At 67.9% G+C, this 57,671-nt stretch carries 50 protein-coding genes (2 of these 50 cut by a window edge); 37 read left to right on the forward strand and 13 right to left on the reverse strand.

Going from position 1 to position 57,671, the window contains the following annotated elements; translation table 11 throughout:
- From ASF32_RS06700 to bchO, 14 genes are all read left to right on the forward strand, one after another.
- A protein-coding gene (locus ASF32_RS06700) for a magnesium chelatase subunit H (protein WP_056425490.1) crosses the window boundary here: on the forward strand, positions 1-1,161 show its 3' portion. The gene continues 2,550 nt to the left of window position 1, outside the view; the window shows 1,161 of its 3,711 coding nt (coding positions 2,551-3,711); its start codon lies off the left edge, out of view; it ends in the stop codon at positions 1,159-1,161.
- Positions 1,158-2,051, forward strand: a complete 894-nt coding sequence (gene bchL, locus ASF32_RS06705; protein WP_018043258.1) for a ferredoxin:protochlorophyllide reductase (ATP-dependent) iron-sulfur ATP-binding protein — start codon at positions 1,158-1,160, stop codon at positions 2,049-2,051. Before ASF32_RS06700 ends, bchL begins: the two co-directional genes overlap by 4 nt.
- A gap of 12 nt (positions 2,052-2,063) precedes the next feature.
- Entirely contained in the window at positions 2,064-2,804 is a 741-nt protein-coding gene (bchM, locus tag ASF32_RS06710) for a magnesium protoporphyrin IX methyltransferase (RefSeq protein ID WP_056425270.1), read from the forward strand.
- Positions 2,801-4,246 (forward strand): BCD family MFS transporter, encoded by a 1,446-nt coding sequence (locus ASF32_RS06715; protein ID WP_056425273.1) that lies wholly within the window; start codon positions 2,801-2,803, stop codon positions 4,244-4,246. Before bchM ends, ASF32_RS06715 begins: the two co-directional genes overlap by 4 nt.
- 2 nt (positions 4,247-4,248) lie before the next feature.
- A complete protein-coding gene (gene puhA, locus ASF32_RS06720; protein ID WP_056425276.1) occupies positions 4,249-5,022 on the forward strand; it encodes a photosynthetic reaction center subunit H in 774 nt (257 codons plus the stop codon).
- Positions 5,019-5,705 (forward strand): photosynthetic complex putative assembly protein PuhB, encoded by a 687-nt coding sequence (gene puhB, locus ASF32_RS06725; protein WP_056425278.1) that lies wholly within the window; start codon positions 5,019-5,021, stop codon positions 5,703-5,705. Before puhA ends, puhB begins: the two co-directional genes overlap by 4 nt.
- A gap of 18 nt (positions 5,706-5,723) precedes the next feature.
- A complete protein-coding gene (gene puhC, locus ASF32_RS06730) occupies positions 5,724-6,197 on the forward strand; it encodes a photosynthetic complex assembly protein PuhC (protein ID WP_056425281.1) in 474 nt (157 codons plus the stop codon).
- Positions 6,194-6,493 (forward strand): hypothetical protein, encoded by a 300-nt coding sequence (locus ASF32_RS06735; protein WP_056425285.1) that lies wholly within the window; start codon positions 6,194-6,196, stop codon positions 6,491-6,493. Before puhC ends, ASF32_RS06735 begins: the two co-directional genes overlap by 4 nt.
- A 50-nt stretch (positions 6,494-6,543) precedes the next feature.
- The gene (acsF, locus tag ASF32_RS06740) at positions 6,544-7,581 is read left to right on the forward strand and encodes a magnesium-protoporphyrin IX monomethyl ester (oxidative) cyclase (RefSeq protein WP_156467715.1); all 1,038 of its coding nucleotides are present in this window, start codon (positions 6,544-6,546) and stop codon (positions 7,579-7,581) included.
- Position 7,582: 1 nt separating this feature from the next.
- Positions 7,583-8,395: a putative photosynthetic complex assembly protein PuhE gene (puhE, locus tag ASF32_RS06745; protein WP_056425292.1), complete on the forward strand. Its 813-nt coding sequence runs from the start codon at positions 7,583-7,585 to the stop codon at positions 8,393-8,395.
- Between the two features lie 222 nt (positions 8,396-8,617).
- Positions 8,618-9,835, forward strand: a complete 1,218-nt coding sequence (gene hemA / locus ASF32_RS06750; protein ID WP_056425295.1) for a 5-aminolevulinate synthase — start codon at positions 8,618-8,620, stop codon at positions 9,833-9,835.
- A 200-nt stretch (positions 9,836-10,035) separates the two neighbouring features.
- On the forward strand, positions 10,036-11,172 hold the full coding sequence (gene bchI / locus ASF32_RS06755; RefSeq protein ID WP_280136545.1) for a magnesium chelatase ATPase subunit I: 1,137 nt from the start codon (positions 10,036-10,038) through the stop codon (positions 11,170-11,172).
- The gene (locus tag ASF32_RS06760) at positions 11,169-12,941 is read left to right on the forward strand and encodes a magnesium chelatase subunit D (protein WP_056425298.1); all 1,773 of its coding nucleotides are present in this window, start codon (positions 11,169-11,171) and stop codon (positions 12,939-12,941) included. The genes bchI and ASF32_RS06760 overlap by 4 nt, the downstream gene beginning before the upstream one ends.
- An 11-nt stretch (positions 12,942-12,952) precedes the next feature.
- A complete protein-coding gene (gene bchO, locus ASF32_RS06765; RefSeq protein ID WP_056425299.1) occupies positions 12,953-13,870 on the forward strand; it encodes an alpha/beta fold hydrolase BchO in 918 nt (305 codons plus the stop codon).
- Positions 13,871-14,030: 160 nt separating this feature from the next.
- On the opposite strand, the gene ASF32_RS06770 is transcribed toward bchO, so the two are convergent.
- On the reverse strand, positions 14,031-14,900 hold the full coding sequence (locus ASF32_RS06770; RefSeq protein WP_056425497.1) for an amino acid ABC transporter substrate-binding protein: 870 nt from the start codon (positions 14,898-14,900) through the stop codon (positions 14,031-14,033).
- A 377-nt stretch (positions 14,901-15,277) separates the two neighbouring features.
- Between ASF32_RS06770 and ASF32_RS06775 the strand changes: the two genes are divergently transcribed.
- The 3 genes from ASF32_RS06775 to ASF32_RS06785 all read left to right on the forward strand — a co-directional run bounded on the left by ASF32_RS06775 (position 15,278) and on the right by ASF32_RS06785 (position 18,064).
- Positions 15,278-16,405, forward strand: a complete 1,128-nt coding sequence (locus tag ASF32_RS06775; RefSeq protein WP_056425302.1) for a threonine synthase — start codon at positions 15,278-15,280, stop codon at positions 16,403-16,405.
- A gap of 67 nt (positions 16,406-16,472) precedes the next feature.
- On the forward strand, positions 16,473-17,093 hold the full coding sequence (locus ASF32_RS06780) for a helix-turn-helix transcriptional regulator (protein ID WP_244477990.1): 621 nt from the start codon (positions 16,473-16,475) through the stop codon (positions 17,091-17,093).
- Positions 17,093-18,064, forward strand: a complete 972-nt coding sequence (locus ASF32_RS06785; protein WP_056425308.1) for an ornithine cyclodeaminase family protein — start codon at positions 17,093-17,095, stop codon at positions 18,062-18,064. Before ASF32_RS06780 ends, ASF32_RS06785 begins: the two co-directional genes overlap by 1 nt.
- Before the next feature lie 99 nt (positions 18,065-18,163).
- On the opposite strand, the gene ASF32_RS06790 is transcribed toward ASF32_RS06785, so the two are convergent.
- On the reverse strand, positions 18,164-19,429 hold the full coding sequence (locus ASF32_RS06790; protein ID WP_056425312.1) for a cytochrome P450: 1,266 nt from the start codon (positions 19,427-19,429) through the stop codon (positions 18,164-18,166).
- 276 nt (positions 19,430-19,705) lie between these two features.
- Between ASF32_RS06790 and ASF32_RS06795 the strand changes: the two genes are divergently transcribed.
- The 4 genes from ASF32_RS06795 (at position 19,706) to ASF32_RS25890 (ending at position 22,889) form a co-directional block, all read left to right on the forward strand.
- The gene (locus ASF32_RS06795; RefSeq protein WP_056425314.1) at positions 19,706-19,969 is read left to right on the forward strand and encodes a general stress protein; all 264 of its coding nucleotides are present in this window, start codon (positions 19,706-19,708) and stop codon (positions 19,967-19,969) included.
- A gap of 157 nt (positions 19,970-20,126) precedes the next feature.
- On the forward strand, positions 20,127-21,656 hold the full coding sequence (locus tag ASF32_RS06800; RefSeq protein WP_056425317.1) for a phytoene desaturase: 1,530 nt from the start codon (positions 20,127-20,129) through the stop codon (positions 21,654-21,656).
- The gene (locus tag ASF32_RS06805; RefSeq protein ID WP_056425321.1) at positions 21,637-22,740 is read left to right on the forward strand and encodes a phytoene/squalene synthase family protein; all 1,104 of its coding nucleotides are present in this window, start codon (positions 21,637-21,639) and stop codon (positions 22,738-22,740) included. The genes ASF32_RS06800 and ASF32_RS06805 overlap by 20 nt, the downstream gene beginning before the upstream one ends.
- Entirely contained in the window at positions 22,737-22,889 is a 153-nt protein-coding gene (locus ASF32_RS25890; RefSeq protein ID WP_018043277.1) for a hypothetical protein, read from the forward strand. The genes ASF32_RS06805 and ASF32_RS25890 overlap by 4 nt, the downstream gene beginning before the upstream one ends.
- A 657-nt stretch (positions 22,890-23,546) precedes the next feature.
- Here ASF32_RS25890 and ASF32_RS06815 read toward each other — a convergent pair.
- Positions 23,547-24,425, reverse strand: a complete 879-nt coding sequence (locus ASF32_RS06815) for an SDR family oxidoreductase (protein WP_056425326.1) — start codon at positions 24,423-24,425, stop codon at positions 23,547-23,549.
- A 76-nt stretch (positions 24,426-24,501) separates the two neighbouring features.
- Here ASF32_RS06815 and ASF32_RS06820 point away from each other — a divergent pair, with 76 nt between their 5' ends.
- Positions 24,502-24,930, forward strand: coding sequence for a helix-turn-helix domain-containing protein (locus ASF32_RS06820; RefSeq protein WP_056425328.1), 429 nt, complete (start codon positions 24,502-24,504; stop codon positions 24,928-24,930).
- Positions 24,931-26,374: 1,444 nt separating this feature from the next.
- Here the strand turns inward: ASF32_RS06820 and ASF32_RS06825 are convergent.
- Positions 26,375-27,274, reverse strand: coding sequence for a carotenoid 1,2-hydratase (locus tag ASF32_RS06825; protein ID WP_200919061.1), 900 nt, complete (start codon positions 27,272-27,274; stop codon positions 26,375-26,377).
- Positions 27,232-28,782 carry a 1-hydroxycarotenoid 3,4-desaturase CrtD gene (crtD, locus tag ASF32_RS06830; RefSeq protein ID WP_056425333.1) on the reverse strand — a complete coding sequence of 517 codons (1,551 nt, stop codon included), beginning with the start codon at positions 28,780-28,782 and terminating at the stop codon, positions 27,232-27,234. The genes ASF32_RS06825 and crtD overlap by 43 nt, the downstream gene beginning before the upstream one ends.
- An 86-nt stretch (positions 28,783-28,868) precedes the next feature.
- Between crtD and ASF32_RS06835 the strand changes: the two genes are divergently transcribed.
- The 12 genes from ASF32_RS06835 to pufC all read left to right on the forward strand — a co-directional run bounded on the left by ASF32_RS06835 (position 28,869) and on the right by pufC (position 40,407).
- The gene (locus tag ASF32_RS06835; protein WP_056425336.1) at positions 28,869-29,738 is read left to right on the forward strand and encodes a polyprenyl synthetase family protein; all 870 of its coding nucleotides are present in this window, start codon (positions 28,869-28,871) and stop codon (positions 29,736-29,738) included.
- A gap of 237 nt (positions 29,739-29,975) precedes the next feature.
- Positions 29,976-31,130 (forward strand): methyltransferase, encoded by a 1,155-nt coding sequence (locus ASF32_RS06840; protein WP_056425338.1) that lies wholly within the window; start codon positions 29,976-29,978, stop codon positions 31,128-31,130.
- Between the two features lie 100 nt (positions 31,131-31,230).
- Positions 31,231-32,166, forward strand: coding sequence for a chlorophyll synthesis pathway protein BchC (gene bchC, locus ASF32_RS06845; RefSeq protein ID WP_056425342.1), 936 nt, complete (start codon positions 31,231-31,233; stop codon positions 32,164-32,166).
- Positions 32,163-33,149 carry a chlorophyllide a reductase iron protein subunit X gene (locus ASF32_RS06850; RefSeq protein ID WP_056425345.1) on the forward strand — a complete coding sequence of 329 codons (987 nt, stop codon included), beginning with the start codon at positions 32,163-32,165 and terminating at the stop codon, positions 33,147-33,149. Before bchC ends, ASF32_RS06850 begins: the two co-directional genes overlap by 4 nt.
- A gap of 5 nt (positions 33,150-33,154) precedes the next feature.
- The gene (gene bchY, locus ASF32_RS06855) at positions 33,155-34,732 is read left to right on the forward strand and encodes a chlorophyllide a reductase subunit Y (protein WP_056425348.1); all 1,578 of its coding nucleotides are present in this window, start codon (positions 33,155-33,157) and stop codon (positions 34,730-34,732) included.
- The gene (bchZ, locus tag ASF32_RS06860) at positions 34,732-36,198 is read left to right on the forward strand and encodes a chlorophyllide a reductase subunit Z (protein WP_056425352.1); all 1,467 of its coding nucleotides are present in this window, start codon (positions 34,732-34,734) and stop codon (positions 36,196-36,198) included. The genes bchY and bchZ overlap by 1 nt, the downstream gene beginning before the upstream one ends.
- 173 nt (positions 36,199-36,371) lie before the next feature.
- Positions 36,372-36,572 carry a hypothetical protein gene (locus ASF32_RS06865; RefSeq protein ID WP_156467717.1) on the forward strand — a complete coding sequence of 67 codons (201 nt, stop codon included), beginning with the start codon at positions 36,372-36,374 and terminating at the stop codon, positions 36,570-36,572.
- Between the two features lie 170 nt (positions 36,573-36,742).
- Positions 36,743-36,970 carry a light-harvesting antenna LH1, beta subunit gene (pufB, locus tag ASF32_RS06870; RefSeq protein WP_018043292.1) on the forward strand — a complete coding sequence of 76 codons (228 nt, stop codon included), beginning with the start codon at positions 36,743-36,745 and terminating at the stop codon, positions 36,968-36,970.
- Between the two features lie 14 nt (positions 36,971-36,984).
- A complete protein-coding gene (gene pufA / locus ASF32_RS06875; RefSeq protein ID WP_018043293.1) occupies positions 36,985-37,173 on the forward strand; it encodes a light-harvesting antenna LH1, alpha subunit in 189 nt (62 codons plus the stop codon).
- 267 nt (positions 37,174-37,440) lie between these two features.
- Positions 37,441-38,265: a photosynthetic reaction center subunit L gene (gene pufL, locus ASF32_RS06880; protein WP_056250853.1), complete on the forward strand. Its 825-nt coding sequence runs from the start codon at positions 37,441-37,443 to the stop codon at positions 38,263-38,265.
- 73 nt (positions 38,266-38,338) lie between these two features.
- The gene (gene pufM, locus ASF32_RS06885) at positions 38,339-39,316 is read left to right on the forward strand and encodes a photosynthetic reaction center subunit M (protein WP_056425355.1); all 978 of its coding nucleotides are present in this window, start codon (positions 38,339-38,341) and stop codon (positions 39,314-39,316) included.
- Positions 39,313-40,407, forward strand: coding sequence for a photosynthetic reaction center cytochrome PufC (gene pufC, locus ASF32_RS06890; protein ID WP_056425358.1), 1,095 nt, complete (start codon positions 39,313-39,315; stop codon positions 40,405-40,407). Before pufM ends, pufC begins: the two co-directional genes overlap by 4 nt.
- 976 nt (positions 40,408-41,383) lie before the next feature.
- Here pufC and ASF32_RS06895 read toward each other — a convergent pair.
- Positions 41,384-44,134: an EAL domain-containing protein gene (locus ASF32_RS06895; RefSeq protein WP_244477992.1), complete on the reverse strand. Its 2,751-nt coding sequence runs from the start codon at positions 44,132-44,134 to the stop codon at positions 41,384-41,386.
- Positions 44,135-44,405: 271 nt separating this feature from the next.
- Here ASF32_RS06895 and ASF32_RS06900 point away from each other — a divergent pair, with 271 nt between their 5' ends.
- Complete coding sequence (locus ASF32_RS06900; protein WP_056425364.1) at positions 44,406-44,756, forward strand: hypothetical protein; 351 nt, start codon at positions 44,406-44,408, stop codon at positions 44,754-44,756.
- A 30-nt stretch (positions 44,757-44,786) separates the two neighbouring features.
- On the opposite strand, the gene ASF32_RS06905 is transcribed toward ASF32_RS06900, so the two are convergent.
- A complete protein-coding gene (locus ASF32_RS06905; RefSeq protein ID WP_056425367.1) occupies positions 44,787-45,785 on the reverse strand; it encodes a hypothetical protein in 999 nt (332 codons plus the stop codon).
- Positions 45,786-46,191: 406 nt separating this feature from the next.
- On the opposite strand from ASF32_RS06905, the gene ASF32_RS25895 reads away from it, so the two are divergent.
- Entirely contained in the window at positions 46,192-46,353 is a 162-nt protein-coding gene (locus ASF32_RS25895) for a hypothetical protein (protein ID WP_200919063.1), read from the forward strand.
- A gap of 90 nt (positions 46,354-46,443) precedes the next feature.
- Here the strand turns inward: ASF32_RS25895 and ASF32_RS06910 are convergent, their stop codons facing one another.
- From ASF32_RS06910 to ASF32_RS06935, 6 genes are all read right to left on the reverse strand, one after another.
- Positions 46,444-47,478, reverse strand: coding sequence for a cytochrome c peroxidase (locus ASF32_RS06910; protein ID WP_056425370.1), 1,035 nt, complete (start codon positions 47,476-47,478; stop codon positions 46,444-46,446).
- A gap of 79 nt (positions 47,479-47,557) precedes the next feature.
- Positions 47,558-48,757 carry a Na+/H+ antiporter NhaA gene (gene nhaA, locus ASF32_RS06915; protein WP_056425373.1) on the reverse strand — a complete coding sequence of 400 codons (1,200 nt, stop codon included), beginning with the start codon at positions 48,755-48,757 and terminating at the stop codon, positions 47,558-47,560.
- 107 nt (positions 48,758-48,864) lie between these two features.
- Positions 48,865-50,889 carry a TonB-dependent receptor gene (locus ASF32_RS06920; protein ID WP_056425508.1) on the reverse strand — a complete coding sequence of 675 codons (2,025 nt, stop codon included), beginning with the start codon at positions 50,887-50,889 and terminating at the stop codon, positions 48,865-48,867.
- Between the two features lie 713 nt (positions 50,890-51,602).
- On the reverse strand, positions 51,603-52,538 hold the full coding sequence (locus ASF32_RS06925; protein ID WP_056425375.1) for a FecR family protein: 936 nt from the start codon (positions 52,536-52,538) through the stop codon (positions 51,603-51,605).
- Between the two features lie 103 nt (positions 52,539-52,641).
- The gene (locus ASF32_RS06930; RefSeq protein WP_082470168.1) at positions 52,642-53,151 is read right to left on the reverse strand and encodes a sigma-70 family RNA polymerase sigma factor; all 510 of its coding nucleotides are present in this window, start codon (positions 53,149-53,151) and stop codon (positions 52,642-52,644) included.
- Positions 53,152-53,450: 299 nt separating this feature from the next.
- The gene (locus ASF32_RS06935; RefSeq protein ID WP_056425382.1) at positions 53,451-56,129 is read right to left on the reverse strand and encodes a glucosidase; all 2,679 of its coding nucleotides are present in this window, start codon (positions 56,127-56,129) and stop codon (positions 53,451-53,453) included.
- Between the two features lie 359 nt (positions 56,130-56,488).
- Between ASF32_RS06935 and ASF32_RS06940 the strand changes: the two genes are divergently transcribed.
- Positions 56,489-57,671, forward strand: partial view of a phosphatase PAP2 family protein gene (locus ASF32_RS06940; RefSeq protein WP_056425385.1) — the 5' portion only. Its footprint extends 242 nt past the window's final position; only the first 1,183 of its 1,425 coding nucleotides appear in the window; it begins with the start codon at positions 56,489-56,491; its stop codon lies beyond the right edge, outside the window.

The raw sequence follows: 57,671 nt of genomic DNA on the forward strand, positions 1-57,671 counted from the left end.
CTGCCCTCGGCCTTCGCGGTAGCTGACGGCACCCGGCAGGTCGTCCGCATCCTCGCCCGCTACCGCGACGAGGGTGCGCCCTTGCCCGAGAGCATCGCCCTCGTCCTGTGGGGCACCGACAACCTCAAGAGCGAGGGCGGCCCCATCGCGCAGGCCCTGGCCCTGATCGGCGCGAGCCCACGCTTCGACGGCTATGGCCGCCTGTGCGGCGCGACGCTGATCCCCCTCGAAGAGCTCGGCCGCCCGCGCATCGACGTGGTGGTGACCCTGTCGGGCATTTTTCGCGACCTGCTCCCTCTTCAGACCAAGCTGCTGGCGGAAGCCTCCTATCTCGCAGCCACCGCCGACGAACCACCGGAGTGGAACTTCGTGCGCAAGCATGCCCTCGCCCACATGGACGAGCACGGGATCGACATGGAGACGGCAGCCCTGCGGGTGTTCTCCAACGCCGAGGGCACCTACGGCGCCAACGTCAACAACCTCGTCGAATCCGGCCGCTGGGAGGACGAGGACGAGATCAGCGAGACCTTCTCGCGGCGCAAGTCCTTCGCCTATGGCCGCAACGGCCGGCCCACCGCCCAGCGGGCCCTGATGGGCAGCGTGCTGGCCAAGGTCGATCTCGCCTACCAGAACCTCGATTCCGTCGAAGTCGGCGTGACCTCGGTCGACCATTACTTTGATGGCCTCGGCGGGATGGGCCGGGCGGTGGCCCGCGCCAAGGGCGAGGCCGTGCCGATCTTCATCAGCGACCAGACGCGGGGGGAGGGCGTCGTGCGCTCCCTCTCCGAGCAGGTCTCCCTGGAGACCCGGACCCGCATGCTCAACCCGAAATGGACCGAGGGCATGCTCGGCCACGGCTACGAGGGCGTGCGCCAGATCGAGGCGCATCTCACCAACACCATGGGCTGGTCGGCCACCTCCAACGCCGTCGCGCCCTGGATCTACCAGCGCATCACCGAAACCTACCTCCTCGATCCGGCGATGCGCGAACGCCTCGCCGCCCTCAACCCGACCGCGTCCGCCAAGGTCGCGCATCGGCTGATCGAAGCGCATCAGCGCGGCTTCTGGACTCCCGACGCGGCCACGCGCGACGCGCTCGACCGTGCCGAGGAGGAGCTCGAAGACCGTCTCGAAGGCATCACCGCAGGGGTCGCCGCATGAACATCGCCATCCGTAATCCCGTGGCCTCGCGCCGCGAGGAAGGCAGCCTCCAGGTCGAACTCGATCCGGCGCTGAAGATCGGCACCGCCAAGGTCTTCGCCGTCTACGGCAAGGGCGGCATCGGCAAGTCCACCACCTCGTCGAACCTGTCGGTGGCCTTCTCGAAGCTCGGGAAACGCGTGCTGCAGATCGGCTGCGACCCGAAGCACGATTCGACCTTCACTCTGACCAAGCGCCTCGCCCCCACGGTGATCGATGCCCTGGAGGCGGTGCAGTTCCATTCCGAAGAATTGCGGATCGAGGACTTCGTGGCCGAGGGCTATAACGGCGTCATGTGCGTGGAGGCCGGCGGCCCCCCCGCGGGCACCGGCTGCGGCGGCTACGTGGTCGGGCAGACGGTGAAGCTTCTGAAGGAGCATCATCTCCTCGAAGACACCGACGTGGTCATCTTCGACGTGCTCGGCGACGTAGTCTGCGGCGGCTTCGCCTCTCCGCTCCAGCATGCCGACCAGGCGCTGATCGTCACCGCCAACGACTTCGATTCGATCTTCGCCATGAACCGGATCGTGGCCGCGATCCATTCGAAATCGAAGAACTATCCCGTACGGCTGGGCGGCGTCATCGCCAACCGCTCGGCCAAGACCGACGAGATCGACCGTTTCAACGCCGCCGTCGGCCTCGAGCGCATCGCGCATTTCCCCGACCTCGACGTGGTCCGGCGCTCGCGCCTCAAGAAATCGACCTTGTTCGAGATGGAGCCGACGCCCGAACTCATCGCGGTGACGGACGAGTACATGCGGCTCGCGGCCCATCTCTGGGCCGGCGGCAAGCCGCTCTCGGCGATGCCGATGAAGGACCGTGACCTGTTCGAGTTCCTCGGGTTCGATTGAGGGGGCAGGCCGATGCATAACGGGACCTACGCCGAGCGGCGCTCGCAACTGACCACCTATTTCGACCGCACGGCGGTGGAGGCCTGGGCGCGCCTCACCACCGACGCCCCGGTCTCGAAGATCCGCGCCACCGTGCGGGCCGGGCGGGACGCCATGCGGGCGAACCTGCTCTCCTGGCTGCCCGAAGATCTCACCGGCCGGCGCATTCTCGATGCCGGCTGCGGGACGGGAGCCCTCAGCGTCGAGGCCGCCCGCCGCGGGGCGGAGGTGGTCGCCATCGACGTCTCGCCGACGCTGGTGGGCCTCGCCCGCGAGCGCAGCGCCGAGCTGCTCGGCGGCCACCATATCGACTTCCGCGTCGGCGACATGCTCGGTCCCTGGCTAGGGCGCTTCGACCACGTGGTCGCCATGGATTCGCTCATCCATTACAACGCCGGCGACATCGTCCGGGCGCTCGCCGAATTCGGCCTGCGGACCGACGGATCGCTGGTCTTCACCGTGGCCCCGCGCACGGCGCTCCTCACCCTGATGCACGCCGCCGGCCGGCTCTTCCCGCGCGGCGACCGGGCGCCCGCCATCGTGCCGATCACCGAAGGCGGCCTGCGCCGCCGGATCGGCGGGGAGGCCGCACTCGCCGGGTTCGCTGTGGAGCGGACACAGCGGGTCAATAGCGGGTTCTACCTATCGAACGCCGTGGAGTTGGCGCGGAAAAGCCCTCCCCGCATCGCTGGGGAGGGGGGAACCGTGCCATGAAACCCGCCGACCTCACCGCCCGCCTGCTCACGCGCCTCGGCCCCGGCCTGATGCCGTTCCTGCCCTTCGCCGACGCGGCGACGCCGGAACTGCCGCTGGGACGGTTGCTGCGGCTGTCGCTGTTCCAGGTGACGGTGGGGATGGCCGCCGTGCTCCTCATCGGCACGCTGAACCGGGTGATGATCGTCGAACTCGAAGTCCCGGCCTGGATCGTGGCGGTGATGCTGTCGCTGCCGCTGGTCTTCGCCCCCTTGCGGGCCCTGGTGGGGTTCCGCTCGGACACCCACCGCTCGGTCCTCGGATGGCGCCGCGTCCCCTACATCTGGTTCGGCACCCTGCTGCAGTTCGGCGGTCTCGCCATCATGCCGTTCGCGCTGCTGATCCTGTCCGGCGACACCACCGGCCCGGCCTGGCCGGGCCATGTGGCGGCGGCGCTCGCCTTCGTCATGGTGGGGGCCGGCCTCCACACCACCCAGACCGTCGGCCTCGCGCTCGCCACCGATCTCGCCCCCGCCCATGCGCGGCCGAGGGTCGTGGCCCTGCTTTGCGCGATGCTGCTGGCCGGCATGGTGGTGAGCGCGGTCGCCTTCGGGCTGCTGCTCGCGAACTTCTCCGCGATCCGCCTGATCCAGGTGATCCAGGGCGCGGCCCTGGTGACGATCCTCCTCAACGGCATCGCCCTGTGGAAGCAGGAGGCGCGACAGCCCGGACGCACGGCGACGGACCTGCCGCGCCCGAGCTTCTCGCAATCCTGGTCGGCCTATGCCGGCAGCGGCTTGGCGCGACGGCGTCTCGTCGCCACCGGGCTCGGCACGGCGGCCTTCTCGATGCAGGACATCCTGCTCGAACCCTATGGCGGGCAGATCCTGCATCTGCCGGTGGCCGCCACCACGGCGCTCACCGCGATGCTCGCGGCCGGAGGCGGGGTCGGCCTATTGCTCGCGGCGCGTTGGCTCGGCCGGGGCGGCGATCCGTTCCGGGTCGCGGCGGCCGGCAGCGTCGTCGGCATCGTCGCCTTCTCGGCGGTGATCTTCGCCGCGCCCCTCGCCTCGGCCCAGCTCTTCACCACCGGCGTCACGCTCATCGGCCTCGGCGGCGGTCTGTTCGCGCACGGAACCCTCACCGCCTCCATGGCTAAGGCGGGGCCGGAGGAGACCGGGCTCGCGCTGGGCGCCTGGGGCGCCGTCCAGGCCAGTGCGGCCGGAATCGCCATCGCGGCGAGCGGCATCCTGCGCGATGTCGGCTCCAGCCTTTCGGCCTCAGGGGCGCTGGGCGAGGCGATGAGCGACCCGTCGGTGGGCTACCTCATCGTCTACCACATCGAGATCGCACTGCTCTTCGCGACGCTGCTGGCCATCGGGCCCCTCGTCCGCGATCCGACCGCCCGCCTCAGGCAGGGGCGCGCCCTCCTGCCGACCCCCGTTTCCCGTCAAGGAGCCTGACCATGCAACGAGGTGAAATCACGGGTTACATCGACGTCGCCCAGGTCGTGCTCTACGCATTCTGGATCTTCTTCGCCGGCCTCGTCTTCTATCTTCGGCGGGAAGACCGGCGCGAAGGCTATCCGCTGGAGAACGAAGTGGCCGGACGCCTGAAGCGGCCGGACCCGATCCTGATCCCGAGCCCGAAACAGTTCCTGCTCTCGAACGGCCTGGTGAAGACCGCGCCGCAGACCGACATGCAGCCCGCCCGGAACTATAGCGGCCACAAGCGCGAGATCTGGCCCGGCGCCCCGATGGAGCCGGATGGCGACGGGCTTCACGACCAGATCGGCCCCGGCTCCTATGTCGACCGCGACGACCATCACGACCGGACCTGGGACGACGAGAAGCGCATCGTCCCCTTACGCGTCGCCGAGCATTTCGTTGTGCACGAGGATGGTCCCAACCCGATCGGCATGACCGTGTTCGGGGCCGACCGGAAGGTGGCGGGCATCGTCAGCGACCTCTGGATCGATCGCGGAGAGTCGATGGTCCGCTATGTCGAGGTCGAGCTCGCCGGGGGCGGGCGCCGGGTGCTGATGCCCAACACTTTCTGCCGGACGGGCCGGTTCACCCGCACCGTGAAGACCGAGGCGCTACTGGCCCATCAATTTGCGGACATCCCCGGCCAGAAGGACCCGGATTCGGTGACCCTCTACGAAGAGGAGCGGATCATGGCCTATTTCGGTGCCGGCACCCTCTACGCCACGGCGGACCGCCAGGAGCCGTTCCTGTGAGCCGCGCCGCGAGACACCGCCCCGGCGTTCCCGCCAACGCCTTCGACGCTCCGCCCGGCTTGCCAGCACCGCTGCCGCCCGGTGAGCATATCCTCTGGCAGGGCCGCCCCTGCGGCTTCGGCATCGCCGCCCGGGCCCTGCATATCCGCCTCGTCGGCCTCTGGTTCGTCGGACTGGCCCTCTGGGCGGCGATCCCGCCCCTCGCCGAAGGCAGCTTCACCGAGGCCGCGCTGGTGGCCGGGCCGACACTCGCCGTCGGCAGCGGAGCGCTGGTCCTGCTCGGCCTGCTCGGCTGGCTCTCCGCCCGCTCGACCACCTACACGATCACCAATCGCCGGGTGGTGATGCGGCTCGGTATTGCCCTGCCGATGACCCTCAACCTGCCTTTCACCCTGATCGAGGGCGCCGGCTGCAAGGTTTTTACAGATGGCAGTGGTGATCTGCCTTTACGGCTGCGGGCCGGCAACCGCGTCGCCTACCTTCATCTTTGGCCTCACGCCCGGCCATGGGCTCTTTTACGACCTGAACCGATGATGCGATCGGTGCCGGAGGCAAAGCAGGCAGCCGAAATCCTCGCCCAGGCCCTGTCAACTGCACTTGACACAACAGAGGAAACTGCGGCTCCTATCGTGGTCGCGCGGAAACGGCAGGTACGTCCTCCGCGCCTCGCCAACGCGAGTTGAATGCAGGGAGGAGACGCGATGACGGCGAAGGCTGATGCCGCCCGGATTCCGCGACCGCTGGTCATTGGATCGCTCGGGCTGATGGGGTTCGTCATCGTCGTGACGGGCATTGGCCGGAGCGAGGGGATCGGCCTCTCGCACATGCCGCCGACCAGAGCTGTCCGAACCGTCGATCTGAGGCCGGAAGACCGCCCCGACGGTGCCATCGTCATTAGGGATGCAGAGAACCGGGCCGTCATCGCCACCGTCGAACCCGGAGTGGACAATTTCGTCCGTGCCACCCTTCGGGGCTTCGGTCAGGCGAGGCTCCGCGCCGGCCTCACCCGAGACCAGCCCTTCCGCCTGACGCGCTTCGCCGATGGCGGTCTCGAACTCTCCGACCCGTCCACCGGACGCGTGGTCAATCTCGGCGCCTTCGGCCCGTCGAACTTCGCGGCCTTCATCAGGCTCCTCGCAGATACGAGACTCGCCGACAGCGGAGCGGTGCGATGAGTGCGTGGTTCGGACAGCGGATCGTCGAGGTGCCCTGCACCGTCGAGATCGAGCAGACCCCCGAGACCCTCCACGCCCACGTGACCCTGGACGCCACGTTCGAGATCGAACCGGGAGACGAGGTTCAGGTCCACGACGCACCCACCTCCGTTCCCTATGGCGAGCGCCTTGTGGTCCGCCGCACCGCCACGATCACCCGTGCCGGCATCCTGGAGCGGCTCTGGACCAAATTCGCCGGCCATTTCGAGCTCACCGAACTCTACGAAGTCAGCTTCTCAGAGAGGAGGCGCCTGTGAACGTCTCGATCCAGCACCAAGGCCCGAAGGGCGTCACGCCGAAGCTGCCCATGAACGAGGGCACAAAGGCCGCCCAGGAGACGACCTTCCTTTCACCCCGCTTCTACACCACCGATTTCGAGGAACTCGACCGCACCGATGTCGAGCCCGTGCGTAAGCAATGGGACATCCTGATCGCGGAGCTCCGCGCCGACCCGAACAAGCGCCACTTCACTCGCAACGAGGAGTTCGACCTCGACATGTCCGGCCTCGACCCGGACCTGCGCAAGGAATTCATGGATTTCCTCGTCTCCTCGATCACCGCCGAGTTCTCCGGCTGCGTGCTCTATGCGGAGATGAGGAAGCGCGCCAAGAACCCAGACATCCGCGAACTGTTCGGCTTCATGAGCCGGGACGAAGCCCGCCACGCCGGCTTCATCAACGACGTGCTCAAGGATTTCGGCATCGGCGTCGATCTGGGATTTCTGACCAAATCGAAGAAATACACGTTCTTCCGGCCGAAGTTCATCTTCTACGCCACCTATCTCTCCGAGAAGATCGGCTACGCTCGCTACATCACCATCTTCCGCGAACTGGAACGCAACCCGGAAAGACGTTTCCACCCGATCTTCAAATGGTTCGAGAAGTGGTGCAACGACGAGTTCCGTCACGGCGAGGCCTTCGCCCTGCTCATGCGCGCCAACCCGAAGCTGACTACCGGCATCAACCGCTACTGGATCAAGTTCTTCCTGCTCGCCGTCTTCGCCACCATGTATGTGCGCGACCATTGCCGGCCGCATTTCCACAAGGCGCTCGGGGTCGATCCGACCGATTACGACTTCAAGGTGTTCCGGATCACCTCCGACATCTCGAAACAGACCTTCCCGCTCACACTCGACCTCGACAATCCGAAGTTCAAGGCGGCCCTCGACCGGCTCCTCGTCTGTTCGACCAGGCTCGCCGACGCCAAGGCGCAGGGCGGGATCGTGGGGAGGCTCAAACAGGGTGCCTGGATCGCAGCCTCGGCGGTCAACTTCGTCCGGCTCTATGCCCTGCCGACCATCGACAACCCGATGCCGGCCGAGATCCGACTCGAGCCGGTCTGGTAGCGTGGGTGCCTATGCGGTCCCCGCGCTCTACGCGATCGTGGTCTGGTGGTTCTCCACCGGACTGATCCTGCTTCTCGACCTCAAACCCCGGCACACCCATGCCTGGAGCATGGCGGGAGCGACCCTGGTGCTGGCCGGCGCCGTCTGGGCCATCGCCCGAAGCGCCGGCGACACGAGCGAGGCGGGAGCCTATATCGCTTTCACCGGAGCGCTGCTGGTCTGGGGCTGGCAGGAGATGAGCTATTACATGGGCTTCGTGTCCGGCCCGCGTGCCGTCGGATGCGCACCGGGCACGCGAGGCCTCGCTCGATTTCGGGCGGCGGTGGCCACGAGCCTGTGGCACGAGGCGGCGATCGTCGCCGGGGGAGCGGCCATCCTCGCCCTCATCTGGGGCGAGCCAAACCGTTTCGCCCTGTGGACCTATCTCACCCTCTGGGGAATGAACCTCTCGGCCCGGCTCAACATGTTCCTGGGCGTGCGCAACCTCAATACCGAGTTTCTCCCCGAGCATCTCAGCTACCTCTCGTGCTTCCTCACCAGGAAGCCGATGAACATGCTGTTCCCGGTCTCGGTCGCCGTCGGGACGGCGCTGACGTTGGCGATCGGGCTGGCCGCCATCGACGAACAGGCACTGCCACACGATGTCGTGGGCCTGACCATTCTGACCACCATGCTGGCGCTCGCCACCCTGGAACACGGGTTCCTGATGCTGCCGCTGCCCTCCGCCGCCCTTTGGAGCTGGAGCCTGCCCTCGGGCAAGAGGCCGTCCCTGCGCGCCGAACCAGCGCCGGTGCATCCCCGCGACCGTGCCTGATCCCCTCGATCCGCCTTCCCTGATCCAAGGTGTGACCGCGCGCTTCCATATCGGACGGGTCGGCGGAAACACGCCGCGCCGATCTACTGGGTAATTTATTGTCGTCCAAAAGCGTCAAGTTTAGTTGACACACTCATGCACTCGGTGGTCAAAAAAGCTGCCGGGACAAGGCAAGGCGTCGCTCGTTCAGACAGGTCGCCGCTCGTTGGGGAAAGGGACGCCATGAACTACGAGACATTCTTCGGGAACGAGTTGGCCGGTCTCCACCGCGAGGGCCGCTACCGCGTCTTCACCGATCTCGAGCGCCAGAACGGCCGCTTCCCCCACGCCACTCATCACAGCCCCGGCGGCGAGCGCCCGGTGACGGTCTGGTGCTCCAACGACTATCTTGGGATGGGCCAGAACCCTGTCGTGCTCGACGCCATGCACGAGGCGCTCGACCGCTGCGGCGCCGGGGCCGGCGGTACCCGCAACATTTCCGGCACTAACCATTACCACGTGCTTCTGGAGCAGGAGCTCGCCGACCTCCACCGCAAGGAGGCGGCCCTGCTCTTCACCTCCGGCTACGTCTCGAACTGGGCGGCGCTGGGCACGCTGGCCGGCAAGCTGCCGGGCTGCGTCGTGCTGTCGGATGCCGAGAACCATGCCTCGATGATCGAAGGCATCAAGGCCTCCCGCGCCGAGCGGCACATCTTCCGCCACAACGACCCGGAGGACCTCGACCGCAAGCTGCGGATGATCGACCCGGCGCGGCCGAAGCTGGTGGCCTTCGAGTCGGTCTATTCCATGGACGGTGACATCGCGCCCATCGCCGAGATCTGCGACGTCGCCGAAGCCCACGGCGCGCTCACCTATCTGGACGAGGTCCACGCGGTCGGCCTCTACGGCCCGCGCGGCGGCGGCATCTCCGAGCGGGAGGGCCTCGCCCACCGCCTCGACGTCATCGAGGGGACGCTCGGCAAGGCCTTCGCGGTGCATGGCGGCTACATCACCGGCTCGGCCAAGCTCTGCGACTTCGTCCGCAGCTTCGCCTCGGGCTTCATCTTCACCACCTCGTTGCCCCCGGCGGTGGCCGCTGGCGCGGCGGCGAGCATCCGCCATCTCAAGGCCAGCGGCAGCGAGCGCGAGCGCCACCAGGAACGCGTCGCCAGGGTCCGGACCCGGCTCGACGCCGCCGGCATCCCCTACCTCCCCAACGACAGCCACATCGTGCCCGTGATGGTCGGCGACCCCGTCCTGTGCAAGGCGATCAGCGACACGCTGCTCGACGAGTTCGGCATCTACGTCCAGCCGATCAACTACCCCACAGTGCCGCGCGGGACGGAGCGCCTGCGCATCACCCCGTCGCCACTGCATTCGGACGCCGATATCGACCATCTGGTGGGAGCGCTGGCGGCGATCTGGACGCGGATGGGCGTGGAGCAGGCGGCGGCGGAGTGAAGGCAAGAACCCTCCCCCCCTCCGCGGGGGAGGGTGCCTGCGGAGCAGGCGGGAGAGGGGTCGACCTCTTCGGAACCGGCGCTCCCCTCTCCCGACCCGCTTCGCGGGCCACCCTCTCCCGCAGAGGGGAGAGGGAGAGGCGCACACCATGTCGAGACACCGGGAGACGGCCTATGGTCCTGAATGGAACGACCCGAACGGTGTCTCCTGGATCAGCCTCCCATCCTCGTTCTCGCCCCGAGGCGCCGGAGCGCAGAGCGGGCCTCGACGGCGGGCTGCGGAATCCCCGAGGCGAACCGGAGCCCTCCTTCACGGCCCCGCCCGTCACCTTCCCGTTCTCCGCCATCGTCGGCCAGGACGAGATGCGGCGAGCCCTGATGATCGCGGCGGTGGACCCTTCCGTGGGCGGTGTCCTCGTCTTCGGCGACCGGGGCACCGGCAAGTCCACCGCGATCCGGGGCCTCGCCGCCCTGCTGCCGCCGATGAAGGCCGTGATCGGCTGCCCCTATTCCTGCGACCCCGCCAAACCCGCCGGCGAGTGCCCGCATTGCTCCGGCCGCACCGATGCGAGGCGAAGCCACCTCGCGCCGGTGCCGGTGGTGGACCTGCCGCTGGGCGCCACCGAGGACCGGGTGGTGGGCGCGCTCGACCTCGAACGGGCGCTCACCCGTGGAGAGAAGGCGTTCGAGCCGGGGCTGCTGGCCCGCGCCAATCGCGGCTTCCTCTACATCGACGAGGTCAACCTCCTCGACGATCACCTCGTCGATCTCCTCCTCGACGTGGCGGCCTCCGGGATCAACACCGTGGAGCGCGAGGGGTTGAGCGTCCGGCACCCGGCGAAATTCGTTCTGGTGGGCAGCGGCAACCCGGAGGAGGGCGAGTTGCGGCCCCAGCTCCTCGACCGGTTCGGCCTCGCCGTGGAGGTGACGACCCCGACGGACCTGCCCACCCGCATCGACGTGGTGCGCCGGCGCGACGCCTATGAGCGCGACCCTGCGGGGTTCTGCGCCAGCTATGCCAAGGCCGACCGGGCGCTGCAGAAGCGCCTGACCGCCGCCAGGGCCCGCCTGTCCACCCTCGACATGCCCGATGCGACCCTGGAGGCCGCGGCCCGGCTCTGCCTCGCTTTGGGCACCGACGGCCTGCGCGGCGAGCTGACTTTGATGCGCACCGCTCGGGCGTTGGCCGCCTATGAGGGGGCCGAGACCGTGGGAATCGACCATCTCCGGCAGGTCGCCCCATCGGCCTTGCGCCACCGCCTGCGCCGCAACCCGCTCGACGAATCCGGCTCCACCGCCCGCGTCGCGAGGGCGGTGGAGGAGGTGCTGGGCTCGTGAGCGAGGGCGAGAGCTCGGCGATCTGGGCCGACGCCCTGCGTGTCGCCCGGCTCGTGGCCGCCGACCCGCATGGCTGCGGCGGCGTGGTGGTGCGCGCCGGGGCCGGCCCGGTGCGCGACCGCTGGCTCGACATCGTTCGCGAAAACCTCAATCCCGGCAAGCCGTTGCGGCGGATGCCGGCGGGGATCGCCGAGGATCGACTGATCGGCGGGCTCGACCTCGCGGCGACGCTTGTCGCAGGGCGGCCGGTGGCCCAGGCCGGGCTGCTGGCCGAGGCCGATGGGGGACTTCTCGTCGCCGCGATGGCGGAGCGGATGGGGCAGGGCACCGCCGCGCATCTCGCCGCCGCCCTCGATACCGGGCGTCTGAGGGTGGAGCGGGACGGGCTGGCGGAGACCCGGCCGGCGCGGTTCGGGCTCGTCCTCCTCGACGAGGGGATCGGCGAGGACGAGGCCGCGCCGGCCTCCCTGACCGATCGGCTGGCCTTCCATATCGACCTCACCACCGTGCCGCCGAGCGCCATGCGACCGGTGCTTCGACCGCCATGCGACAGCCTTTCGCCGGAATCCGAAACACCGCCGCATGGCGGTGCGCCGAGCGGCCACGATCCCGTCGCGGAGCTGAGCGAAGTGGCGGCCCGGCTCGGCATCGCCTCGCTGCGCGCGCCGCTCCTCGCCCTCCGGGTGGCCCGCCTCCTCGCCCGGCTCGACGGGCGCGCCGAGACCGCCGAGGCGGATGCGCGGGAGGCCGCGCGCCTCGTCCTCGGCCACCGCGCCACCCGCCTGCCGGAACACGAGTCGGCCCCCGGGGGGGAGCCGGAGGAGGGCGAGCCGTCGCCCCCCGAACAGGCGCCCCCCGAACAGCGGGAGCCCGGCCCCGACCCGGAGGAGGGCACCGGACAGGCGAGCGAGGACCGCATCGTCGAGGCCGCCCGCGCCGCGATTCCCGCCGGGCTCCTGGCGATGCTGCTGCGGGACGGCCCGCGCCTGCGGATGCCGAGGGCCGGCAAGGCCGGGGCGAAGGCCGTCTCCGCCCGCTCCGGCCGCCCCATGGGCGCGCGGCCGGGCGATCCGCGAAGGGCCCGGCTCGATCTCATCGCGACCTTGCGCGCCGCTTCCCCCTGGCAGGGCCTCCGCCGGCGGGCGGAGGGGGGCGGCACCTGTCTCATGATCCGCCCCGACGACATCCGAATCACCCGGTTCCGGCAGCGCACCGAGACCACGACGATCTTCACCGTGGACGCCTCCGGCTCCTCCGCCCTGGAGCGGCTGGCCGAGGCCAAGGGCGCCGTCGAGCTCCTCCTCGCCGAGGCCTATACGCGGCGGGACAAGGTCGCCTTGGTGGCGTTCCGGGGGGCCGGCGCGGAGCTGGTCCTCGCGCCAACGCGCTCCCTGGTGCGGGCGCGGCGCGGGCTCGCCGCCCTGCCCGGAGGCGGCGGGACGCCGCTCGCCGCCGGCATCGACGCCGCCGGCCAGCTGGCCCTCGGGGTCCGGCGCGGCGGCGGGACGCCGGTGGTGGTGATGCTCACCGATGGCAGGGCCAACGTCGCCCGGTCGGGGATCGCCGGGCGGGAGCGCGCGGGCGAGGATTCGCTCAAGGCCGCCCGCCTTTTCCGCGAGGCGGATGTCCGCGCCATCCTGATCGACACGGCCCAAAGGCCGCAGGATTCGGCGCGCCGCCTCGCCGCCGCCATGGGGGCGCGCTATCTGCCCCTGCCCCATGCCGATGCGGGGGCGATGAGCGCCGCGATCCGGTCGGCGAGGGAATAAAGGGTTCCAGCATGCGCGCGCCCGCCGAACGACCCCGCTGGGAGAGCGAGGGCGCCGACTGGCCGCATCGCGAGGCGAGCCGCTTCGTCACGGCCTCCGGCCTCAACTGGCACGTGCAGGAGATGGGGGCGGACGGGGCCCCGACCGTGCTGCTGCTCCACGGCACGGGGGCCGCCACCCATTCCTGGCGCGGGCTGATGCCGCTCCTGGCGACGCGGTTCCGAATCGTCGCCCCGGACCTGCCGGGCCACGGCTTCACCGACCCGCTCCCCGCCGCAAGACTCTCCCTGCCGGGGATGGCGAGCGCCCTGGGCGACCTCCTCGACAGTCTCGACCTCCGCCCGACCCTCGTCGTCGGCCATTCGGCAGGGGCGGCGCTCTTGGTCCGGCTCTGCCTCGACGGGCGGATCGCGCCCGATCTCCTGGTGGCGCTCAACGGCGCGCTCACCCCGTTTCCCGGCCTCGCCTCGGTGCTGTTCCCCAGCATGGCGCGGCTGCTCTTCCTCAACCCGGTGACCCCCAAACTCTTCGCCTGGACCGCCGACCGCCCGGCGGTGGAGCGCCTGATTCGCGGCACCGGCTCGCGCCTCGACCCGCAGGGGCTCGATCTTTACCGACGCCTGTTCCGCACACCGGGCCACGTGGCCGGGGCGCTCGGCATGATGGCGAACTGGGACCTCGCCACCCTCGACCGCGCCATCCCCCGCCTCGCCACCCCGACGCTCCTCGTGGTCGGCAGCGAAGACAAGGCCATCTCCCCCGACACCGCTTTCGCCCTGAAGAAGCGCCTGCCCCACGCCCGCGTGGAGTTGCTGCGCGGCCTCGGCCACCTCGCGCATGAGGAAGCGCCGGAGAAGGTGGCGGAGGTGATTTTTGGGGCGATGGATTTGGCGGTGGGGGAGGGGGCCGGGGTTACCGCATCGCCGTGACGATGGGTTGGTGGTGTCTCATCGCGAAACTTAGCCATGAGGTCTGCATGGGGTGAACTTTTGCCATTCCGGTTATGGCTTATCGATCATAAAACACACGACGTGGATCCGAAATGACGCCCGTCAAGACGTAATTTTTCTTGATTGACTCTAGGAGAGATCAGTAGGCTGCCGGATCGCTACTATCGATCGGTTTGGCAAACTGCTTTAGCATCGCTTCACTCATCGGCAGCTTCATATTAATGCCGCGCGGCGGGATCGGCTGCATGAACCACGTGTTGTAAAGCGCTTTGCCTTCGGCGCTCATGTAGAGTGTGCGCGTGGCGTTATCGACAACTCGCTTGAAGTCCGGGTCATCTTTACGAAGGATGATGCCGTAGGGCTCGGGCTTCGACAGTGTCTCCGAGGAAATCTCGTAGGCCTCGGGCGCCTTCGAGTTGGCGACGAACGAGGCAAGCAGCACATCATCCATGACGAAGGCGGCGGCGCGGCCGGTTTCGACCATGAGGAACGCTTCGGCGTGGTCCTTTGCCGGCAGGATCGTCAGGCCGAGATTACGCTGATTGTTGGCGTCGATGATCTGCAGGATATTCGAGCTACCGGAGGTCGAGACGACGGTCTTGCCCTTCAAGTCTTCAACGATGTGCAGGTTTGCCGACTTCTTCGAGACGAAGCGGGTCGCGGTCAGGAAGTGAGAATTGGTGAACGCGACCTGCTTCTGGCGGTCGATATTATTCGTGGTCGAACCGCATTCCAGATCGAGGGTGCCGTTGGCGATGAGGGGAATACGCGTCGACGGTGTTTCCGGGATCAGGCGCACGTCGAGTTTATCGAGTTTGAGGGCGACCTTCACCGCATCGACAATCTTGTAGCAGATGTCCATCGTATAACCGACCGGCTTCTGGTTACCGTCCAGATAGGAAAACGGGACTGAGGAGTCTCGGAATCCAAGCGCAATCACGCCAGTCTCATGGATCTTCTTGAGTGTCCCCGTCAGTTCGGCGGCACTGGCTCCACCCGCAACAAGCATCGTGAAGGCTGCAAACACTGCTGAGTAACACCTGCGCATCATGATCATCCAATGTTAGACAGGTGTCAGCTTCACCTGGCAGGCAATAAGCGCTGGAGCGAACCGGATAAGTGACGTGCAGTCAGTGACTTTCCGTCGCGATGATCCAAACCGCGTCATGCTGATATCTAGACACTTAGTCCAACAACAGACATTTCAACAAGTCGAAAAAGCAGGCGTCCCTGCCGCTTTTCCAGGCGCAGTGCACGACGTCGACGTGGGGCCATTCGGTCAGGCGTTGCGCCGGATTGTCAGCATGGATGGGCGGCGAAATTAGATGGACATAAAATCCATTACTGGACATAATATCCAGAATATAGCGCCAGCAAGGACCCGGAATGTCGCCCGCCAGCTACATCGATCCCCGCAACGGGACACTCTATCCGCTCGACGTGCCCCGGTGGTGCTCGGACGATCGTACGCCGCTGCTGGTCACCCCAGGTCGCGGCATATCCCGGGACGACGTGGAAAGCCGGACGCGCTCGCTATGGCGCTATCGGGCATCCCTTCCGATCGCCATCGCCGATCCCATCACGATGGGTGAGGGATGCACACCGCTGATTGAGCGGCCATGGGGCGACCTGCGTCCACTGTTCAAGCTGGAATGGTTCAATCCGACCGGAAGCTTCAAGGACCGTGGCTCGTCGGTGATGCTGTCCTTCCTCCGGCAGATTGGCGTCCGTGCCGTTCTGGAGGACAGTTCGGGCAACGGCGGCTCCTCCATTGCCGGCTTCGGTGCCGCCGGGGGCATGGGCGTGAAAATCCTGGCACCCGCCTCCACCTCACCGGCCAAGATCGCCCAGGTGCGTGCCTACGGCGCCGAGGTGCAGCTGGTCGAGGGACCGCGCGAGGAATCCGAAGCGGAAGCCATCCGGCAATCGGATCAGACCTTCTACGCCAGCCACAACTGGCAGGCCTTCTTCCTCGAAGGGACCAAGTCGCTGGCCTATGAACTGTGGGAAGACCTTGGCTTCAAGGCCCCCGACAACGTCATCATCCCCGTCGGCGCGGGCAGCAGCCTTCTCGGCTGCGCCTTCGGCTTCCGCGAGCTGCTGAAGGCCGGGCAGATCGCCAAGCTGCCGCGCCTATTCGTAGCCCAGCCGCTGAACTGCTCGCCGATCGACGCTCGTTTCCAGGCCGGCGTCGATACATTTGTGCCGCGCGAGGTGCACAAGACCATCGCGGAAGGCACAGCGATCAAAAATCCGCTGCGTATGCGTCAAATCATCGAAGCCCTCAGCGAGAGCGGTGGCGGCACCATCGCGCTGACCGAGGACGAGATCGTCGCGGCGCTACGCGGGCTTGCCCGCCAAGGCTTGTTCGTCGAGCCGACCTGCGCCAGTGCGGCAGCCGCTCTGGACAAACTGTCCAACGCGGGCACCATCACGTCGCGTGAAACCACGGTGGTGATCGTCACCGGCACCGGCCTGAAAGCCGCCGCGACCGTCGCCGATCTCGTGCAATAGAGCAGGACGTATTGTGAATAGGAAACAGGCGGATTCGGCACGGTTAGCATCCGCGAACAAAGAGGTCTTGTTCGCTCAGCTACAGCAGATCGCACAGGGCCTCGGCGAGACCTTTGCGCCGTTCTGTGAGGTCGTCGTGCATGACCTGACCGATCCGAAGAATGCGATCGTCGCCATTCACAACAACCTCTCCGGCCGTGAGGTCGGACAGCCGGCGACGGAACTCGGGCTCGCCCGCATCGCCGACCCGGACTATCCGCAGATCATCGCGAACTACGCCAATGCCTTTGCGGACGGACGGCAGGCCAAGAGCACATCGGTGGGAATCAAGGACGCGAGCGGGGCCTATGTGGCAGCGCTCTGCCTGAACGTCGACCTGACGTTGTTCCAGAGCCTGCAAAGTGCCATCGGCCAGTTCACTCATGTCGATGCGCTGAACGGCCCCGGGGAAACCCTCAACCCCGCCAATGCGGACGCCATCCGGGCACGCATCGACCTGTTTGCGGCCCAGCACGCGACGACCCCTCGGGCCCTCAAAACGGAGCAGCGCCGCATGCTGCTGCGAGAACTGAAAGATACCGGCTGCATGCAGGTGCGCCGCTCCTCGGAGGTCATCGCGGCGCATCTCGGTGTCTCCCGCGCTACCGTCTACGCCGACACCAAGCCACTCACGGACGCAGCCAAGTGATGCCCAGCGACGCCGAACTCCTTATCCTGTCCGGCCCGCAGGTCGAGCCACTGCTGCGGCCCGCCGATGTTCTTGCCGCAGTTCGCGAAGCCTTCATCCTGCACAGCGAGCGAAAGGGCCGTGTCTTTCCGCTGGTCCGTGAGCGCCTCGACACGGGCGGCGTATTCGGCATCAAATCGGGCGATGTGCAGGCGCAGGCCTTACTTGGCTTCAAAGCCGCCGGATTCTGGCCGGCGAACCGCTCGCTAGGCGGTGAGCCGCATCAGGCGACGGTGATGCTGTTCGATCCGGCCACAGGCCGGCCGACCTGCCTTATCGACGGCAACGCCATTACCACGACCCGAACGGGTGCGGCCGGTCTCCTAGGCTTACAGGAACTCGCTCGCCCCGGCAGCGCGAGCCTTTGCATCTTCGGGACCGGCGTTCAGGCACGTATTCAGCTGACGCTTGCCCTGGACCTTCTGCCGGCGACCCGCAAAGTTCGATATTTGACCTCGCGCGGCATGCCCGACGCAGGTTTTGAAGCGGTATTCTCCAAGCGGTGCGCGATACAGCATGTGATCGACGCCAATACTGCCGTTGCGGACAGCGATATCATTATTACCGCGACACCGGGGCGATCTGTCCTGTTCGCTGCCGATGCTGTGCGGCCAGGCACGCATATCAATGCGGTTGGAACGGACACCGTTGGCAAACGCGAGTTGCCGGAAGAACTGCTGGATCGTGCACGGGTGTTCACGGACGATCGCGAGCAATGCCGGACCATCGGTGAAGGTCAATGGTATGACGGCCTCGATGTCACGGAGATCGGCGACCTTCTGACCGGTCGGGTACAGTTTGCCCGAAGGACCGAGGACATCACCGTGTTCGACATGACCGGTATAGCGCTGCAGGATCTGACGGTTGCCCGCATGCTGCAGCAAAGCGCATGGAAGGGCGGTTATGGCACGCGCATGCCCTGGCCGTGGTGAGGCGCTGATCCGCTCGACGCGGGACTGCTACCGATACCGGCCCCACCCTCGCCACCGATCCCCTCCTGCTTGAGGAATACCGGCCGCCTCCCCGCATCCTCAAACAGCCCGCACCCCACGCAAAACACATCCGCTCCGGGGGCGGGCGGGGATGTAGGCGAGGTCGAGGGTGAGGTCCTGAGGGGGGAGTTCGTAGCGCATCGAGGTCGCCAGGAGGTGGGCGGCGGTGATGAGCAGGGTCTGCGTCAGGCCCTCGCCGGGGCAGCGGTGTCCGTCCGTGGCCGAGCCGCCGCCATGGGAGATCAGGTCGAACGGATCGATGGTCTCGGTGCGGAACCGGTCCGGGTCGAAGCGCTCCGGCGCGTGCCAGCGGCCCGGATCGTGGTTGGTGCCATAGAGGTCCATGAGCGCCCAATCGCCGGTCTCGAACGCATGGCCCCGCCACTCGAACGGCTCGCGGACCCGCCCGCCGATGAAGGGGATGAACGGATAGGCGCGGCGCACCTCCCAGGCGAAACGCTGGCGCGTGTCCGCGTCCGCCGCGCGGAGGGCCTCGGCCCAATGCGGGTTCTCGTGGAGCGCCATGGCGGCGAACACGACGTAGCGCGCATTCGCCACCGTGGGGCGCAGCAGGTTGATGAGCTCCACGCCGGCCGTCTTTCCATCGAGGAGGCGGCCCTCGGCGTCGCGATGGGTGGCGACCGTCCGGGCGGGTCCGGGCGGTGCCTCGCTTCGGCCGCTGCGGATCTCCTCGATCCGTGCCCGCGCCCAGCGTTCGGTGCGGGCGCGGAGGAGATGCCCCCGCCAATTGCGCGGGCCGATGGCGCCCGTGCCGTCGACCATGGCGGCGAACTCGGCCGTCCGCGCATCGACCTCGTCCGGGGCCAGCGGAAGACCGACCCAGTCGCACACCGCCTGCGTGATGACGCGGTGCGCCTCGTCGAGGAGCACCACGCTCTCCCTCGCCGCCCAGCGCGGCACGGCCCGGCGCCAATGCTCGCTGAACAGGTCGGCGAAGCGCCGGAGGGCGTCCTCCCCCACCAGCGACAGGAACATCGCTTTGCGGTGGCGATGGGCCTCGCCGTCCATCACCATCACGCTGCCATGGTCCTGGATCAGCGCGAAGGTGGTGGGCGGCAGCGCGTGGCGGCGGGTGAAGCGATAATGGTCGTAGAAGCATGACGCCGCCTCCCGGCCGGACAGGCAGACCACCGGACTGAGCATCAGCCGCGCCGCGAACAGATCCGATCCGTGGCGTCGGCAGCGGTTCGGGATGAAGGCATAGCCTTCCGAGAGCAGCGACAGGGTGCTGTCCGGCGCACGCTCCCGGGGAATCGCCGAGCGGTTTCGCCTGTGTCCGTTCATGGCCGACCTTTCTCGAAAACCTCGCGGAATGCCTCGTCCAAGCCGGGTCAACCTCCGCGAGGCCGCGCGGTTCACCCTCCGCCTTCAACCAAACGTAGAGCCCAGCCAGGCTATAGCGACCCTTTCTCCAAACAAACATAGGCATGAACCAGGTTAAAAACCTGGGTTAAACCGGATTTTATCCTTGTATAATCGCTTTTTAATCCCGCCTTTCTCGGAACCATGCTTTCGGTTGCTGGTTGATCGGGTCCACTCCCCAACGTAACGGAGGACAGCATGTCTCAATCCAACGACACGCAGGGCAAGTCGGAGCATCGCGGCGGTTCGGGCAACTTCGCCGAGGATCGTGAGCGCGCCTCGGAGGCCGGCTCGAAGGGCGGTCAGGCCAGCGGCGGCAACTTCGCCAACGACCCTCAGCGCGCCTCGGAAGCCGGCTCGAAGGGCGGCCAGGCCAGCGGCGGCAACTTCGCCAACGACCCTCAGCGCGCTTCGGAAGCGGGCAAGAAGGGCGGCGAAGCGAGCCACGGCGGCCGCGGCTAGGACGCACGCGACGCGTCGTGGGACCGGGGGGCGATGCCCCTCGGTCCCCGCGCGCGCGTCATCTGACAGCTGCCGGCACCTTTCCGTCGCGGGCGATCACGCTGCGTCGGTGAATCAGCGCTTGCGTCGGTGATTTTTCGGCTGATAGTGTCACCTTATGTTGACACTCAGCGATGTGCCGATGTCCTCGACCCGGCCGGCCAAACGCCCCCACGCGGTGGTGATCGGCAGCGGCTTCGGTGGGCTCGCCGCCGCCATCCGCCTCGGGGCGCGGGGCTACCGCGTCACGGTGCTGGAGCGGCTGGACCAGCCCGGCGGGCGGGCGCGGGTGCATCGCCAGGACGGCTTCACCTTCGATGCCGGGCCGACCATCGTCACCGCGCCCTTCCTGTTCGAGGAACTCTGGACCCTGTGCGGGCGGCGCATGGAGGACGACGTCGTCCTCGCGCCGATGCTGCCGTTCTACCGCATCCGTTTCGAGGACGGTGCGACCTTCGATTACAGCGGCGATCTCGACGCCATGCGCGAAGAGGTGGCGCGGTTCTCGCCCGGGGATGTCGCCGGCTACGAGCGCTTCATGGAGCGCTCGCGGGCGATCTGCGAGGTCGGGTTCGAGCGGCTCGGCCACGTGCCGTTCGGCTCGGTGGCCGACATGCTGCGGATCATGCCCGATCTGGTGCGTCTCGGCGGGCACCGCAGCGTCTACGACGTGGTGGCGAGCCACATCCGTGACGAGCGCCTGCGGACGATCTTCAGCTTCCACCCGCTCCTCATCGGCGGCAGCCCGTTCCGGGCGAGCGCGATCTACTGCCTCATCGCCCATCTCGAACGGCGCTGGGGCGTGCATTTCGCGCTCGGCGGCACCGGCCGCCTGGTGGACGGGCTGGCCGGGCTGATCCGGGGGCAGGGCGGGTCGCTCCGCTGCGGCGCGGAGGTGTCGCGCATCCTGGTGGAGAACGGGGCCGCCACCGGGGTCGCCCTGGCTTCGGGCGAGCGCATCGCCGCCGACATCGTCGTCTCCAATGCCGATTCCGCCTTTACCCACCGCCAGCTGCTGCCGGAGGGCGTGAGGCGGCGCTGGACCGACCGCCGGCTCGACCGGTCGCATTCCTCCATGGGCCTGTTCGTCTGGTATTTCGGCACGAACCGGACCTTCCCGGACATCGCTCACCACACCATCCTGATGGGGCCGCGCTATCGCGGGCTCATCGACGACATCTTCCGGCGCAAGGTCCTGTCGAAGGATTTCAGCCTCTACCTGCACCGCCCCACCGCCACCGATCCGCTGCTGGCGCCGCCGGGCTGCGATGCGTTCTACGTGCTCTCCCCGGTGCCCAACCTCGCCGGCGGCCAGGATTGGACGGTGGAGGCGGAGCCCTATCGCCGCGCCATCGAGCAGCATCTCGAGGCCACCGTGATGCCGGGCCTGTCGGAGAGCATCGTCACCTCGAAGGTGACGCATCCGGGGGATTTCGCGGCGGATTTCCTGAGCTTTCGCGGCTCGGGCTTCGGCCTCGAACCGGTGCTGACGCAATCGGCCTGGTTCCGGCCCCACAACGCCTCCGAGGACGTGGCGCGGCTCTACCTCGTGGGAGCCGGCACCCATCCCGGCGCCGGCCTGCCCGGCGTCCTCTCCTCCGCCCGAATTCTCGATACCGTGGTGCCGGATGCGCGCGTCTTCGCCTGACTTGTCCCGGCTTGACTATTCCCGGCCGCCCCTCTGGGCGATCCCCCATGCGGATGCGGCCGACCATGCCGCCTGCCGGGCGGCGATCCGCACCGGGTCGCGCAGCTTCTTTGCCGCCTCCGCCCTGCTGCCGCCCTCCATCCGCCGGCCGGCCTACGGGCTCTACGCCTTCTGCCGCCTCTCCGACGACGCAGTGGACGACGTGGCCGAGAGCGGGCGCCGCCCTGCCGTGGCGCGGCTGCGGATGCGCCTCGACCGCGCCTATGACGGACGCCCCTGCGACGCCCCGGCGGACCGGTCGCTGGCCGACATCGTCTCCGTCCACGCCATCCCCCAGGCTCTGCCCGCCGCTTTGATCGAGGGCCTCGCCTGGGACGCCGGCGGCCGCCGCTACGAGACGCTTGCCGACCTCACCGCCTATGCGGCGCGGGTGGCCGCGTCGGTCGGCGCGATGATGACCCTGGTCATGGGCGTGCGCGACCCCGACGTGCTGGCCCGCGCCTGCGACCTCGGCATCGCCATGCAATTCACCAACATCGCCCGCGATGTCGGCGAGGATGCGCGGGCCGGCCGGCTCTACCTGCCGCAATCCTGGCTGAGGGAGGAGGGGATCGACCCGGACGCGTTCCTCTGCGCACCCGCCTTCACGCCCGCCCTCGGCGGGATCATAGCGCGCCTCCTCGCAGCCGCCGAGCTTCTCTATGCGCGCTCGGAATCCGGCATCGCGGGCCTGCCCCCCGCCTGCCGCCCGGCGATCCGCGCGGCGCGGCTGATCTATGCCGAGATCGGCCGCGAGGTGGAGCGGGCCGGCTACGATTCGGTCTCCCGCCGCGCCCGCGTGGACGGGCGGCGGAAACTCACGCTCCTCGCCCGCGCCCTGGTCTCGACGGACGACCGAGCGGCCTTGCGCGAAACACCGCTGCCGGAAATCCTGTTCCTGATCGAGGCGGTGGCGGCGCTTCCGTCGATGGCCCCCCGGATTCCGCCCTGGTGGAACGTGCCGGCGCAGGTGGCGCAGGTGCTCGACCTGGTGGAGACCCTGCGCGAGCGTGAGGCGCTCGGCCGCGCGCCCGCCCCCTCGTGAGCGACCGGCTCTTCGCCGCCTTCGACATCGGCCTCGTCTTCGCCCTCGCGCTGGGGCTGGCCCTGTGGCAGCTCATCGTCGTCCGGCGCAGCATCGCCAAGGACCGCGACGCCGCCGCCCGCCGCCCCCCGGACGATCCCGCCGGCTGACCGCGTTCCTCTCGCCCTTTGGGGCTACCGGATTCACACATCCGCTCGACGGCCGTTCGCTCTCTCCAAGAGGTTTCGACTCGAGGCGCGACGGGCTCCCTCTCTTGGAAGGAGAGGGCTATCGCATATGCCAATTTGCTTGTCGGATACCCGCTGGCACCACCCCGTCATCCCGGGTCCGCGCAGCGGAGCCCGGGATCCAGAAGCACAAATGGTGCAGGACTTTACACTGTCAGCGGCTCTGGATTGCACGCCTCTGGCGCGGCCCTCCGGGTCCGGGCTCGCCTGTGGCGACCCGGAATGACGGCGTGGTGTCATATGCGATCGCCTTGCCTTCCAGGAGAGGGCACCCGCGCTTGCGAGAGACCAAATCAATCGACCGCGTGGATCGTCCGGAGATGGCATGATTCGAGGCTTGAGCCTCACCCGAGCGCGGCGGCGATGCTGGCGGACAATGGCGTCGTCGGGCGGCCGATGAGCGTCGAGATCAGGCGCGACGGGCTCCCTCTCCTGGAAGGAGAGGGCTGGGGTGAGGTGTGGTCCCCCTCCGGAAAGCTCACACACCTCACCCTGTCCCTCTCCTTCCAGGAGAGGGAACCCGCGCCCGCCCGAGACCGCATGGATCGTCCGGAGACGGCATGATCCGATGCGCCAGCCTCACCCCAGCGCGGTGGCGATGCTGGCGGACAATGGCGTCGTCGGGCGGCCGATGAGCGTCGAGAGCTGGCGGCCCTCGTCGAACAGGGCGCCGTGAGCGGCGTCCACATCCCACGCGGCGAGGGAATTGGCCAGGACGTCCGGCAGGCCGAAGCCCTTGAGCAGCGACGCATAGTCCGCCTGCGGCAGGTCCCGGTAGGGGATGTCGCGGCCCGTCTGGCGCGAGAGTTCGGCGGCGAGATCGGCCAGGGTGTAGGCCTCGTCCCCCGCCAGTTCGTAGGTCCACCCCTCATGGCCGTCGCCGGTCAGCACGAGGGCGGCGGCCTCGGCGAAGTCGGCCCGCGCAGCCGAGGCGATCCGGCCCTCGCCGGCGCTGCCGAGGAACGCGCCGCCGGCGAGCGCGCCGGGGATCGAGGCGGTGTAGTTCTCGGTGTACCAGCCGTTCCGCAGGATCGTCGCCGGCAGGCCCGAGCCCGCGATGGCGGCCTCCGTGGCGCGGTGCTCCCCGGCGAGGCTGAGCGGCGAGGTGTCGGCATGCAGGAGGCTGGTATAGACGAGCCGGCCGATCCCGGCCGCCTTCGCCGCCGCGATGACGGTCTCGTGCTGGGCGACGCGCTGGCCGATTTCGCTCGACGAGATCAGCAGCAGGCGCTCGATGCCCCGGAAGGCCTCGGCCAGGGTTTCGGGGCGCGCGTAATCGGCCACCCGCACTCCGACGCCCCGGTCTCGCAGGGCCTGGGCGGCCTCGCTCTCCAGGGATCGCACACCCGCCACGACGGCGCCGGCCGGCACCCGCTCCAGCAAAGCCGCGATGACGAGGCGCCCCAATTGACCGGAGGCGCCGGTGACGAAGATCGTCGGATGAGTGGTGTCGAACATGGCGGTCTTACCCAGGGTTCACTTTCGGTACAAGGGAACTAAGTGAGACCGCATCGGCTGTGAAGGAGGCAGGATTTTGGGACAAGGTGACGCCGAGGGAACCGCCCCCGCACCGGCTCAGGCCGAATTGGCGCGGACCTTCGCGGGCTGGCGGACGAGGGCGCTCGAGGCCTCCCGTTGTCCCGTCCGCAACGTGCTGGACCGGACCGGCGACAAGTGGTCGATCCTGATCCTCACCGCGCTGGCCGGCGGCCCGCACCGGTTCAGCGCGATCCTCCGGCTGATCCCCGACCTCTCGAAACGCATGCTGACCCAGACCCTGCGCGACCTCGAACGCGACGGCTACATCGCCCGCACGGTCTACCCGACCAAGCCGCCCAGCGTGGAGTATCGCCTGACCGCTCTCGGCGGCACGCTCATGGAGCCCCTGGCGGCCCTCGTCCGCTGGGCGGAGCGGAGCCATGCGGAGATCGAGGCGGCGCGGGTGCGGTTCGATGGGGGTTAGGTTGGGGGAGGAGGGGGTTGGCCGGAAGGGCGCGTATCTCGGCGGCTCGGTTCTCCCTCAGAGCCTGTTTGATGTATTTTTCCAAGACCTTACCTCATCCTGAGGTGCCGCGTAGCGGCCTCGAAGGAAGGCTCCAGGGATCGCGCGACCAATGGAGGGCTCCTTTGAGGCCCTTTGCTTGAGCAAAGGGCACCTCAGGATGAGGAGATCTGATTGGATCATCTATTTTGGCATGCCAATCCGATTATAAATCCGCTTAAATAGGCTTTATCGGCAACAAATAGGCCCACCTAAAGGCCAACGAAGGCCCCGAACGCCAAGTCATCGTTACCCTACTCCAGAGCGATGGCCGCCCTGATTACGATCGTTGCCGAGCGCAACGCCGAGAGCGTTACCCTGGCCGAACGGCACATCCCAGAAGACACCCAAGATCTATAATCTTATTCAGCGTTTCATCCGAAAGGGCTCAAAGCAAGGTCCGGCTCTTTAAGGGGCGGGGAAGATCCGACAGAGTACGGTTCCGATGCTATCGCATGGCACACTGGTGAATTGGGTAGACAGCGGTAGACGTCTAACGGATGGCCCCCCTACTCTGGGTCGGCTTCCGACGCTTCACAGACCCTGGGAAAGTCCGCTTCGCGACAATTTTATGGACGGTAACCTAAGACCGGCGCGGTTGGTAAGCTGTCATTGGTCAAACGAAAGGACCATGCAAACGATCTTTTGCGGGTTGATATCTGAAACGGATTTCCATCCGGGTCTCTACCGTCGCATAGCGTCAGATCATCGCCAGAGATGACTTTTCCCAAGTCGGACGCACCTCGTTTGAGAAGTGCAGCGCGGCTAGCCGCAACATCGGCGCTGTAGAACACGACTTTTGGGCCGCGAGTGCCAGGGCTGGGTTTGCCACGGTGTAACGCGATATTACATCCACCAGCTTTGAATTCTTGCCAACCTCCATCGCCGCCCGCAATTGGCTCTAAACCGAGTACCTCGCGATAAAAGCGGCTCATCGCTTCTACGTTCTCCGTAAAATATATGACCCGTTGGATTTCTAGATGCACGAAAGACTCCCGTGTTGATGGTCGCTGTAAGCCAGCCATCTGCAATTTTTTTTGCCAAGGGGGTCTGTCGCGGATTGTAAAGTTTCTGGGGCAGCGGATGTGCAACGTCCGCTTCAGGCCAAAAGGCCAGGGTCCGCTCACCACCCGATACAGACGTTTCGGGGCGGGTACCAAGCGTCAGCTTTTCACCACGAGCCATCAAGAGATGGGTTTGCCGCAATGAGCAATGCGGACATCACTTAACTCGATCTTTCTGTTTCATGGCTACCCTCGCGGTTTCGAAGCGAACATTTGCATTCCGTAGGTTCGAAAATCGATCCCGCTGAAGAGTGAGCTTCGCATTTTGAGGCCACCCCGACGCAGAAGCGTCACAGCCCCCATCACCCCGCCCGCCGCGGCATCCGGAACGGCAGCATGAACTGCACCAGCGGGTTGGCGAAGCGGGTGAGGGACAGGCTTTCGTGGACCGGGCGTACGGGTTCGCCGTCGAGGGTCGAGGCGAGGAGCGAGCGGGCGTAGAACGGCGTGTCCTCGAAGGTGCGGACGACGCTGGAGGACCCGTCGTCGCTGCGGGTGGTGCGGGGCATGCGCCAGAACCGCGTCGGCGGCAAAGCGGCGGGCAGGGGCGGGCGGATGTCGCGGCGGGTGCCGTCGGCGGTAAAGCGCAGGGAGAGGTTCTGGAGGCTGCCGTCGCGGCGGCGCACGTCGTAGAGGATCGCCGATCCGTCCTTCAGGTCGGCCCGGCACCAGGTCCAGTCGCGAAAATCCCGGCCCAAAGCGGTGTCGCCGTGGTTGGTGTCGAAATAGGCGGTGCCGCGCCAGGACAGGCTGGGGGCGTCGAGGGTCACCTCCACGGGGGAGGAGGGCGCCATCGGCCACCAGCGGTGCCGGCCCTCCGCGTCGAGGGTGAAGGTGTCCCGCGTGAAGCCGTTGGGGCGCAGGCGGATCGTGCCGCGCACCCGCGAGGGGATCGGCGCCGTCACCTCGTCGAGGGTGATGGTGAGGGTGGTGCCGTCCCAGGCGAGACCGCTCGGGCCGATCCGGATCTGCGACGCGTCCCGGCTCAAGGCATCCCGGCCGCGCTCGGTCATGCAGAAGCGGTTGGCGCGCTCCCCGTAGAGCACGACGTTCATGGTGCAGTGGTCGAACGGGTCGCGGCTCAGGTCCAGGGCGTAATAGGGCGAGAACACGCTGCCGATGAAGGCGATGATCGTGAGCCCCTGGCGCCCGTCCTCGCTCAGGGCGTCGACATACCACCAGACGTAACCGCCTTGGGCCACCGGCGTGTCGAAGCGCGGCCCGTCTGGGCGAGATCGGCCAGCAGGCTGTCCGCCGCGATCCGCCCCGATTGCGCCGCCATCGGCACCCCCGGCCCCGGATGGACGCTGCCCCCCGCGAGATACAGCCCCGGCAGCGCCGTCCTGGCCCCCGGACGCTTGAACGAGGCCATCCAGCCGTGCGAGGCCCGGCCGTAGAGGGCGCCCCCCGTCGCCGGAAACAGCCGCTCGAACCCCGCCGGATCGGTGGTCACCGTCCCGGGCGTCGCCTCGATCGTCAGCCCGCATTCCGTCAGCTTGCGACGTAGGTTGGTCTCGCATGTGGCGATCTCCGTGGGGGCGAGGGGGCGTTCCCGGCCGAGGGCCGGGGCGTTGACGAGGCAGAGCAGGCGCTCGGGTCGGTCGAGGGCCGAATCCTCGTCGGCGCGGTCCTGCGCGCAGACATAGATCGTGGGATCGTCGGGCAGCCGGCCGGCGCGGAGCTCCGCGAATTCGTTCGCGTAATCGCGCGAGAAGAACACGTTGTGCCGCACCAGCGGGAAGCCGGAAGTTTGGGCCCTGGCGCAGAGCGTCACCGCCGAGAGGGAGCGGGCGTTCGGCGGCACCGCCTCCACGGCCCGCGCCGCACGCACGCCGAACAGGCCCGCGCCGAGCGCCGCCGCATCGGCATTGGCGACCACGAGATCGGCCGCGATCCGCTCGCCATCGGCGAGGTCGACACCGACGATGCCGCGCCCGTTCTCCACCGCGATGGCGGCCACCTCGGCGCGATAGCGGATGCGGGCGCCGTTCTCCTGCGCCAGTTCGGCCATGGCGGCGGCGAGGCGACTGAGACCGCCCTCCACATGCCAGACGCCCTGGCTCTCCACATGCGCCACCAGCATCAGCGTCGCCGGGGCCTCGAAGGGCGATGAGCCGCAATAGGTGGCGTAGCGCCCGAACAATTGGCGCAGGCGGGGATCGCGAAAGTATTCGCCCAGCGCCCCCCACAGGGTGGTGAAGGGCTGGATGCGCAGCAACCCGCCGAGCCCCGACAGGCCGACGCGGCGGCCGAGATCGACCGGGCTCGGCCGCTCGCCCCGGATGAACGGCCCTTCCAGCGTGTCGTAGACCTCCGCCGCGCGGGCGCGAAAGCGGCGGTAGCCGTCCTCCTCGCGCGGCCCCGCAAAGGCCCGGATCGCCGCCGCCGATTCCTCGGGATCGGCGAACAGGTCGAGGCGCTGGTCCGCCCCCCAGGCATGGCGGGCGAGGATGGAGGCCGGGCGGAGCTCCACGCGATCCGACAGGTCGGCGCCGCATTCCGAAAAGATCTCCTCGAAGACCCAGCGCATGGTGAAGACGGTGGGGCCGGCCTCCACCCGCGCCCCGTCCGCCGCGACGCTGCGCATCTTGCCGCCGGGCGCGGCCGCGCGCTCCAGCACGGTGACGTCGAGCCCCGCATGGGCGAGGCGCAGGGCCGCCACCAGCCCGCCAATTCCCGCTCCGATCACCGCAACCCGCTGCGCCGTCACTGTGTCACCTGTTTCTGCCTTGACGAGTGTCAATAATATCTGACACTTTGCAATGGCAATACGAAAAGACACCAGGGAGTGGCGCCATGGATGCCAACCGCCGGATCGAGCAGGCTCTCGACGCTGCCGTCGCCCATGCGGAGGCGCCCGGCGCGCCGCCGCTCCTGGCGGAAGCCATCCGCTACGCGGTCTTTCCCGGCGGCCACCGCATTCGGCCCCGCCTCTGCCTTTCGGTGGCGAAAGCCTGCGGCGACGACGATCCGGCGGCCTCCGACGCGGCGGCGGCGGCGATCGAACTCCTTCACTGCGCCTCCCTGGTCCATGACGACCTGCCCTGTTTCGACGATGCGCCGATGCGGCGGCAGAAACCCTCGGTCCATGCCGCTTTCGGCGAGCCCCTGGCGGTGCTGACCGGGGATGCGCTCATCGTCTCGGCCTTTGAGACTTTGGCGCGGGGAGCTGCGCGCTCGCCGGCCCGGCTCGCCGCCCTCGTCGGCCTCGTCGCCCGCGCGGCCGGTTCGCCCAATGGTATCGCGGCCGGGCAGGCCTGGGAATCGGAGCGGCATGTGGGGCTCACCGAGTACCAGCAGGCCAAGACCGGCGCGCTGTTCGCGGCAGCCACCGTCACCGGCGCGGCGGCGGCAGGCGCCCAGGCGCTGCCGTGGCGGCTGCTGGGGGAATGCCTCGGCGAGGCCTATCAGGTCGCCGACGACCTGCGGGACGTGGCCTGCCGCCAGGAAGAGGTCGGCAAGCCGGTGGGCCGCGACGCCACGCTGGGCCGGCCCAACGCCGCCGCCCTGCTCGGCATGGCCGGGGCGCTCTCGCGGCTCAAGCGCCTCGTGCGGGAAGCCGTGGAGGTGATCCCGGCCTGCCCCGGTGCCGATCAACTCCGCGCCGAGATCGAAGCGCAGACGCGCCTGTTCCTGCCGGCGAGCCTCGCGCGGGAATTGGCGTGAGCGGGGCTTGCCCCGATGTTGCGGGCCGATTCCGCGCCTGACGCGACGCCGATCATGAACCCTCCCCCCTCTGCGGGGGAGGGTGCCTGCGGAGCAGGCGGGAGAGGGGGCGACCTCTCCGGAGATGGCGCTCCCCTCTCCCGACCCTCGCTCACGCGAGGGCCACCCTCCCCCACACCAAGTCGGGCCTGCCCGACTTGGTCAGTCAGAGACGGATCTCGGGCAAGCCCGAGATCCGTGGGGGGAGGGCGACAGCGCGCCCTGCCTTGGCGCGAGCGCTGGCTCGCCTTCCGCAACCGCACCATCGCCAATCCGGCCTTCCAGCGCTGGGCCGCCGCCTTCCCCCTCACGCGGGGGATCGCGCGGCGCAACACCCGCGCGTTGTTCGATCTCTGCGCCGGCTTCGTCTATTCGCAGACCCTGTTCGCCTGCATCAGGCTCGACCTGTTCGCCATCCTCGCCCCCGGCCCGCTCGGGCTCGAGGCCCTGGCCGAGCGGACCTGCCTGAGGCCGGAGCGGGCTTTGCGCCTGCTGGACGCCGCCACCTCGCTTGATCTGCTGCGGCGCCTGCCCGACGGGCGCTTCGCCCTGGCCGATCTCGGCGCGGCGCTGATCGGCAACCCGTCCATCGCCGCGATGATCGAGCATCATGCACTCCTCTACGAGGATCTGCGCGACCCGGTGGCGCTCCTGCGCGGGGAGGGGGCCACGAGCCGCCTCGCCGCCTACTGGCCCTATGCGGGCGCGGCCGGCGACACGGCGATCCCGGCCGAGGCGGTGGCGGACTACTCGACGCTCATGGCCGCCTCCCAATCCCTCATCGCCGAGGACATCCTCGATGCCTATCCGATGCACCGGCACCGCCTGCTGATGGATGTGGGGGGCGGCGAGGGGGCTTTCCTCCGCACGGTCATGCGGGCGACGCCCGGCCTCGCCGTCCGGCTGTTCGACCTGCCGGCGGTGGCCGCCCGCGCCACGGAGCGTTTCGCGGCCGAGGGCCTGTCCCACCGCGCCGAGGCCCAGGGCGGCAATTTCCGCACCGCGCCCCTGCCGAAGGGCGCCGATGTCATTTCCCTCGTCCGGGTCGTCCACGACCATGACGACGACACCGTCCGCCTGCTCCTGCGCGCCGCCTACGAGGCGCTCGGCGATGGCGGCACGCTCCTGATCACCGAGCCGATGGCCGGGACGGCGGGGGCCGAGCCGGTCACCGACGCCTATTTCGGCTTCTACCTGCTGGCGATGGGAAGCGGCCGCTGCCGCCGCCCCGCCGAGCTGACCGCGCTCCTCCAGGAGGCCGGATTTCGCGACTGCCGCGAGATCCCGACCCGGCGCCCGCTCCTCACCCGCCTGCTGGTGTCCAGACGAATTGACACGCTGCAGCGTAAGTAAGGCTTGACGAATAAAAGTGTCAATCTAGGATGACACATCGAACGAGCGCCGCACCCGTCTCCATCGGGTCGAGGCAAGAGACAGGGGAGGGTCGACCACGATGCACGCGCTTGCCGTCCTCTTCGAACGCCCCGAACAGCTGTCGCTCGCCGAACTCGTCCTCGATGCTCCGGGCCCGGCCGACGCGGTGGTCGAGACCCTGTGGAGCGGCATCAGCACCGGCACCGAGCGCCTGCTCTGGACGGGCCGGATGCCGCCCTTCCCGGGCATGGGCTATCCGCTGGTCCCCGGCTACGAATCGGTGGGCGAGGTGGTGGAAGCCGGCCCCGCCTCCGGCCTCGCCGTCGGGCAGCGGGTCTTCGTGCCCGGCGCCCGCTGCTTCGGCCCGGTGCGCGGCCTGTTCGGCGGCGCGGCCTCGCGCCTGGTGAGCGACGGCACGCGCCTCGTTCCCATCGATGCGGATTTGCGCGAGCACGGGATCCTGATCGCCCTCGCGGCCACCGCCTACCATGCACTCCACGCGCGTCCCGAAGGCCGCTCGCTCATCGTCGGCCACGGCGTGCTCGGGCGGCTTCTCGCCCGCCTGACACGGATCGCCGGCGGCGAGCCGGTGGTGTGGGAAACGAACGCGATCCGGGCCACGGGCGCGCAGGGCTACGAGGTCCTGCATCCCGATGCGGACGAGACCCGCGATTACGGCTCCATCACCGATGTCAGCGGCGACGCCGCGATCCTCGACACGCTGATCGGGCGGCTCAGGCCCGGCGGCGAGATCGTGCTCGCCGGTTTCTACGAGGCGCCGCTCTCCTTCGCCTTCCCACCCGCCTTCCTGCGCGAGGCCCGCATCCGCGTCGCCGCCCAGTGGCGGCCGGACGATCTCGCCGCGGTCCTGACCCTGATCGAAGGGGGGCGTCTCTCCCTCGACGGCCTGATCACCCATCGCGAAACGGCGGCGCACGCGCCGTCCGCCTATCGCACGGCGTTCGGTGAGCCCGAATGCCTGAAGATGATCCTCGATTGGAGAGCCGCTTCATGAACATGCAGCTGAACGGAGCCGCACTCCTGCGCGCCGAAGCCGCCATCGAGCCGGATGCGGCCCCCGTCTCCGCCACCAAGGAGACGCAGATCATCGCGATCTACGGCAAGGGCGGCATCGGCAAGTCGTTCACGCTGGCCAATCTCAGCTACATGATGGCCCAGCAGGGCAAGAAGGTCCTGCTCATCGGCTGCGACCCGAAGAGCGACACGACGTCCCTGCTCTTCGGCGGTCGCGCCTGCCCGACCATCATCGAAACCTCCACCAAGAAGAAACTCGCCGGCGAGCAGGTCGCCATCGGCGATGTCTGCTTCAAGCGCGACGGCGTCTACGCCATGGAGCTCGGCGGCCCGGAAGTCGGGCGCGGCTGCGGCGGACGCGGCATCATCCACGGTTTCGAACTGCTGGAGAAGCTCGGCTTCCACGAATGGGGCTTCGACTACGTCCTGCTCGACTTCCTCGGCGACGTGGTCTGCGGCGGCTTCGGCCTGCCGATCGCCCGCGACATGTGCCAGAAGGTCATCGTCGTCGGCTCGAACGATCTTCAATCGTTGTATGTGGCCAACAACGTCTGCTCGGCGGTGGAATACTTCCGCAAGCTCGGCGGCAACGTGGGTGTGGGCGGCCTCGTCATCAACAAGGACGACGGCACCGGCGAGGCCCAGGCCTTCGCCGCCGCCGTGGGTATCCCGGTCCTGGCCTCGATCCCGGCCGATGACGACATCCGCAAGAAGAGCGCGAATTACGAGATCATCGGCCGGCCCGAGAGCCCATGGGGCTCGCTCTTCGCGGATCTGGCCCAGAACGTCCACGACGCCGCGGCCAACCACCCGACGCCGCTCTCCCAGGACGGGCTGCTCGGCCTGTTCAAGGGCGAGGCCGTGGGCCGGGGCGTCACCCTGGTCCCCGCCACCTTCGAGGATATGTGCGGCACGGTTCAGGTCGTGAAGCCGTCCCTCGAAGTCGTCTACGACGAGGTCTGACGCGCATGGCCGTCTCCCTCGACATCTCTGATCTACGTGCGCGTCAAGAGCGCCCCGCCTCGACCCTGGCTCCCGCCGCACTCCCTGCGGAGGCGGTGAACCTCGCCGCCACCCAGTCCGACGGGCTCGGCTGCCATTCCGGCAAGGACGCGATGCGGGCGGCCGCCGAAGCCGCCGGGATGTCGGAGACGCTGGAGCAACTCCGAAAGGACTACCCGCAGGGGCCGCACGACCAGCCCCAGAGCATGTGCCCGGCCTTTGGCTCCTTGCGCGTCGGCCTGCGCATGCGCCGCACGGCGACGATCCTGTCGGGCTCGGCCTGCTGCGTCTACGGGCTCACCTTCACGTCGCATTTCTACGGGGCCAAGCGCAGCGTCGGATACGTACCGTTCAATTCCGAGACCCTGGTCACCGGCAAGCTGTTCGAGGATATCCGCGAGGCGGTGTTCGAGACGGCGAGACCCGCCGATTACGACGCAATCGTCGTCATCAACCTCTGCGTCCCCACCGCCTCCGGCGTGCCGCTGCGTCTTCTCCCGAAAGAGATCGACGGGGTCCGCATCATCGGCATCGACGTGCCGGGCTTCGGCGTGCCGACCCATGCGGAAGCCAAGGACGTGCTCGCCGGGGCCATGCTGAAATTCGCCCGCTCCGAGGCCGAGCAGGGTCCGGTCCAGGCCCCGCGCCTCGGTCGCTCCGAGCGCCCCAGCGTGACGCTGCTCGGCGAGATGTTCCCGGCCGACCCGGTGGTGATCGGCGGCCTGCTCGAGCCGCTGGGCCTCAGCGCCGGCCCCGTGGTGCCGACCCGCGAATGGCGCGAACTCTACGCGGCGCTCGACTGCGCGGCGGTGGCGGCGATCCACCCGTTCTACACCGCCTCGATCCGCGAATTCGAACTCGCCGGCCGCCCCATCGTCGGCTCCGCCCCCGTCGGCCATGACGGTACCGCCGATTGGCTCGACCGGATCGGCGAGGCCTGCGCCGTGCCGCGCGCCATCTTGGAGGCCGCCAAGAACCGGCTCCTCCCGATGATCCAGGGGGCGCTGGCCGCCGCGCCGATCAAGGGCCGGATCACGCTCTCGGGCTACGAGGGGTCTGAACTGCTGGTGGGCCGGCTCCTCATCGAGAGCGGCGCGGACCTGCGCTACGTCGGCACCGCCTGCCCGCGCACGCCCTATTCGGAGGCCGACCGCGACTGGCTGGAATCACGCGGCGTCATGGTGCGCTTCCGCGCCTCGCTGGAGGACGACCTCTCCGCCATGCGCGAGTTCCGCCCGGACCTCGCCATCGGCACCACGCCGGTGGTGCAGGCCGCCAAGGAGCGGGCGATCCCCGCCCTCTACTTCACCAACCTGATCTCGGCCCGCCCGCTCATGGGCGTCGCCGGCGCCGGGTCGCTCGCCAAGGTGATCAACACGGCCCTCGGCAACCGGCACCGGTTCGACGCCATGCGGGACTTCTTCGACGGGGTCGGCGAGGGCCATGCCGCCGGGATCTGGGAAGAGGTGCCGACAATCCGCCAGAACGTCGCCTCGGCGACGCGCGGAAAACCCTCTCACAACCCGATCGGGGAGATGGCCTGATGCTCGTCCTCGATCACGACCGGGCCGGCGGCTATTGGGGCGCCGTCTACGTCTTCACCGCCATCAAGGGGTTGCAGGTCGTCATCGACGGCCCCGTCGGCTGCGAGAACCTGCCGGTCACCTCGGTGCTCCACTACACCGACGCGCTGCCGCCGCACGAATTGCCCATCGTGGTCACCGGGCTCGCCGAGGAAGAGCTCGGCCGCCACGGCACCGAGGCCGCGATGAAGCGGGCCCATGCCACCCTCGATCCGGGCATGCCGAGCGTGGTCGTCACCGGCTCCATCGCCGAGATGATCGGCGGCGGCGTGACCCCGGAGGGCACCAACCTCCAGCGCTTCCTGCCGCGCACCATCGACGAGGATCAGTGGCAGACCGCCGACCGGGCGATGTCCTGGCTCTGGCAGGAATACGGCGCCCGGAAATTCGCCAAGAAGGGCATCCCGGCAAGGCCTCCTCGCAAGGAGGACGAGCGCCCCCGCGTCAACATCATCGGCCCGGCCTACGGCACCTTCAACATGCCCTCGGATCTGGCCGAGATCCGCCGCCTCGTGGAGGGGATCGGGGCCGAGGTGAACCTCGCCTTTCCCCTCGGCTCGCATCTCGCCGACGTGCCCAAACTCGTGAACGCGGATGCCAATATCTGCCTCTACCGCGAGTTCGGCCGCCTGCTCTGCGAAGCCCTGGAGCGGCCCTACCTGCAGGCGCCGATCGGGCTTCACGCCACCACCCGGTTCCTGCGCAAGCTCGGTGAGATCCTCGGCCTCGATCCGGAGCCCTTCATCGAGCGCGAGCGCCACACCACGATCAAGCCGGTCTGGGACCTGTGGCGCTCCGTGACCCAGGACTTCTTCGGCACCGCGAGCTTCGGCATCGTCGCCTCCGACACCTATGCGCGGGGCGTGCGCCGCTTCCTCGAAGACGAGATGGGCCTGCCCTGCACCTTCGCGATCTCGCGCCGGCCCGGCGCCAAGACCGACAACGCGGCGGTGCGGGACGCGATCAAGGCCAACCCGCCCCTCGTCCTGTTCGGCTCGTTCAACGAGCGCATGTACGCGGCCGAATGCGGTTCGCGGGCGGTGTTCGTGCCGGCCTCCTTCCCCGGCGCCATCATCCGCCGCCATACCGGCACGCCGTTCATGGGCTTCTCGGGCGCGACCTACCTCATCCAGGAGGTCTGCAACGCCCTGTTCGACATGCTCTTCCACATCCTGCCGCTCGCCCGCGACATGGACCGGGTCGAGGCGACGCCGGCCCGGATCCACCGCGAGCTGCCCTGGGACGAGGCCGCCCGCACCCTCCTCGACGACCTCGTCGAGGCCCATCCGGTGCTGGTGCGGATCTCGGTGGCCAAGCGCCTGCGCGACGCCGCCGAACGGGCGACCCGGAATGCCGGCCAGGACCGCGTCGGCCCGGCCGAGGTCGAGCGCGCGCATGCGGACCTCACCCTCGGAGCGGCGGCATGAGCGCCCCCGCCCCACACCCTCTTTCCGGCTGGAGCGGCGCGGCGCCGTTTCCGTCGAGAACCGGCTTCCTCGCGAGGCCGACCGCCGCGGATCGCGGACAGGAGATTTCCGCCATGCAGTCGATGACCATGCCGTCCCGCCAGTCCCTTTCGCGTCCCGCCCCGTCGCGTCCGATGACGCGCCTGCAGCGGCACGCGCTGCAGTTCCGTCTCCTCCTGGTGGCGACCTACCCGTTCTTCCTCGCGGCGGCGGCGCTCCAGCGCCTCGTCCCGGCCCGGGCTCCGGCGGGCCACGGACTCATCACCCGGCGCTCGGTCTTCGGCGAGGCCAAGGCCATGGCCGAGTCGGCGATCCCCTTCGTCTTCATGGGCTGACGCTTTCCGGGGCCGGATCGCCCCGGGCGGATGCCCGCCCGATCCGGAACCCGAACGACCTCCCGTCCGACGAGGGGGGAACGACCGTCGCGAGCGCCGCTGCCGGCCCCCGCGACCTCACCCGCCGCGCGTGGAGCACGCCCGGCCAGACGAAAGCGGAGGCTCACATCATGTCCAGTGGAATCGAAAAAGCGAGCAGCCTGTCCGGGCTGACCGAACCCGAAGCCAAGGAGTTCCACGCGATCTTCCTGACGAGCTTCATCATCTTCACGGCCATCGCCGTGGTCGCGCATATCCTCGTCTGGATGTGGCGCCCGTGGCTGCCCGGCCCCAAGGGCTACGCCGCCCTCGACACCGTCACGAGCGCCGCGCACGGCCTCGTCTCGATGATCTCCTGAGGAGGATCGCACCCATGCACAAGGTCTGGCTTCTCTTCGATCCGCGCCGCACGCTGGTGGCGCTCTTCACCTTCCTGTTCATCCTGGCGCTGCTGATCCACTTCATCCTGCTCAGCACCGACCGGTTCAACTGGCTGGAAGGCCCCAAGGCCCCGCGCGCCGCCAATGCGCAGACGCTGGTCCTGCCGACGATGCCCGCCTGACGGGGCGGGCCGGGATCACCCTCCTCCCCCTCCGGGTCTCGGGCTCGCCCGAGACCCGCATGTCAGGTGCCCATATCGGGCAAGCCCGAGATGGGTGCGGGGAGGAGTTGGAGGTGGGGGTGGCTGGGCGACCTTCCTACTGCGGAGGCTGGCGGCGCCACCCCCACCCCTGGCCCCTCCCCACAAGGGGGAGGGGGACGACGCGCACCCTGACGGATGCGCCCATCCATCAAGAATCGTGACCTGTGAAGCCGGGAGGTATTCGCGATGGCGATGCTGAGTTTCGAACGAAAATATCGCGTCCGCGGCGGCACGTTGCTCGGTGGAGACCTGTTCGATTTCTGGGTCGGGCCGTTCTATGTCGGGTTCTTCGGCGTCACGACCTTGTTCTTCTCGGTGCTCGGCACCGCGCTGATCATCTACGGCGCGGCGCTCGGGCCGACCTGGAACATCTGGCAGATCAACATCGCGCCGCCCGACCTCAAATACGGGCTGGCGCTCGCCCCCCTCAAGGAGGGCGGCCTCTGGCAGATCATCACCTTCTGCGCCATCGGGTCGTTCGTCTCCTGGGCCCTGCGCGAGGTCGAGATCTGCCGCAAGCTCGGCATCGGCTACCACGTGCCCTTCGCCTTCTCGGTGGCGATCTTCGCCTATGTCTCGCTGGTGGTGATCCGGCCGTTCCTGATGGGCGCCTGGGGCCACGGCTTCCCCTACGGCATCCTCTCCCATCTCGATTGGGTTTCGAACACCGGCTACCAGTACCTGCACTTCCACTACAATCCGGCGCACATGCTGGCGGTGTCGTTCTTCTTCACGACGACGTTCGCCCTGTCCCTGCACGGCGCCCTGATCCTCTCCGCCACCAATCCGGGCAAGGGCCAGGTGGTGAAGACCCCCGAGCACGAGGACACCTTCTTCCGCGACACGATCGGCTACTCGATTGGCACGCTCGGCATCCACCGGCTCGGCCTGTTCCTCGCCCTCTCGGCGGGCTTCTGGAGCGCCGTCTGCATCATCATCAGCGGCCCGTTCTGGACCCGTGGCTGGCCGGAATGGTGGGGCTGGTGGCTCAATCTCCCGGTCTGGCGCTGACGAGCGCCGCAGAGTTCACGACGCGAAACCGGTGACCAATCCTGCGAAACCTGCTGAGCGGGGCACGACGACCATGGCCTACTATCAAAACATCTTCACAGAGGTCCAAGTCCGCTCCACCATTCCGGAACTCGGCGTTCCCGTCGATGTCGACCGGCGCTGGGGCACGCCGTTCCACAGCTACCTGTTCGGCCTGTTCGGCAACGCCCAGGTCGGCCCGATCTATATCGGCTATCTCGGCGCCCTCTCGGGCGTGTGCTTCCTCATCGCCTTCGAGATCGTCGGCCTCAACATGTGGGCCTCGGTGAACTGGGACCCGGTCCAGTTCGTGCGCCAGTTGCCCTGGCTCGCCCTGGAGCCGCCGCGACCGCAATACGGGCTCAAGATCCTGCCGCCGCTGCAGGAGGGCGGATGGTGGCTGATCGCCGGCTTCTTCCTCACCGCCTCGATCCTGCTGTGGTGGGTGCGGCTCTATCGCCGCGCCCGGGCGCTGGGACTCGGCACCCACGTGCCCTGGGCCTTCGCCTCCGCGATCTGGCTGTTCCTGGTTCTCGGCTTCATCCGGCCGATCCTGATGGGGTCGTGGAGCGAGGCGGTGCCCTTCGGCATCTTCCCGCATCTCGACTGGACCGCCGCCTTCTCGCTCCGCTACGGCAACCTCTTCTACAACCCGTTCCACATGCTCTCGATCGTCTTCCTCTACGGGTCGACGCTGCTCTTCGCGATGCATGGCGCCACCATCCTGGCGGTGAGCCGCTTCGGCGGCGAGCGCGAGATCGACCAGATCGTCGATCGCGGCACCGCCACCGAGCGCGCCGCCCTGTTCTGGCGCTGGACCATGGGCTTCAACGCCACCATGGAATCGGTCCACCGCTGGGCCTGGTGGTTCGCGGTGCTGACCACCCTCACCGGCGGCATCGGCATCCTGCTCACCGGCACGGTGGTCGACAATTGGTATCTCTGGGCGGTCAAGCACGGCGTCGCCCCGTCCTATCCGCAGGTCTATGCGCCGGTCGTCGATCCCTTGAGCATGCCGGGGGCGGTCCCATGAAGACGTTTTTCACTGTCCTCGCTGGCTCGATCGCCTTCTTCCTCACCATCGCGATGGTCGGTCTGACCGACTGGGACCGGCCGCCCCTCGCGGTTCAGCAGAGCGGCTTTCGCGGCACGGCGATGGACCAGATCCATACCCGTGCCGGGGCGGCCGAGACGAAGGCGGCCAATGTCGCGCCGGCGCCGGCCGACCCGGCCGAGCCCGGCGAGGAACTCGCCGGCGCCACCTACGAGAACGTCCAGGTCCTCAAGAACGTCAGCGTCAACGAGTTCAACCGCCTGATGGTCTCGATGACCGAATGGGTCAGCCCTGAACAGGGCTGCACCTACTGCCACAACACCGAGAACATGGCCGACGACAGCCTCTACCAGAAGAAGGTCGCCCGCCGGATGCTGCAGATGACCCAGCACATCAACGAAAGCTGGAAGGACAACCATGTGGGCGGCACCGGCGTCACCTGCTTCACCTGCCACCGCGGCCAGCCGGTGCCGGCCCATGTCTGGTTCACCGATCCCGGCCCGAACCGCCCCGGCGGCTTCATCGCCCGCAACAACGGGCAGAACCTGGCCAAGGCCTCGGTGGGCCTCGCCTCGCTGCCCTACGACACGCTGACCGAGTACCTCGCCGACAAGACCATCGACAACAACGCCATCCGGGTGAACGCCACCACGGCGCTTCCCACCACCAAGGGCAAGCCGATCCAGGACGCGGAGAAGACCTACGGCCTGATGATCCACATGTCGGAGGGTCTCGGGGTCAACTGCACCTTCTGCCACAACACAAGGGCGATCTCGAACTGGTCGCAGAGCACGCCCCAGCGCACCACCGCCTGGCACGGCATCCGCATGGTGCGGGACATCAACGGCAATTACCTCGAGCCGCTGACCTCGACCTTCCCCACCGCCCGCCTCGGCATGCTCGGCGACGTGCCGAAGGTGAATTGCACCACCTGCCACAACGGCCAGAGCAAGCCCCTCAACGGCGCTCAGGTCATCGGGCCCTATCCCGAACTGGCCAAATCCACCGAGACGGCGAGCGCGGCGGACCCTGCGCCGGCAGACCCGGCGCCGACCCCAGCGCCACAATAGGGATCGGTGCGCATTCTCCTCTCCCCGCATGCGGGGAGAGGGCCGCGACGACCCCGTCGTCGGCGCGGCGAGGCGGCAGCCGAGGGTGAGGGGGCGCGTCCGGAGAAGCCATCCCCGGAGAGACCCCCTCACCCTCGCCCTGCCGGGCTCACGTCGCCTCTCAACAAGGGGAGGACGACGTCCTCTCCCCGCCCGGCGGGGAGAGGGGAACCAGCCTTTTCCGATTGGATAAGTGCCTTATGCCTGCCAGGCCGGAAGGCCGGCGCGCATTCCCCTCTCCCCGCACGCGGGGAGNCCCCTCGCCCTGCCGGGCTCACGTCGCCTCTCAACAAGGGGAGGACGACGTCCTCTCCCCGCCCGGCGGGGAGAGGGGAACCAGCCTTTTCCGATTGGATAAGTGCCTTATGCCTGCCAGGCCGGAAGGCCGGCGCGCATTCCCCTCTCCCCGCACGCGGGGAGAGGGCCGCGACGACCCCRTCGTCGGCGCGGCGAGGCGGCAGCCGAGGGTGAGGGCGCGCGGCCGAAGGCGCCATACCCGGAGATACCCCCTCACCCTCGCCCTGACGGGCTCACGTCGCCTCCCGGCAAGGGGAGGACGACGTCCTCTCCCCGCCCACGGGGAGAGGGGAACCAGCCTTTTCCGATTGGATAAGTGCCTTATGCCTGCCAGGCCGGAAGGCCGGCGCGCATTCCCCTCTCCCCGCACGCGGGGAGGCCTTTTCCGATTGGATAAGTGCCTTATGCCTGCCAGGCCGGAAGGCCGGCGCGCATTCCCCTCTCCCCGCACGCGGGGAGAGGGCCGCGACGACCCCRTCGTCGGCGCGGCGAGGCGGCAGCCGAGGGTGAGGGCGCGCGGCCGAAGGCGCCATACCCGGAGATACCCCCTCACCCTCGCCCTGACGGGCTCACGTCGCCTCCCAACAAGGGGAGGACAAGGTCCGCTCCCCGCCCGGCGGGGAGAGGGGGGCGGTTCTCCTCACGCGACGGCGTGCTGGGTGACTCCGCGCCGTCCCGACCAGCGTTCCAGCACCTCGGGGATGCTCCCGGCACCCTCGGGGCGGCCGATATAATAGCCCTGGCCCTCGTCGCAGCCTTCCTGGCGCAGGCGCTCGAACTGGATCTCGTTCTCGATCCCCTCGCCGGTGGTGCGCATGTGCAGGCTCAATCCGAGGCCGATGACGGCGCGGACGATGAAGGCGGATTCGTCGGCCGCCGTGATGTCCCGGACGAAGGACTGGTCGATCTTGATCTTGTCGAAGGGGAAGCTGCGCAAGTAGCTCAGCGACGAGTAGCCCGTGCCGAAATCGTCCATGGCGATCCGGACGCCGAGGCGTCGCAGGGCGTGCAGGGTGGCGAGGGTGGCGGCATTGTCCTTGAGCAGGACCGATTCCGTGATCTCGAGCTCCAGGCGCGCAGCGGGGAGGCGGCTGAGGCTCAGCGCCTCCTTGACGGAATGGATGATGATGCCGTCCCGGAACTGGGCCACGGAGACGTTGACCGCGACCCGGATGCCGTCGGGCCAGCGCATGGCCTCGGTGCAGGCGGTGCGCAAGGCCCAGGCCCCGAGTTGCACGATGAGGCCGATCTCCTCGGCGACCGTGATGAAATCCCCCGGGGGAACGAGGCCCCGCTCCGAATGATGCCAGCGCATCAGCGCTTCGAACCCGCCGACGCGGCGGCCGCGAAAATCGTAGATCGGCTGGTAGAACATCTCGAACGCGCCCTGGGCCACGGCCTCGCGCAGGTCGAGTTCGAGGGCGCGGCGGGCCTGGAGCCGGATGTCCATCTCCACCTCGAAGAAGCGCCAGGTGCCGCGCCCATCGGCCTTGGCGCGGTAGAGGGCGACGTCGGCATTCTTGAGGAGCTTGTCGCAGCTGGTGCCGTCGCCGGGCGCGAGGCAGATGCCGATGCTGACCCCGACCGCGACCTGCTGGCCGTCGAGCTCGTAGGGATTGCTCACCACGTCCACGATCCGCCGCGCCAGGATGGTGGCTTCCTCCGGGTAGGTCACGCCCGCGAGGATGATGGCGAATTCGTCGCCACCGAGCCGGGCCACGGTATCGACCTCGCGCAGGCAGGCGCTCAACCGGTTGCCCACCGCCTTGAGGAGTTCGTCCCCGACCGGGTGCCCGAGGGTGTCGTTGACCTCCTTGAACCGGTCCAGGTCGAGGCAGAGCACGGCGAACATGCCGCCGCGCCCGAGATGGGCCAGGGCCTCCTCGATCCGCTCGCCGAACATGGCACGGTTGGGCAGGCCGGTGAGGACGTCGTGGCGGGCCATGTAGGCGATGCGGGCATCGGCCTGACGCCGCTCGGTCACGTCCTCGTAGGTGGAGACCATGCCGCCCCCGGCCACGGGCTTGTGGGTGACGGCGAGGACACGTCCGTTGCCCATCTGGCGGAAGCCCGAACCGGCGGCCGAGATCTGCCGTCCCTCGATCTCGAAAACCGTGCCCTCCTCGGCCGAGGCCAGGTAGAGCGAGGCCACGTCCTCGTAGGGCGTGCCGAGCGGCAGGTCTTCCGGCGCGAGGTCGAACAGCTCGCAATAGCGCCGGTTGACGACGGTGAGGTGCCCCTCGGCGTCGAACAGGCACAGGCCCTGGGACATGTTGTCGAGGGCGGTGTCGAGGCGCAGGTTGGTCGATTGGAGATGCGCCTCCTGGACCTTCAGCAGGGTGATGTCGCTGCAGACCGCGATGAAGCCGCCGGTGCGGGTACGGCTGCGGCTGATCCGGAGCCAGCGCCCGTCGAGAAGCTGCGTCTCGCGCGGCGCCGCCCAATCGTCGTCGTCGGAGAGGAGCGTGCGGGCGAGCGCGTTGCCGTCGCGGGCGACCTCGGCGAGCGACGTGTCCCGCGGCAGCGGCTCGTGACAGAATCCGAGGAAATCCTCCGCCTGCCCGTTGATGAGCGCGATCCGCCCGGATTGATCGACCACCACGATGCCTTCGAGGGAGGTCTCGAGGGCGTCGGCGAGATGCGCCTCCGCCGAGATGCGCTGCGCGACCTCCTGCTCCATCGCCCGACGGATGTTGTCGCGCATGACGCCCATGGAGGCGAGGAGGGCGCCGAGTTCGTCCGCGCTGCCGGACGGGATCGTCACGCTGAGGTCGCCGGCCGCGATCCGCGACGCGACCATGGACGCATCCGCCACAGGCCGCATGATGCGCCGCGCCAGCAGGAAGGCGACGAAGGCCGACATGGACAGGGCGAGCAGCGTGCCGAACAGGTTGATCTGCGTCTCGCGGGCGACGATGGCGCGGGCCTGCTGCCGGTAGATGAAACCGTCGCCGGCGGTGTGGTTGATGAAGAGATCGAGATGCTCTTCGGCGGCGGCCGCATGCCGGTCGACGACGTCCCAATCGGCCTCCCTCGTCTCGCGGCCGGCGAGGACGGAGCGGGCGGCGTCCCAATCCTTCACCGAGCGCTCCACGGCTTGCGCCGCCTGGGTCGCGCGGCTCGACTGGGCCCGCTCGACCGCCACGGCGAGATCCTCGGCGAACACGCGGCGGAGGGTCTCGAGCCGGCCTTCGAGCTGCGTCTTCACGGCGGCATCGGCGCTCATCCGCCGACGGGATTCCAGGGAGCGCATATTGGCGAAATCGGCGGCGGCGGCCCGCGCGTAATTGATCGACATGAGGGACTGGTCGAAGGTCCGGCTCACGAGTTCGTCGGCCCGGCGGATCCCCGAGGCCGCCGAGAGGCCGAGAATGCCCGTAATGGCGGTCATGATGAGAAACGCGATCAGAATTCGACCGCGGATAGTGCCGGCAAAAGAGACAGCCGTGGCGACCGGCCTCGGCCAGATCCTCTCGCCCGACTTGGCGGATTTCCCACCGTGAATAGAATTCATTAAGTGTGTCTCATCCGGCCCATCGTAAATTGTTCGCCTGTAATAGTTAAGCTGGGCTTGAAACCTTCATACAGCTTTGCCAATTAACAGCATATTTACTTGCCCCGGTGAAAATGCGAAAGGGCAAAAAATCATACCTACAGGTTGCATGAGACGCATCACTTCATTCAGCGCTGCCTTCGCCTTGGTCGCGACCGGCGTCGCCGCCTTTGCCCTCCATGCCTCGGCGGCCGGACAGGTCTACCGCATCTCGCAGAAGGGGCGGGCGTTCCAGCCGAGTGCGCTGGTCATCAAGAAAGGCGAGACCGTTCAGATCGTCAACGACGACGGCGACCTCCTGCATCACGCCTATATCGACTCCCCGACATTCCGCTACGATTCCGGCGATCAGGAGCCCGGCGGCAAGGCCGAGATCGTCTTCCCCGTGAGCGGGACCTTCGCCGTCCTGTGCGGCATCCACCCCAAGATGAAGCTGGCGGTCCGCGTCGACGGCAACTGACCGCGACGCGTCCCGGATGCCGGCCCGGGCTTACAAAGCCCCGGCCGCCGACAGCGCGGCATGGGCGCCGTAATAGAGCCCGATGAAACTCGCGAGGGCGGCCCCGTATCCGAAGGGCATCGTCGCGAGCTGGCGGACCCGCAGCGGAACCCTGGCGTCGTCGGCGGCGATGGCCACCATCGCCACGATGATCGGGGAATGGCCGATCGCGTCGACCTTACCGAATTCGAAGATCGCCGAGACGAAGGCCGCCGCCAGCACGATCGCCGCGACGCGGCGCACCAGGGGCGTGCAGAGCAGCCCGAAGGCGAGGGCGAATTCCACCGCCCCCGCGGCCTTCATGAAGAAGGCGCCGTCGAAGCCCATGGTCAGTTCCGGGCGCTCGATGAAGAGCGGGTAAGACCATTGCGGATAGGCCCATTTCTCCACCGAGGCCCACATCAGCGTCACCGCCGCCGAGTAGCGGACGATGTCGAGGGGCCGGATCCCGAACAGCTCCCGCCGGAGCCCGGTCAAAGCGAGATAGGCGGCGACGCCGAGGAAGACGGGATAATCCGCGAGGTGGAAGACGCCGTAATTCGCCACCGCGATCCCGAACAGGACGACGATGCCGAGCGCCGACAGCGGCATCGTCTGCCGCCACAGGAACCCCGCCGCGATGGCGAGCTGGAACCAGGGCAGGGCGGTGCTGGTGGTGGTGAGCTCGGGCGTGAGGATGATGCCGCCGAGCGACCAGAGCGACACGAAGAAGCCACCGCAGACCGCCCGGAACATCAGTTCGGTGTTCTCCCGCGCCCAGGCCGTGACCCGGTCGAGGGACCGCATCATCGCCTCGCCGAGGATCGTCCGCTCAAGCAACGCGCCGACGAACAGGGCCAGGAGCGAGACGACGACGAGTTGCTCGAAACTATCGCACAGTACCTCGCCGAGCCCGACGGGCGCGCCAGCGACGTCGAATGCACAGAACCATTTGACATGGGCACTGGCCCCAGTGGCGCTCGTGACGAGGACCAGAAGGGCAGCAGACATTGCACTTGGGCCGGGCAACCGACAACGCGCACTCATGTGGTGAAGCCTTAGCGAAATCTGGAGCGCCGACATTCGGCGGCCTTGAAGTCGTTCTACTTAGATTTTATCGATCGTGGAAGGATTTCGTTAATGATTTTTAAGCATCGTTAACGATCTCCCAGACCGGCTACCCTACCGTGGCACAGACGATCCGCATCCCCGAGCGGTTGTGAAGCGGGGAGGCCAGCCGTGGGCTGCGCCGGTATCGCGAACACACGTGACCAGGCACGAATCAATGGCCACGTCACCCCCGAGCAACAGCGTAGGCGCTCGTCGAGATTGTCGACGGGATATTTCGGCAAAAGCTGGTCTTCATCGAGGGGCGGCGCCTAAGCCCTCTCTCCGTATCAAGCAGAAAGGCTCTCGCGTGATTACAACACTCAGCCTGTCGACCCTGATCGCAGGCGGCAGCTTCGCTTATGCTTCGACGCGCGTGGCGGCGCGGGCCGCAACCTACGAGACCTGGGGCGGATCCCTGATGATCGTGGGCCTGTCGCTCGCCGGCGTCGGGTTGACGCTGTTCCGCTAGAACCTGAGCGGGACGGGACGATAACCTGTCGGCCGAGCCCGCCGCAATTTCCGCGGCGGCCCTCGCGACTGCGAAGCTCGCGTCGAAGTCTTAGTTCGACGCGGCCTTCTGCTTGGGTTCCGTGGCGGTCAGCGTGGCCAGGAAAGCCAGGAGATCGGCCTTCTCGGATTCGGAGAGGTTGAGCGGCCGGATCCTGGGGGAACGGCTCGGGCGTTCGATGCCGCCACGATCGTAGAGATCGATGACCTCGCGCAGGGTCGCCACCGAACCGTCATGCATGTAGGGCCCGCGCTGCGCGACGTCGCGCAGGGTCGGGGTCTTGAAGGCGTATTGCAGGCCCTTCGATTTCGGGAACAGACGTCCCCGGCCGATATCGTCGTCCCGGCCGACGCCGATATCGTGGAACGATCCGTCGGTGAACGCCCAGCCGGAATGGCATTCGTGGCACCCGGCCTTGCCGTTGAACAGCGCGAAGCCCGCCTTTGCGGGGGCTTCCACCGCCGAGGCATCGCCGTCGCGCCAGCGGTCGAACGGCGCGCTTCCCGACACGATGGTGCGCTGGAATGCGGCCAGCGCCCGCTCGATCCCGCCGCGCGTGACCTGACGATCCTCGAACGTCGCGGCGAAGGCCGAGACGTAATCCGGATCGGCCCGCAGGCGGGCGATCAACTCCTCTTCCGAGAGGTTCATCAGATTCGGGCCGGTGATCGGCGTGAAGGCGACGGATTCGAGGTCCGGAAACTTGCCGTCCCAGCCGAGCGGCGCGAGCCAACCGACATTGAGCAGGGTCGGCGTGCGCAGCTTCAGTTCGATCCCGGGCTCGCCGATCGCCCGCATCCGCCCGTCGCCCCAATGGCGCGACGGCTCGTGGCAGGTGGCGCAGGAGATGGTGCGGGATTGCGAAAGAACCGGATCGAAGAACAGCGTCCGGCCGAGCTCGACCTGGGCCGGCGTATCGGGACCGCCCTCGGGCACCGGCAGTTCGGACGGGCGTGCAAAGGCGCCGCGCCACGCTGCCGCGTCGTCACCGTTGCTGTGAGTGGCGAACAGGCTCGCGCCGATCACCGCCGCCACCGAAACCGTCACGGCCACCTTGCTGAAAGCCAAGCCTGCCTTTCGAGTCATCCTGCTCTCCGACTGACCAGTCTAGGCGGTTCCGTTTAAGATTGTGTTGCCAATGCAGAATGAGACCGTGCCCGCGTCCTCACGCCGCGGCGTCGCTCCGGCGGTCGGGGGCGGGCGCGAGGAGAAGAACGACGGCGCCGGCGATCATGCACGTCACGGAGCCGAGCAGCACGCCGATCTTGGTTTCGGTCTCCAGACCGGGATTGTCCGCGAAGGCGAGGAGGCCGATGAACAGGCTCATGGTGAAGCCGACGCCGCAGAGCAGCGACAGGCCGTAGATCTGCCACCAGCCGGCATGGGCCGGGCGCTGGGCGAGGCCGAGTTTCACGGCGGCGAAGACCGCGCCGAACACGCCGATCTGCTTGCCGATGAGGAGGCCAAGGGCCACGCCGAGGGTCACCGGATCGGACAGCATCGCCGGCGACATGCCGCTGAACGAGACGCCCGCATTGGCGAAGCCGAAGACGGGAAGGACGAGATAGGCCGACCAGGGATGGATCGCATGTTCCAGCTTGTGGAGCGGCGAAGCCGGGTCGTCGGGCCTGGCGGGGCTCAGGCGCAGGGGAATGGTCAGAGCGAGGAGCACGCCCGCGATGGTGGCGTGGATGCCCGATTTCAGCACGAGGAACCACAGGACCGCGCCGAGGACGAGGTAGGGCGAGAGGCGGCTCACGCCCGCGCGGTTCAACCCGAACAGGATCGCGACGACGACGCCCGCACCGGCGAGGCTCGGTAGCGACAGGTTGGCGGTGTAGAAGGCGGCGATGATCAGCACCGCGCCGAGATCGTCGATGATGGCCAGCGCCGTGAGGAACACCTTCAGCGAGACGGGAACGCGCGATCCGAGCAGGGCGAGGACGCCGAGCGCGAAGGCGATATCGGTGGCGGTGGGGATCGCCCAACCCCGCAGGGTCTCGGGCGAGGAGCGGTTGACCAGGACGTAGATCAGCGCCGGCGCGACCATCCCGCCCAGAGCCGCGATGCCGGGCAAGACCCGGTCCGGCCAGGTGCGAAGCCGCCCGTCCAGCACCTCGCGCTTGATCTCCAGCCCGACGAGCAGGAAGAACACGGCCATCAGGCCGTCATTGACCCAATGCAGCACGGAGAGGCCGCCGACATAGGCGCCGAGCAGGGCGAAGTAGCTCGACGCGAGTGGGGAATTGGCGACGATCAGGGCGAGCACGGCGCTCGCCATCAGGATCAATCCGCCGCTGGCCTCGCTCCGGAGGGCGTTGCGCAGGGCGGAGAAGGGTCGGCGGGCAGGCGCGGTTTCCAGCATGGAGTACGCCTGCCAGTGGTCGAGCCCGACGGCAAGCCGTCAGAGCATCGGAACGGGCATGCGTTCCCGTCCCGACCGGCAACGCGCGCGGAAAGCAAAGTCGCCGATCAGAGGTCGATCGACATCGACAGCAGGTAGGTGCGCGGCGCCCCCTGGAAGAACGTGCCGAACGACGCCACGCCGGTCCAGTAATTCGTCCCCGTTACGTTCACCACATTGGCGCGGAACGTCGTCCGGCGCCCGTCCAACAGGGTCGCGTAGCGAAGTCCGAGATCGAGACGGGCCCAATCCGGCAGGGCCTGGGCGTTCGCCGTATCGACGAATTGCCGCCCCGTATAGATGACAGCGCCGTTCAGGGTCAGGCCTGGGACCCAGGGCAGATCCCACTCCGCTCCGAGATTGAGTTGCACATCGGGTACGCCGATCGGCCGATTGCCCATATTGGCGGCCAGCGCGGATCGCGTGCGCACGCCGTCGAGCAAGGTGAGGCCGCCGAGGACACGCAGCTCCGGTGCGATCTCGCCATAGACGTTGAACTCCAAGCCGCTCACGGTCTGTTCGCCGGTTTGGGCATAGCGGCTGTCCGGGCTCAGTTCGCCGATGGGCCGCGTGATCTGGAAGGCGCTGAAGGAGGTGCCGATCCGGCCGAAATCCACCTTCACGCCGGCCTCGACCTGTTGCGCGACGTAGGGCGCCAACACCTCCCCGAAGTTGGTCGCGGTGGCCGGAGCGATGTCGCCGCGGCTCAGACCCTCGATATAGTTGCCGTAAAGGGAGATGTTCTCCCAGGGCCGGACGACGAGACCGACGAGGGGACTGGTCGCGCTCTGGTCGTAGGACGAGGCCAGGGTGCCCACGTTCGAGACGTAGTTGCGGGCCTCGATACGCTGCTGACGCACGCCCACCGTGAGGAGAATGCGCTCATCGAGAACGGACATCGTGTCCGCCACTGAAACCCCCGTCAGCGTAGTGTCGGACAGGCGCGGCCGAGACGACGAGATGACCGGAGCGATGTAGGGGGCGAGGACGGGATTGTAGATGTTCGACAGATAGCTGCCGCGCACGGCGGAAAGATCCCGTCCCGTATCCTCGGTGTAGACCGAGGTCTGTACCGCGAAGGCGTGGCGGATGAATCCGGTCTCGAACTTGGCCCGGATGCCCGCGTCATAGGTGAGCCGGTCGACGCCAAGATTGTAGTATTGCGGGGCCGTCGTGGTGTCGCCGAGGACGTTGGTGATGGTCGGTGCGGATGCGAAGTAACGCTCGACACCCGTTTGCGAACCGCCGATGTCGCCGAAGAGGGTGATCTGGTCGCTCAGGTCGTACTCCATGCGCAACAGACCGCCGCGATCGTCCACCTTCGAGTACTCCCAGGGTTGGCTCACGTTCATACGACCGTCGGCGGCCCTCGGTACGGGCACGCCGGCCCTGAGAAGGAAAGGACGCAGGGGTGCGGTGAAGCGATCGTTCTGCGCCAGCAGGTAAAGCCACGCACGGAAGCGGTCCCCCTGGTAATCGAGGGCGAGCGACGCGACCCCCGTCGTCTCGGATTGGCGGTCGATGGGCGTGTCGCCGCCCCGCAGGCTGCCGACGAACCGCGCCCCCCATTCCCGGTTCGCGCCGTACCGCCGCGCCATGTCCAGTTGGCCGCCGCCGCGTGCGATCGAACCGTAATCGAGGGTGACACGCGTCAGATCCTCGCCCGCACGCTTGGGAACCACGTTGATGACGCCCCCGATTCCCCCGTTCGGAGCGATCCCCGAGAGTGCCGCCGAGGGACCCTTCAGGACTTCGATTCGCTCGGCATAGTCAGTGAGGACACGCAGGCTCGGCGCTACGCCGTAGATCCCGTCGAAGGCGATCTCGCCGCTGGTCCCCTCGTTGATGGGGAAGCCGCGGATGGAGAAAGAGTCGAAGGGCGCGCCCGTCGTCTGCGTGGCCCGGACGGAGGGATCGAGGATGAGTGCCTCGGACACGGTGCTCGCCTGCTGGTCCCGGATGAAGCGATCCGTGTAGCTCGTGACGTTGAACGGCGTTTTCGCCGTGTCGACATTGCCGAGCAAACCGATCCGTCCCCCCCGTGCCACCTGGCCCCCGGCATAGGGGGCGGACAAGCGTGAGGCGGCCGACATCGAATCCGCGGCGCTCGCGCGCTGCGCCTCCACCGAAAGTTCATCGAGGAGGACACCTCCCGGCGGCGCCGTCGGCGCTTCGAGTTGGACGAAGCGCGGATTGACGAGCGTGATGGTCGACGTACCGGCCGAGCGATACGTCAAACCGGTGTTCTCCAGCAGCTTGGCCAAGGCCTCGAGGGGCAGGAGATCGCCGGCGACGCCCGCCGTGAAAAGATTTTCGGTCAGTGACGTCCTGTAGGCCAGCTTGAGCTGCACCTGTTTGGACAGGGCCGCGAGCGCCGGCTCGAGCGGGCCGGCCTCGATGGAAACCCTGACGCGGATCGTGGTCTGTTCGGCGGAATGCTCCGCCATCCGTGTCGAGCCCGGGACGAGGTCGAACCGGGGCAGGGTTTGAAAGAGCCGGCGCGCGGTGGAGGGCTGCTGAGCCGCCGCGACCTGGTTCATCGCGATGAGCGAGACGCCGATCCACGCTCCCCGCGCGAGCCAGCGCGCCCCGACATCTCGATCCTGCATCACCATCATCGGCCCCATCCGTCCAAAACCGGGGCGGTGCGCTTCGCGCTTCTTCGTCCCTGCGGAGATAGACCGTCGACCCGCGAATCTCCTGACGTCCTCCTGCGCCCGACCACGTTGGGTCGGGACACATCTCTAAGCCTCTGTTTGCCGCGCTCTTTTTCGCCGAACCGGCATCCACTTCGGCGGAGAGCGCTCTAACGCACCAGGACCACGAACGGCGTCAGGCGGGTGACGCGGATTCCCATCGCGGTGACCAGCACGTCGAGCGCCTCGTCGGTATCGCGCGGATCGAGCGTGCCGCTGAAGCGCCGCTCGCCGACGGAGGAATCCATCAGCAAGATCCGGCCGCGCCGATAGCGCTCGAGTTCGGCGATGACCTGCCGGAGGCTTTGGCCGGAGAACGAGAGCTTACCGTCTCGCCACGACATCGCCTCTGCGACATTTCCCTGCCGCGCGACGGGGCGGTCGCCCTCGTCCCGGAACGCGACCTCACCCGGATGGAGAAGCGTGTGACCGACCGCCGTCGAGACATCGACACGCCCCTCGGCAACGCCGACGGGATCGGCGGCTCCATCGACCCGCACGTAGAAGCGGGTTCCGACAGCGCGGGCACTGACACCGTTCCCGCGCACGATGAAGGGACGCCGAGGATCGGGCACGACATCGAACACCGCTTCGCCTCGGAGAAGATCGACGGCGCGCTCCTCGGCCGTGAAACGCAACGCGACCGCCGTGTCGGTGTTGAGGTCGATCCGGCTCCCGTCGACCAGGGTGCGGGTTTCGATCTCGCCCACACCCGTCCACGCATCGGCCCGCAGGCGATCGATCAGACCGAGCTGAGCCCCCGCGATTCCGGCGAGGGCGATCGCTACGACGGCGCTCAGCCCCACGGCCCGCCTGGACTTACGCTCGCGCGGATCGGGCACTTGGCCCATGGTTCGACGCCACGTCTCCATCTCCGCATAGGCCTCGGCATGGGCCGGATCGGCCCCGCGCCAGACCTCGAAGGCCTTTCGATCGGCGCCGCTCGCATCGGCCGAGGTAAGCCGCACGACCCAGAAGGCGGCGGCCTCATAGACGGGATCGTCCTCCCCTCCGGGCGATGCATCCGGTGAGACGCCTTCGTTCATGCCGCTCTATCGATGTGCCGAGGGGGGATAGGCCGATCCGGTCCTTCATAGCGGACGTGCCGGATCGCAAGCTCACGACATACGGGGTCGGAGCATCGCAACACTAGAAGAAGTCGGCGCAGCGACGGCGTGTATGAAGCAGCGCCTTCATGAGGTGCTTCTCGACCATGTTGCGGCTGATGCCGAGCCGCGCTGCGATCTCCCCGTTCGCGAGTCCATCGAAGGCACTGAGCAGAAAGACCTCCCGGCACCGTGGCGGCAGCTCGTCGATGGCGGCCGCGACCAAGCGGAGCTGCTGGCGCGCGACGACCTGCTCCTCCGTGCGGATCGTCTCGTCGACGCCGCTCGCGAGGTGTACGTCCGTCACCTGCCGGAACAGATCGGCCTCGAACCGGCGACGCTTTCCCAAGCTGTTGGCGACGTTGCGGGCCACGAAAAACAGGAAGATCGGCGGGTGCTCGATCTCGGTCCTGTTGAGCGCCTTGATGAGGCGGAGATAGGTTTCCTGCATCGCATCGGCGGCGTCGGCGGGATTGTCGAGCAGCCGAAGCAGAAAGCGTTGAAGCTTCAGGCCCTCGCTACGATGCAGCGCATCGACTGAAACCGTTGGCATGATACCAGTACCACCCACTTTGGATCATGGCAGCATCGCTTGATGACCGTGCCTCCGAGCAAAGAAGCGAGCCGCTCATTATGCAAGCCGGGTGGTACTTTGTATGTTTTCTAAATAACTCGTCTTTCAAGTGAGCAAACCTTTGTCTTTTCGGGACAAATGTTCTCCCGAACGACATTTCTAAACTACATCTCGTTTCCGGATGGGCATCAATTCGTCGTGGTGTTGCAGCACCACAACAAGACGGATCGAGGTTCGTGGCTGCGGCATGGCCGTTCGGTTGCCCCTCGCATGGCCCGTCAGTCCGCCGCTCTCCCCTTCTCCACCTCCGTCTGGCGCGCCTTCTGGTGCAGCAGGTTGAGGATCAGCGCCGTCCAGCCGGTCTGGTGCGAGGCGCCGAGGCCGCGGCCGGTATCGCCGTCGAAGAACTCGTGGAACAGCAGGGCCTCTTCGGCGCCGGGCGCGGAGGCGATCGGCGGGCGATCGCCGAAGGCCGGGCGCTTTCCGTCCTCGCCCTTGGCGAAGAGGGAAATCAGGCGGTCGGTGAGGGCGTCCGCGATGGCGTTGAGGGTGACGAAGACACCCGATCCCGTCGGATATTCCACCACGAAATCGTCGCCGTAATAGGAATGGAACCGTCGCAACGCCTCGACGACGAGGTAGTTGATCGGCATCCAGACCGGGCCGCGCCAGTTCGAATTGCCGCCGAACATGTTCGATGTGGAATCCGCCGGGTCGTAGCGCACCGTGAACGCGTCGCCGAACCCGTTGAGGGAATAGGGCCGCTCCAGATGCGCCTTCGACAGGGAGCGCACGCCGTGGGTCGAGAGGAACTCGGCCTCGTCGAGCATGCGCCGCAGCAGCGCCTTCATCCGGTGGCCGCGCAGGAGCGACAGCAGCTTGCGGTCGCCGACACCGCCCTCGTCCCAGCGCGAGACGAGGCAGGCGAGGTGGGGGCGGTTCTCGAGGAGCCAGTTCAGGCGCCGGGCGAAATCCGGCAGCCGCTGCAGCACCGAGGGTTCGATCACCTCGACGGCGAAGAGCGGCACCAGCCCCACCACGGAGCGGACCCGCAACGGCAGCATCCCGCCGCCGGGAATGTCGACCTCGTCGTAGTAGAACTCGTCCTCCTCGTCCCACAGGCCGAAGCCCTCGCCGCCCATGTCGGTCATCGCCTCGGCGATGAGGAGGAAATGCTCGAAGAACTTGGAGGCGGTGCTTTCGTAGACGTCGTTGTGGAGCGCGAGTTCGAGGGCGATGCGCATCATGTTGAGCGAATACATCGCCATCCAGGCGGTGCCGTCGGCCTGGTGGATGCGGCCGAAGCCGGGCGGCGGTCGCGACCGGTCGAACACGCCGACATTGTCGAGGCCGAGGAAACCGCCCTGGAAGACGTTACGGCCGTCCGCATCCTTGCGGTTCACCCACCAGGTGAAGTTGATCAGGAGCTTGTGGAAGACGCCTTCGAGGAAGGCGAGGTCGCCTCGCCCGCCGCGCCGGTCACGGTCGATCTCGAACACCCGGTAGGTGGCCCAGGCATGGACCGGCGGGTTGGCGTCGCCGAACTCCCATTCATAGGCCGGAAGCTGGCCATTGGGGTGCATGTACCATTCGCGGGTGAGGAGCAGGAGCTGCTTCTTGGCGAAATCCGGGTCGAGCAGCGCCAGCGGCAGGCAGTGGAAGGCGAGGTCCCAGGCCGCGAACCAGGGATATTCCCACTTGTCCGGCATCGAGAGCACGTCGGATCCGGCGAAATGACGCCAGTGGATGTTGCGCCCGCCATCGCGCTCGTGGGGAGGGGCGGGCTGGAGCGGATCGCCCTTCAGCCAGAGCCGCACATCGAAGCAATAGAACTGTTTCGACCAGATCAGCCCGGCGGCGGCCTGCCGGAAGATGGCGCGGGAATCCGCATCGGCGATGCCGTCCTGCAACGCATCGTAGAACGCATCCGCCTCGGCGACGCGGCGCAGCAGGATGGCGCCCTCGTGGTCGACCGGACGGGGCCGCGACCCCGCCGACAGCCTCAGGGTGACCCGCCGGGTTTCGCCGGGCGCGAGGCGGAAGGCGTAATGCAGGCCGAGCTTGGTGCCCCCATCCCTCCGCACGGCGGATTCGTCGCCCCCGACGATGGCCGCGTGGAGCCCGTCCTTGAACGGGCCGGCGGCATCGGGTTGCCAGCCATGCAGGCGCAGGTTGGTGTCGTTCTCGCAGAACAGCACCTCCGGCTCGCCGTCGAAGGAGAGCCGGTAGCGGCCGAGGCGCGGATGTTCGCAGGCGATGCCGCCATCGGGCTGGACCGCCATGCGCGGGCGCGATTCGGCCGGTCCCTCGCGCCAAGACCAGATGTTGCGGAACCAGAGCTGGGGCACGACACGCAGGTCGGCGGCGTCCGGACCGCGATTGGTCACGGTAATGACGGCGTGGATATCGTCGATATCTTCCTTGGCATATTCGACGGTCACGTCGAAGAACCGGTCCCCGTCGAAGATTCCGGTCGCCTCGATCTCGTATTCCGGCTGATCACGGCCACGGCGCAGCCCCTCGCGGACGAGGTCCTCATACGGGAAGGCGGCCTGCGGATAACGGTAGAGGAACTTGAGGTAGGCGTGGCTCGGGGTCGCGTCGAGGTAGTGATAGACCTCCTTGACGTCCTCTCCGTGATTGCCCTCCTCGTTGGTCAGGCCGAAGAGCCGTTCCTTCAGGATGTGGTCCCGGCCGTTCCACAGGGCGAGGGACAGGCACATCTGTGCACGCTCGTCGCAGATCCCCGCCAGCCCGTCCTCGCCCCAGCGATAGGCGCGCGAGCGTGCCTCCTCATGCGGCAGCGAACGCCAGGCATTGCCGTCGCGGCTGTAATCCTCCCGCACCGTCCCCCATTGGCGCTCGGCGAGATACGGGCCCCACAGGGACCATGCGCGCTCGCCCCGCGCCTGCTCGGCGATGCGGCGGCGTTCGGCCCAGCCGTCGAGCTCGCTCACGCCGATTCCCCTCGTGCCGGACCGGGCCCGCGGGCCTCGCCGAACGGACACGACCGGCGCTCGACCGGCGACGGCTGGCGAAGGCGGGGGATCATGCGGCAACACATGGATAGCGGCTTATGGGCGGTCATCGGTCCCGATGGGCTTTGGCTCAGTGGGAGCCGAGATGCACCATTAGCGCCAAGCGCGGATAAGTCTCCGAGGAACATTCCGTCAGGGGCGGTCCTCGCCCCGCCGCCGGAGAATGGGTCACGCAGGCGTCACGGAATGGTGCGCGTGGTCCGCCGCGAAAACCGGCGGCGATGGGCGGAGCACTCTGCTAGCCTGCGCCACCGCCACGACAGCCTGATTCCGGTGCCATGACCAGACCACGCACGAACACGGCCCGCACGCTCGGGCTCATCGCATGCCTCGCCCTGGCGCCCGCTCACGCGCTGGCACAATCGGCGACGAATCTCGAGGCGCTGCGCGGGCTGGCGCCGGTGAGCGCCCTGCCGGCGACGGCGGAGGGCAAGGCCGCGCTGGCGGCGAACCTCACGGTCACCGGCGACATCCAGATGGGGCGGCACCCGCAGCCCCTGCTGCTGCCCTTCGCCGAGCAGCAGCGCCTCGCCCTGCGCGATTGCTTCATCACCGACGGCAACGCCGCGCAGCTCGCCGACGGCCTCGGCACCGCACTGGGAGATGCCTACCAGGCCAAGGCGCGCTACGAGGACTTCAAGACCTTCACCAGTGTTTCGGGCAGCCTCGCCCGCCTGATCGGCTACACCAACAACATCACCAAGTCGGATTCGAATGCGGGGAAGTACTTCTTCGCCAACGCGACGACGAATGGCGAGGCCCCCGTCTCCGAACCCGCCCGCGCCATTCTCACCAAGGTCGGCGGCACGACGGATGTCTTCGGTAAGACCTATGGCCGTCCCGCCGGAACGCCGGGTGCCGACGCCTTCGGCAATTCGCGCCCGTTCCAGACCGAGCCGAGCCTTCTCGCCTATCGCGGCGAGGATTATTTCGGCGCCGCCTCCCACAGCATGGACTGGCTGCGCGGGCCGAAACAGAACCTCACGGACAGCCCGTCCTATCCGAGCGGCCACACCACCTACGGCTACACGGAATCGCTACTCCTCGCCCTGCTGGTGCCCGAGCGCTACCAGCAGATGATCGCGCGCGGGGCCGAGTACGGCAACAACCGCATCGTGGTCGGCGCCCATTACGCCATGGACGTGCTCGGGGGCAGGGCGGTGGCACTCCATGCCGTCGCCCATCTGCTGGCCAACGACCCCGCCTATGTGGGTCAGACCCGCGCGAACCCGGCCATCGACAACGAGATGAGCCGCGCCACCGACGGCGCGGTGACGATCTCCGACTATCCCGAGGCCCTGAAAGCGGCGCGCGCGGAACTCCAGGCCTTCCTTCGCGAGCGCTGCGGCGACACGGTGGCGGCCTGCGCCGCCGCCGACCGGAGCCGCTTCAAGGATGCCGCCGCCAACGGGGCCTTCTACGCCTCCACCCAGACCTACGGCCTGCCGGTGGTGCATCGGG

Source organism: Methylobacterium sp. Leaf91, assembly GCF_001422815.1.
GTDB lineage: Bacteria > Pseudomonadota > Alphaproteobacteria > Rhizobiales > Beijerinckiaceae > Methylobacterium.

Coding starts and splice junctions, on each gene's coding strand:
- ASF32_RS06925 (WP_056425375.1), bottom strand. CDS start 52,538: ATGAACGAAGGCGTCTCACCGGATGCATCGCCCGGAGGGGAGGACGAT.
- ASF32_RS06735 (WP_056425285.1), top strand. CDS start 6,194: ATGAGTGCGTGGTTCGGACAGCGGATCGTCGAGGTGCCCTGCACCGTC.
- pufM (WP_056425355.1), top strand. CDS start 38,339: ATGGCCTACTATCAAAACATCTTCACAGAGGTCCAAGTCCGCTCCACC.
- ASF32_RS06815 (WP_056425326.1), bottom strand. CDS start 24,425: ATGTTCGACACCACTCATCCGACGATCTTCGTCACCGGCGCCTCCGGT.
- pufB (WP_018043292.1), top strand. CDS start 36,743: ATGTCCAGTGGAATCGAAAAAGCGAGCAGCCTGTCCGGGCTGACCGAA.
- ASF32_RS06785 (WP_056425308.1), top strand. CDS start 17,093: ATGCCCAGCGACGCCGAACTCCTTATCCTGTCCGGCCCGCAGGTCGAG.
- nhaA (WP_056425373.1), bottom strand. CDS start 48,757: ATGCTGGAAACCGCGCCTGCCCGCCGACCCTTCTCCGCCCTGCGCAAC.
- ASF32_RS06895 (WP_244477992.1), bottom strand. CDS start 44,134: ATGACCGCCATTACGGGCATTCTCGGCCTCTCGGCGGCCTCGGGGATC.
- ASF32_RS06850 (WP_056425345.1), top strand. CDS start 32,163: ATGAACATGCAGCTGAACGGAGCCGCACTCCTGCGCGCCGAAGCCGCC.
- ASF32_RS06795 (WP_056425314.1), top strand. CDS start 19,706: ATGTCTCAATCCAACGACACGCAGGGCAAGTCGGAGCATCGCGGCGGT.
- puhA (WP_056425276.1), top strand. CDS start 4,249: ATGCAACGAGGTGAAATCACGGGTTACATCGACGTCGCCCAGGTCGTG.
- bchM (WP_056425270.1), top strand. CDS start 2,064: ATGCATAACGGGACCTACGCCGAGCGGCGCTCGCAACTGACCACCTAT.
- bchL (WP_018043258.1), top strand. CDS start 1,158: ATGAACATCGCCATCCGTAATCCCGTGGCCTCGCGCCGCGAGGAAGGC.
- bchY (WP_056425348.1), top strand. CDS start 33,155: ATGGCCGTCTCCCTCGACATCTCTGATCTACGTGCGCGTCAAGAGCGC.
- ASF32_RS06805 (WP_056425321.1), top strand. CDS start 21,637: ATGCGCGCGTCTTCGCCTGACTTGTCCCGGCTTGACTATTCCCGGCCG.
- pufA (WP_018043293.1), top strand. CDS start 36,985: ATGCACAAGGTCTGGCTTCTCTTCGATCCGCGCCGCACGCTGGTGGCG.
- ASF32_RS06800 (WP_056425317.1), top strand. CDS start 20,127: ATGTTGACACTCAGCGATGTGCCGATGTCCTCGACCCGGCCGGCCAAA.
- pufL (WP_056250853.1), top strand. CDS start 37,441: ATGGCGATGCTGAGTTTCGAACGAAAATATCGCGTCCGCGGCGGCACG.
- ASF32_RS06835 (WP_056425336.1), top strand. CDS start 28,869: ATGGATGCCAACCGCCGGATCGAGCAGGCTCTCGACGCTGCCGTCGCC.
- ASF32_RS06770 (WP_056425497.1), bottom strand. CDS start 14,900: ATGCTTGTTGCGGGTGGAGCCAGTGCCGCCGAACTGACGGGGACACTC.
- bchC (WP_056425342.1), top strand. CDS start 31,231: ATGCACGCGCTTGCCGTCCTCTTCGAACGCCCCGAACAGCTGTCGCTC.
- ASF32_RS06910 (WP_056425370.1), bottom strand. CDS start 47,478: ATGACTCGAAAGGCAGGCTTGGCTTTCAGCAAGGTGGCCGTGACGGTT.
- ASF32_RS06920 (WP_056425508.1), bottom strand. CDS start 50,889: ATGTCGGCCGCCTCACGCTTGTCCGCCCCCTATGCCGGGGGCCAGGTG.
- bchO (WP_056425299.1), top strand. CDS start 12,953: ATGCGCGCGCCCGCCGAACGACCCCGCTGGGAGAGCGAGGGCGCCGAC.
- ASF32_RS06900 (WP_056425364.1), top strand. CDS start 44,406: ATGAGACGCATCACTTCATTCAGCGCTGCCTTCGCCTTGGTCGCGACC.
- acsF (WP_156467715.1), top strand. CDS start 6,544: ATGAACGAGGGCACAAAGGCCGCCCAGGAGACGACCTTCCTTTCACCC.
- ASF32_RS06865 (WP_156467717.1), top strand. CDS start 36,372: ATGACGCGCCTGCAGCGGCACGCGCTGCAGTTCCGTCTCCTCCTGGTG.
- ASF32_RS06790 (WP_056425312.1), bottom strand. CDS start 19,429: ATGAACGGACACAGGCGAAACCGCTCGGCGATTCCCCGGGAGCGTGCG.
- hemA (WP_056425295.1), top strand. CDS start 8,618: ATGAACTACGAGACATTCTTCGGGAACGAGTTGGCCGGTCTCCACCGC.
- pufC (WP_056425358.1), top strand. CDS start 39,313: ATGAAGACGTTTTTCACTGTCCTCGCTGGCTCGATCGCCTTCTTCCTC.
- ASF32_RS06715 (WP_056425273.1), top strand. CDS start 2,801: ATGAAACCCGCCGACCTCACCGCCCGCCTGCTCACGCGCCTCGGCCCC.
- ASF32_RS06775 (WP_056425302.1), top strand. CDS start 15,278: ATGTCGCCCGCCAGCTACATCGATCCCCGCAACGGGACACTCTATCCG.
- puhC (WP_056425281.1), top strand. CDS start 5,724: ATGACGGCGAAGGCTGATGCCGCCCGGATTCCGCGACCGCTGGTCATT.
- ASF32_RS06930 (WP_082470168.1), bottom strand. CDS start 53,151: ATGCCAACGGTTTCAGTCGATGCGCTGCATCGTAGCGAGGGCCTGAAG.
- ASF32_RS06905 (WP_056425367.1), bottom strand. CDS start 45,785: ATGTCTGCTGCCCTTCTGGTCCTCGTCACGAGCGCCACTGGGGCCAGT.
- bchZ (WP_056425352.1), top strand. CDS start 34,732: ATGCTCGTCCTCGATCACGACCGGGCCGGCGGCTATTGGGGCGCCGTC.